General features: G+C 69.4%; 54 protein-coding genes and 1 riboswitch (2 of these 55 only partly in view). Of the genes, 27 read left to right on the top strand and 27 right to left on the bottom strand.

Features of this window, described 5'->3' with window-relative positions; all coding sequences use genetic code 11:
• The 8 genes from NS3_RS06045 to NS3_RS06010 form a co-directional block, all read right to left on the bottom strand.
• Positions 1 to 681, bottom strand: the 5' portion of a protein-coding gene (locus NS3_RS06045; protein ID WP_067854901.1) for a ferrochelatase. 399 nt of this gene lie to the left of the window's left edge; 681 of the gene's 1,080 nt are visible here — the first part of the coding sequence; the start codon lies at positions 679 to 681; the stop codon falls past the left edge of the window.
• Between the two features lie 20 nt (positions 682 to 701).
• Positions 702 to 1,538, bottom strand: coding sequence for an NADH-dependent enoyl-ACP reductase InhA (gene inhA / locus NS3_RS06040; RefSeq protein ID WP_067854898.1), 837 nt, complete (start codon positions 1,536 to 1,538; stop codon positions 702 to 704).
• 54 nt (positions 1,539 to 1,592) lie between these two features.
• Complete coding sequence (fabG1, locus tag NS3_RS06035) at positions 1,593 to 2,309, bottom strand: 3-oxoacyl-ACP reductase FabG1 (RefSeq protein ID WP_067854890.1); 717 nt, start codon at positions 2,307 to 2,309, stop codon at positions 1,593 to 1,595.
• Positions 2,310 to 2,387: 78 nt separating this feature from the next.
• A complete protein-coding gene (locus tag NS3_RS06030) occupies positions 2,388 to 3,392 on the bottom strand; it encodes a VWA domain-containing protein (protein ID WP_067854889.1) in 1,005 nt (334 codons plus the stop codon).
• Positions 3,389 to 4,339, bottom strand: coding sequence for a DUF58 domain-containing protein (locus tag NS3_RS06025; protein ID WP_067855375.1), 951 nt, complete (start codon positions 4,337 to 4,339; stop codon positions 3,389 to 3,391). Before NS3_RS06025 ends, NS3_RS06030 begins: the two co-directional genes overlap by 4 nt.
• Positions 4,340 to 4,352: 13 nt before the next feature.
• Positions 4,353 to 5,561 (bottom strand): AAA family ATPase, encoded by a 1,209-nt coding sequence (locus tag NS3_RS06020; protein ID WP_245649478.1) that lies wholly within the window; start codon positions 5,559 to 5,561, stop codon positions 4,353 to 4,355.
• A gap of 188 nt (positions 5,562 to 5,749) precedes the next feature.
• Positions 5,750 to 7,174 (bottom strand): NlpC/P60 family protein, encoded by a 1,425-nt coding sequence (locus NS3_RS06015; RefSeq protein WP_067854888.1) that lies wholly within the window; start codon positions 7,172 to 7,174, stop codon positions 5,750 to 5,752.
• Between the two features lie 401 nt (positions 7,175 to 7,575).
• Positions 7,576 to 8,130, bottom strand: a complete 555-nt coding sequence (locus NS3_RS06010) for an Rv1476 family membrane protein (RefSeq protein WP_067855370.1) — start codon at positions 8,128 to 8,130, stop codon at positions 7,576 to 7,578.
• Between the two features lie 278 nt (positions 8,131 to 8,408).
• On the opposite strand from NS3_RS06010, the gene NS3_RS06005 reads away from it, so the two are divergent.
• The 3 genes from NS3_RS06005 to NS3_RS05995 all read left to right on the top strand — a co-directional run bounded on the left by NS3_RS06005 (position 8,409) and on the right by NS3_RS05995 (position 13,347).
• Positions 8,409 to 11,225, top strand: a complete 2,817-nt coding sequence (locus NS3_RS06005; RefSeq protein ID WP_067854886.1) for an aconitate hydratase — start codon at positions 8,409 to 8,411, stop codon at positions 11,223 to 11,225.
• Positions 11,226 to 11,407: 182 nt separating this feature from the next.
• Entirely contained in the window at positions 11,408 to 11,974 is a 567-nt protein-coding gene (locus NS3_RS06000; RefSeq protein WP_067854883.1) for a TetR/AcrR family transcriptional regulator, read from the top strand.
• 419 nt (positions 11,975 to 12,393) lie between these two features.
• Entirely contained in the window at positions 12,394 to 13,347 is a 954-nt protein-coding gene (locus tag NS3_RS05995) for an MvdC/MvdD family ATP grasp protein (protein WP_067855367.1), read from the top strand.
• A gap of 19 nt (positions 13,348 to 13,366) precedes the next feature.
• On the opposite strand, the gene NS3_RS05990 is transcribed toward NS3_RS05995, so the two are convergent.
• Both NS3_RS05990 and NS3_RS05985 read right to left on the bottom strand, forming a co-directional pair.
• Complete coding sequence (locus tag NS3_RS05990) at positions 13,367 to 13,645, bottom strand: helix-turn-helix domain-containing protein (protein ID WP_174550438.1); 279 nt, start codon at positions 13,643 to 13,645, stop codon at positions 13,367 to 13,369.
• Positions 13,646 to 13,728: 83 nt separating this feature from the next.
• Positions 13,729 to 15,360, bottom strand: coding sequence for an ABC-F family ATP-binding cassette domain-containing protein (locus tag NS3_RS05985; protein WP_067854880.1), 1,632 nt, complete (start codon positions 15,358 to 15,360; stop codon positions 13,729 to 13,731).
• Positions 15,361 to 15,544: 184 nt separating this feature from the next.
• Here NS3_RS05985 and NS3_RS05980 point away from each other — a divergent pair, with 184 nt between their 5' ends.
• The 8 genes from NS3_RS05980 (at position 15,545) to NS3_RS05945 (ending at position 22,949) form a co-directional block, all read left to right on the top strand.
• Complete coding sequence (locus tag NS3_RS05980; RefSeq protein WP_067854877.1) at positions 15,545 to 16,309, top strand: SDR family oxidoreductase; 765 nt, start codon at positions 15,545 to 15,547, stop codon at positions 16,307 to 16,309.
• Between the two features lie 29 nt (positions 16,310 to 16,338).
• A complete protein-coding gene (locus tag NS3_RS05975) occupies positions 16,339 to 17,451 on the top strand; it encodes a lycopene cyclase family protein (RefSeq protein WP_084495118.1) in 1,113 nt (370 codons plus the stop codon).
• Complete coding sequence (gene ku, locus NS3_RS05970; RefSeq protein WP_067854871.1) at positions 17,451 to 18,461, top strand: non-homologous end joining protein Ku; 1,011 nt, start codon at positions 17,451 to 17,453, stop codon at positions 18,459 to 18,461. The genes NS3_RS05975 and ku overlap by 1 nt, the downstream gene beginning before the upstream one ends.
• A gap of 84 nt (positions 18,462 to 18,545) precedes the next feature.
• Complete coding sequence (locus NS3_RS05965) at positions 18,546 to 18,965, top strand: DUF4247 domain-containing protein (RefSeq protein WP_067854867.1); 420 nt, start codon at positions 18,546 to 18,548, stop codon at positions 18,963 to 18,965.
• Positions 18,966 to 19,001: 36 nt separating this feature from the next.
• The gene (locus tag NS3_RS05960; protein WP_067854864.1) at positions 19,002 to 19,427 is read left to right on the top strand and encodes a DUF350 domain-containing protein; all 426 of its coding nucleotides are present in this window, start codon (positions 19,002 to 19,004) and stop codon (positions 19,425 to 19,427) included.
• Between the two features lie 95 nt (positions 19,428 to 19,522).
• A complete protein-coding gene (locus NS3_RS05955) occupies positions 19,523 to 21,064 on the top strand; it encodes a polyamine aminopropyltransferase (RefSeq protein ID WP_067855360.1) in 1,542 nt (513 codons plus the stop codon).
• Between the two features lie 45 nt (positions 21,065 to 21,109).
• Positions 21,110 to 21,763, top strand: coding sequence for a TetR/AcrR family transcriptional regulator (locus NS3_RS05950; protein WP_067854862.1), 654 nt, complete (start codon positions 21,110 to 21,112; stop codon positions 21,761 to 21,763).
• Positions 21,723 to 22,949 carry an oxygenase MpaB family protein gene (locus NS3_RS05945; protein WP_067854860.1) on the top strand — a complete coding sequence of 409 codons (1,227 nt, stop codon included), beginning with the start codon at positions 21,723 to 21,725 and terminating at the stop codon, positions 22,947 to 22,949. The genes NS3_RS05950 and NS3_RS05945 overlap by 41 nt, the downstream gene beginning before the upstream one ends.
• Before the next feature lie 106 nt (positions 22,950 to 23,055).
• On the opposite strand, the gene NS3_RS05940 is transcribed toward NS3_RS05945, so the two are convergent.
• Positions 23,056 to 24,021 carry an NAD(P)H-dependent flavin oxidoreductase gene (locus NS3_RS05940; RefSeq protein ID WP_067854857.1) on the bottom strand — a complete coding sequence of 322 codons (966 nt, stop codon included), beginning with the start codon at positions 24,019 to 24,021 and terminating at the stop codon, positions 23,056 to 23,058.
• Between the two features lie 144 nt (positions 24,022 to 24,165).
• Here NS3_RS05940 and NS3_RS05935 point away from each other — a divergent pair, with 144 nt between their 5' ends.
• From NS3_RS05935 to NS3_RS05925, 3 genes are all read left to right on the top strand, one after another.
• Positions 24,166 to 24,522: a nitroreductase/quinone reductase family protein gene (locus NS3_RS05935; RefSeq protein WP_067855357.1), complete on the top strand. Its 357-nt coding sequence runs from the start codon at positions 24,166 to 24,168 to the stop codon at positions 24,520 to 24,522.
• A 142-nt stretch (positions 24,523 to 24,664) separates the two neighbouring features.
• On the top strand, positions 24,665 to 25,132 hold the full coding sequence (locus tag NS3_RS05930) for a hypothetical protein (RefSeq protein WP_067854855.1): 468 nt from the start codon (positions 24,665 to 24,667) through the stop codon (positions 25,130 to 25,132).
• A 125-nt stretch (positions 25,133 to 25,257) separates the two neighbouring features.
• Positions 25,258 to 25,560, top strand: coding sequence for a hypothetical protein (locus NS3_RS05925; protein WP_067854853.1), 303 nt, complete (start codon positions 25,258 to 25,260; stop codon positions 25,558 to 25,560).
• Here NS3_RS05925 and NS3_RS05920 read toward each other — a convergent pair.
• From NS3_RS05920 to NS3_RS05865, 12 genes are all read right to left on the bottom strand, one after another.
• Complete coding sequence (locus tag NS3_RS05920) at positions 25,545 to 26,309, bottom strand: ABC transporter ATP-binding protein (protein ID WP_067854851.1); 765 nt, start codon at positions 26,307 to 26,309, stop codon at positions 25,545 to 25,547. The genes NS3_RS05925 and NS3_RS05920 overlap by 16 nt on opposite strands.
• Positions 26,310 to 26,427: 118 nt before the next feature.
• A complete protein-coding gene (locus tag NS3_RS05915) occupies positions 26,428 to 27,507 on the bottom strand; it encodes a FecCD family ABC transporter permease (protein WP_084495085.1) in 1,080 nt (359 codons plus the stop codon).
• Positions 27,497 to 28,531 carry an ABC transporter substrate-binding protein gene (locus tag NS3_RS05910; RefSeq protein WP_067854849.1) on the bottom strand — a complete coding sequence of 345 codons (1,035 nt, stop codon included), beginning with the start codon at positions 28,529 to 28,531 and terminating at the stop codon, positions 27,497 to 27,499. The genes NS3_RS05915 and NS3_RS05910 overlap by 11 nt, the downstream gene beginning before the upstream one ends.
• Positions 28,532 to 28,548: 17 nt before the next feature.
• A riboswitch (adenosylcobalamin (AdoCbl) riboswitch) is annotated at positions 28,549 to 28,684 on the bottom strand.
• Between the two features lie 37 nt (positions 28,685 to 28,721).
• Positions 28,722 to 29,168, bottom strand: coding sequence for a GNAT family N-acetyltransferase (locus NS3_RS05905; protein WP_067854838.1), 447 nt, complete (start codon positions 29,166 to 29,168; stop codon positions 28,722 to 28,724).
• A 51-nt stretch (positions 29,169 to 29,219) separates the two neighbouring features.
• Entirely contained in the window at positions 29,220 to 29,648 is a 429-nt protein-coding gene (locus tag NS3_RS05900) for a DUF4189 domain-containing protein (protein ID WP_067855351.1), read from the bottom strand.
• Between the two features lie 103 nt (positions 29,649 to 29,751).
• The gene (locus tag NS3_RS05895; protein ID WP_067854835.1) at positions 29,752 to 30,141 is read right to left on the bottom strand and encodes a metal-sulfur cluster assembly factor; all 390 of its coding nucleotides are present in this window, start codon (positions 30,139 to 30,141) and stop codon (positions 29,752 to 29,754) included.
• Positions 30,138 to 30,653 carry a Fe-S cluster assembly sulfur transfer protein SufU gene (gene sufU, locus NS3_RS05890; protein ID WP_067854832.1) on the bottom strand — a complete coding sequence of 172 codons (516 nt, stop codon included), beginning with the start codon at positions 30,651 to 30,653 and terminating at the stop codon, positions 30,138 to 30,140. The genes NS3_RS05895 and sufU overlap by 4 nt, the downstream gene beginning before the upstream one ends.
• Before the next feature lie 4 nt (positions 30,654 to 30,657).
• Positions 30,658 to 31,932 carry a cysteine desulfurase gene (locus NS3_RS05885; protein WP_067854830.1) on the bottom strand — a complete coding sequence of 425 codons (1,275 nt, stop codon included), beginning with the start codon at positions 31,930 to 31,932 and terminating at the stop codon, positions 30,658 to 30,660.
• A gap of 1 nt (position 31,933) precedes the next feature.
• Complete coding sequence (gene sufC, locus NS3_RS05880) at positions 31,934 to 32,710, bottom strand: Fe-S cluster assembly ATPase SufC (protein WP_067854828.1); 777 nt, start codon at positions 32,708 to 32,710, stop codon at positions 31,934 to 31,936.
• Between the two features lie 35 nt (positions 32,711 to 32,745).
• Positions 32,746 to 33,924, bottom strand: a complete 1,179-nt coding sequence (sufD, locus tag NS3_RS05875) for a Fe-S cluster assembly protein SufD (protein ID WP_067854826.1) — start codon at positions 33,922 to 33,924, stop codon at positions 32,746 to 32,748.
• A complete protein-coding gene (sufB, locus tag NS3_RS05870; RefSeq protein ID WP_067854824.1) occupies positions 33,924 to 35,399 on the bottom strand; it encodes a Fe-S cluster assembly protein SufB in 1,476 nt (491 codons plus the stop codon). Before sufB ends, sufD begins: the two co-directional genes overlap by 1 nt.
• A complete protein-coding gene (locus NS3_RS05865) occupies positions 35,396 to 36,241 on the bottom strand; it encodes a helix-turn-helix transcriptional regulator (protein WP_084495117.1) in 846 nt (281 codons plus the stop codon). Before NS3_RS05865 ends, sufB begins: the two co-directional genes overlap by 4 nt.
• Positions 36,242 to 36,372: 131 nt before the next feature.
• On the opposite strand from NS3_RS05865, the gene mptB reads away from it, so the two are divergent.
• The 4 genes from mptB to NS3_RS05845 all read left to right on the top strand — a co-directional run bounded on the left by mptB (position 36,373) and on the right by NS3_RS05845 (position 40,851).
• Positions 36,373 to 38,067, top strand: coding sequence for a polyprenol phosphomannose-dependent alpha 1,6 mannosyltransferase MptB (gene mptB / locus NS3_RS05860; RefSeq protein ID WP_067854810.1), 1,695 nt, complete (start codon positions 36,373 to 36,375; stop codon positions 38,065 to 38,067).
• Positions 38,064 to 38,996: an ABC transporter ATP-binding protein gene (locus NS3_RS05855; RefSeq protein ID WP_067854808.1), complete on the top strand. Its 933-nt coding sequence runs from the start codon at positions 38,064 to 38,066 to the stop codon at positions 38,994 to 38,996. Before mptB ends, NS3_RS05855 begins: the two co-directional genes overlap by 4 nt.
• Entirely contained in the window at positions 38,993 to 39,784 is a 792-nt protein-coding gene (locus NS3_RS05850) for an ABC transporter permease (protein ID WP_067854806.1), read from the top strand. Before NS3_RS05855 ends, NS3_RS05850 begins: the two co-directional genes overlap by 4 nt.
• 89 nt (positions 39,785 to 39,873) lie before the next feature.
• Positions 39,874 to 40,851, top strand: coding sequence for a COX15/CtaA family protein (locus NS3_RS05845; protein WP_067854804.1), 978 nt, complete (start codon positions 39,874 to 39,876; stop codon positions 40,849 to 40,851).
• Here the strand turns inward: NS3_RS05845 and NS3_RS05840 are convergent.
• Positions 40,830 to 41,273: a hypothetical protein gene (locus NS3_RS05840; protein ID WP_067854802.1), complete on the bottom strand. Its 444-nt coding sequence runs from the start codon at positions 41,271 to 41,273 to the stop codon at positions 40,830 to 40,832. The genes NS3_RS05845 and NS3_RS05840 overlap by 22 nt on opposite strands.
• 203 nt (positions 41,274 to 41,476) lie before the next feature.
• Positions 41,477 to 41,827, bottom strand: coding sequence for a hypothetical protein (locus NS3_RS05835; protein WP_067854801.1), 351 nt, complete (start codon positions 41,825 to 41,827; stop codon positions 41,477 to 41,479).
• A gap of 85 nt (positions 41,828 to 41,912) precedes the next feature.
• Between NS3_RS05835 and NS3_RS05830 the strand changes: the two genes are divergently transcribed.
• Complete coding sequence (locus NS3_RS05830; RefSeq protein ID WP_067854800.1) at positions 41,913 to 42,878, top strand: quinone oxidoreductase family protein; 966 nt, start codon at positions 41,913 to 41,915, stop codon at positions 42,876 to 42,878.
• Positions 42,879 to 42,966: 88 nt separating this feature from the next.
• Here the strand turns inward: NS3_RS05830 and NS3_RS05825 are convergent, their stop codons facing one another.
• Positions 42,967 to 43,962 (bottom strand): heme o synthase, encoded by a 996-nt coding sequence (locus tag NS3_RS05825; RefSeq protein ID WP_067855349.1) that lies wholly within the window; start codon positions 43,960 to 43,962, stop codon positions 42,967 to 42,969.
• Between the two features lie 261 nt (positions 43,963 to 44,223).
• Between NS3_RS05825 and tkt the strand changes: the two genes are divergently transcribed.
• The 6 genes from tkt (at position 44,224) to NS3_RS05795 (ending at position 53,257) form a co-directional block, all read left to right on the top strand.
• Positions 44,224 to 46,365 carry a transketolase gene (gene tkt, locus NS3_RS05820; RefSeq protein ID WP_067854799.1) on the top strand — a complete coding sequence of 714 codons (2,142 nt, stop codon included), beginning with the start codon at positions 44,224 to 44,226 and terminating at the stop codon, positions 46,363 to 46,365.
• Positions 46,366 to 46,373: 8 nt separating this feature from the next.
• The gene (tal, locus tag NS3_RS05815) at positions 46,374 to 47,507 is read left to right on the top strand and encodes a transaldolase (RefSeq protein ID WP_067854794.1); all 1,134 of its coding nucleotides are present in this window, start codon (positions 46,374 to 46,376) and stop codon (positions 47,505 to 47,507) included.
• A 2-nt stretch (positions 47,508 to 47,509) separates the two neighbouring features.
• Positions 47,510 to 49,078, top strand: a complete 1,569-nt coding sequence (gene zwf / locus NS3_RS05810) for a glucose-6-phosphate dehydrogenase (protein ID WP_067854791.1) — start codon at positions 47,510 to 47,512, stop codon at positions 49,076 to 49,078.
• Positions 49,075 to 49,983: a glucose-6-phosphate dehydrogenase assembly protein OpcA gene (gene opcA, locus NS3_RS05805; protein ID WP_084495116.1), complete on the top strand. Its 909-nt coding sequence runs from the start codon at positions 49,075 to 49,077 to the stop codon at positions 49,981 to 49,983. The genes zwf and opcA overlap by 4 nt, the downstream gene beginning before the upstream one ends.
• A complete protein-coding gene (gene pgl, locus NS3_RS05800; RefSeq protein ID WP_084495083.1) occupies positions 49,976 to 50,764 on the top strand; it encodes a 6-phosphogluconolactonase in 789 nt (262 codons plus the stop codon). The genes opcA and pgl overlap by 8 nt, the downstream gene beginning before the upstream one ends.
• Before the next feature lie 180 nt (positions 50,765 to 50,944).
• Positions 50,945 to 53,257, top strand: a complete 2,313-nt coding sequence (locus NS3_RS05795) for a thiamine pyrophosphate-dependent enzyme (protein ID WP_067854781.1) — start codon at positions 50,945 to 50,947, stop codon at positions 53,255 to 53,257.
• A gap of 12 nt (positions 53,258 to 53,269) precedes the next feature.
• Here the strand turns inward: NS3_RS05795 and NS3_RS05790 are convergent, their stop codons facing one another.
• Positions 53,270 to 54,400, bottom strand: coding sequence for a helix-turn-helix transcriptional regulator (locus NS3_RS05790; RefSeq protein ID WP_067854778.1), 1,131 nt, complete (start codon positions 54,398 to 54,400; stop codon positions 53,270 to 53,272).
• 387 nt (positions 54,401 to 54,787) lie between these two features.
• On the opposite strand from NS3_RS05790, the gene NS3_RS29925 reads away from it, so the two are divergent.
• Together NS3_RS29925 and NS3_RS05775 are read left to right on the top strand one after the other, a co-directional pair.
• The gene (locus tag NS3_RS29925) at positions 54,788 to 56,536 is read left to right on the top strand and encodes a glycoside hydrolase domain-containing protein (RefSeq protein WP_245649477.1); all 1,749 of its coding nucleotides are present in this window, start codon (positions 54,788 to 54,790) and stop codon (positions 56,534 to 56,536) included.
• 31 nt (positions 56,537 to 56,567) lie between these two features.
• On the top strand, positions 56,568 to 56,764 hold the start of the coding sequence (locus tag NS3_RS05775; protein WP_067854775.1) for a class I SAM-dependent methyltransferase. It continues 226 nt past the right edge of the window; 197 of the gene's 423 nt are visible here — the first part of the coding sequence; it begins with the start codon at positions 56,568 to 56,570; its stop codon lies beyond the right edge, outside the window.

The following is a 56,764-nucleotide window of genomic DNA, read 5'->3' as shown; positions in this document are numbered from 1 at the left end:
CTCACCGAAACCCGCTGCGGCGGCGGACAATCGGGCAGCCTCGCCGACCTGGCGGGTGTAGAGGTGGCCGCCGTCGGCGGGTGGGCCCGCGGCGGCGTCGGCGCTCGTCGGCACCGAATGGGCGGTGAACACCAGCCGCGCCCGGTCGCGACGATCGGCGGGCAGTTCGGCCAGCGCGGCCCGGATCGCGTCGGCGAACGACTCGATCAGCAGCGGGTGGTCGAAGTACTGGCGGAGTTTGCGCAGGTGCGGCGCGCCCTCGCCGACCGCCGCCCTGGCCCTGCTGATGTCCTCGTGGTACTGCAGGCAGCCGGAGTATCCGCCCCATGCCGAGGTCGGGAACACCAGCGCCGAGCGCACGTCGTCCTCGGCCATGCGGGCGACCGTGTCCTCCGCCATCGGGTGCCAGTTGCGGTTGCCGAAGTACACCGGCAGGGCGATGCCCGCGGCGGCGAGTTCGCGTTCGACCGCGGCGATGATGTCGCGGTTGAGCGCGTTGATGGGAGACACCCCGCCGAAGTGCAGGTAGTGCTGCGCGACCTCTTCCAGACGTTCGCGCGGCACCCCGCGGCCCCGGGTGACGTTCTCCAGGAAGGGCATCACGTCTTCGGGACGTTCGGGGCCGCCGAAGGACAGCAGCAGCAGTGCGCCACAGGCGAACGGACGAGCGTCGGCGGCCACGATCGATCCTCTCTTCGAGCTCAGTTGGTCGCGAAGCCTTCCGGGAACCAGGTGTTGTGGCTGGCGCCGCCGTCGACGTAGACGATCGAGCCGGTGGTGGCGGGCAGCCAGTCCGACAGCAGCGCGACGATGGACTTGCCGACGGCGGTCGCGTCGTCGACGTTCCAGCCGATCGGCGAGGCGCCGTCCCAGTAGGTGTTGAGCTGGTTGAGCTTGGCGGCGTCGTCGGTGGCGGTGCCGGCGATGGCCTTGGCGGCCAGGGTCTTGATGGGGCCCGCGGCGACCAGGTTGGACCGGATCTTCTTGGCCTCGCCGACCTCGCGGGCGACGTAGCGGTTGACCGACTCCAGCGCCGCCTTGGCCACGCCCATCCAGTTGTAGTACGGCATCGAGGTGCGCGGGTCGAAGTCCATGCCGACCAGCGAACCGCCCTCGTTCATCACCGGCAGCACCGCGCGGGCCAGCGAGGCGTAGCTCCACGCGGAGATCTCGAACGCCTTGGCGGCGTCGGGGCCGGGGCCGTCCAGGAAGGGCAGCGCGTCCGGGCCCATCAGGGTGCGCGGCGCGAACGCGATCGAGTGCAGCGCGCCGTCGAGGCCCTCGGGCGCCAGCTCGCGGATCTTGTCGGCCAGACCGGCCAGATCCTCTTCGTTGGTGATGTCGAGGCCGATGGCGGGCGGGACCTCCTGGGGCAGCCGCTTGGCGATGCGGTCGATGAGCCGCAGCCGCTCCGGGATACCGGTGATGAGCACCTTCGCACCCTGTTCCTGTGCGATCGCGGCCGCGCGGAACGCGATCGAGGCATCGGTGATGATGCCGGTGACGAGGATGGTCTTGCCTTCGAGCAGTCCGCCCATGAGTTCCTGGTTCTCCCTGATGTCTAGTGTGCGTTGCCGCGGGCCAGCGAAATCTTAGTGCCCCATACCCATTCCGCCGTCGACCGGGATGATCGCGCCACTGATGTAGGTGGCGTCGTCGGAGGCGAGGAAGCTGATGGCCGCGGCCACTTCTTCCGGCTTTCCGGTGCGGCCGAGCGGAATGGCCTGCTTGGCCATCTCGATGTACTTGTCGTCCATCTCCGCGGTCATGTCGGTGTCGATGAAACCGGGGGCCACGACGTTGGCGGTGATGTTGCGGGTGCCGATCTCCCTGGCGATCGAGCGGGCCATGCCGATCAGGCCCGCCTTGGACGCCGCGTAGTTCACCTGGCCGGGCACGCCCGACATGGCCACCACCGAACCGAGGAAGATCATCCGGCCGAACTTGGCGCGCTGCATGTCCTTGGTGGCGCGCTTGGCGCAACGGAACGCGCCGGTCAGGTTGGCGTCGAGCACCGAGGTGAACTGCTCCTCCGACAGCCGCATGAGCAGCATGTTGTCGGTGATGCCGGCGTTGGCCACCAGCACCTCCACCGGGCCCTGGCGCTCCTCGACCTCGCTGAACGCCCGGTCGACGGAGGCGGTGTCGGTGACGTCGCACTTGACGCCGAAGAGCCCTTCCGGCGCACCCGAACCGCGATGGGTGACGGCCACCTTGTGACCGTCGGCCGAGAGCCGCCGGGCGACCGCGAGGCCGATGCCCCGATTGCCGCCGGTCACCAGAACCGATCGAGGTGTGAGGTTGGTCATGGAGGTAAACCTATCTGCTCGGGTTCCGGTGTCGGCGCCCGGGCGGGCGACCTTGTGGAAACCGACAATCAGACGGCGCTACGGCAGGCGTTGGCGATAGAGCAGACCGGTGACGATGCCCGCGGCGACCAGCAGCATGCCCAGCAGCAACCACGGCCGGCTGGCGTCGCCGCGGGTGGTCTCGTAGCCGATCTGCTCCTCGAGGGTGTCGTAGACGGCGGTCAGTTCCTCGAGGCTGGAGGCGGTGTAGAACTCCCCGCCCGACAGCTTGGCGATCTCGCGCAGCGAGTCGTTGTCGACCGGGACCTTGACCCGCTGCGAACCCTGCCCGTCCTGATCGGGGATCTCCACCGCCCCCCAGTCGGTGCCGAAGGAGATGGTCGAAACCGGGATGCCCTTGTTCTTGGCCAGGCGGGCCGCGGTGAAGGCGTGCCTGGGGTTGTCGACGTCCTTGTCGTCGGGCACGGTCTGCTTGCCGTCCGACATCAGCACGATGCGCGCGGGCGGGGGGGTCTCCGCGCCGCCGAGCACGGTGGCCAGCGTCTCGATCGACTGCAGCGCGGTCAGGATGCCCTCACCGGTGGCGGTGCGCTCGGCCAGCTTGATGTTGCCGATGGCGGCCTTGGCGGCTTCCCGGTTGGTGGTCGGCGACTGCATCACCGAGGCGGTGCCCGCGAAGGTCACGAAACCCAGGTTGATGCCCTGGGTGAGGCCGTCGACGAACTCCTTGCCCGCCTGCTGGGCCACCGAGAGCCGGTTCGGCGGTACGTCGGTGGCCTCCATGGACAGCGAAACGTCCATCACCAGAACGACTGTCGCGCGATTGCGCGGCACCTTCTGCACCGAGGTCGGTCCGGCCGCGGCGATGGTCAGGAAGATCAGGCCGACCAGCATGAGCGCGATCGGCACGTGCCGCATCGGCGATGGCCGTGCGGGCGCGACCTTCTCCAGCAGCTCCATATTGCTGAAGCGCAGCATCTGGCGGTGCCTGGACCGCTGCACCAGGACGTAGCCGAGCGCGATGAGCGCGACGACGACCAGGAAACCGAGCCAGATCAGCGCGGTGAAATGCGAAATACTCACTGACGAGGCACCCGCCCGGTCGAGGCGCCCAAGCTGTGGCGCCGGGTGGACACGAACCGGACCACGTCGGCGATCCAGTCGCGATCGGTCTGCAAGCTCATCACCGGCGCGCCGCAACTGCGCAACGCCTGCGCCACCTGTTCGCGGTGGCGCATCGCGGCGGCATGGAAGTCGGCGCGCAGGGTGGGGGTGACGCTGAATTCGCGGGTGCGGCCGGTCTCGGGATCGTGCAGCACCACATCGCCCACGTCGGGCAGATCCATGTCGCGCGGGTCGAGTACCTCCACCGCGAGCAGGTCGTGGCGAGCGGAGATCGCGCGCAGCGACCGCTGCCAATCGATCTCGCCGAGGAAGTCGCTGATGACGACCGCGAGCCCGCGTTTGCGCTGCGGACGGCGCAGCGATTCGATGGCGCCGCGCAGGTCGCCGCGCACGCCGTCGCGGGCGTGCGGGGTGGTGGCGATCGAGCGCAGCAGCGTCTGGGCGTGGACGCGCCCGCTGCGCGCCGGTATGCGCACCAGTTGCTCGCCGGTGGCCACGACAGCGCCGATCCGGTTGCCACCGCCGCTGGTCAGATGTGTGACGGCGGCCGCGGCGGCGATCGCCAGGTCGCGCTTCTGACAGGCGGCGGTGCCGAAGTCGAGGCTGGCCGACAGGTCGATCACCATCCACGTCTCCAGCTCGCGGTCGGCGATCATCTGCCGCACGTGCGGATGGGTGGTGCGCGCGGTGACCGACCAATCCATCTGGCGCACATCGTCGCCCGGCTGGTAGAGCCGGGACTCCCCCGGCTCGGAACCGGGGCCGGGGATGAGGCCGAGATGGTCGCCGTGCAGTACGCCGTCGAGACGGCGGCGCACGGTCAGCTCCAGGGTCTTCAGTGCCGCGGCCAGGCGCGCGTCGGTGAGCTCGCCCGCGCGGAAAGAGGGCGGCGCATGCGATGACATGGTCACGCCGCGATCACTTGGACGGGGTGTTCGCGGCCGGGTTGTTCGCGGCCGGGGCGGGCGCGGCCTGCGCCTGTGCACCCTGGGCCGGACCCTGCTGCGCCTGCTGCGCGGGCGGCTGCGGGATCTGCTGCTGTTGCTGCGGGCCGGGGACCGCCTGCGGCGCGACCTGCGGCATGCCGACGGTCTGCAGGACCCGCTTGATCACGTCCTCCGGGCTGATCTCGTCGGCCAGCGCGTCGTAGGACAGCACCAGGCGGTGCCGCAGCACGTCCGGGATCACTTCGACCACGTCCTGGGGCACCACGTAATCGCGACCCCGGATCAGCGCGACCGCGCGGGCCGCGGCGATGATGCCGAGGCTGGCGCGCGGCGAGGCGCCGTAGGCGATCCAGTTGGCGACATCGGTCATGCCGAAGTCCTGCGGCTTGCGGGTCGCGGCGATCACGCGGACCACATAGTCGACGAGGGCGTGGTGCACGAAGGTGTTCGCGGCGACCTTCTGCAGGCGGATCAGCTCTTCGGGATCGAGGATCCGCCTGGCCTCCGGCGGGGTGACGCCCATCCGGTAGATGATCTCGCGCTCCTCCTCCACCGAGGGGTAGTCCACGACGACCTTGAACAGGAAGCGGTCGCGCTGCGCCTCGGGCAGCGGGTACACGCCTTCGCTCTCGATCGGGTTCTGGGTCGCCATGACCAGGAACGGATCGGGCATCGGGTAGGTCGTGCCACCGATGGAGACGTGTCGCTCGGCCATCACCTCGAGCAGCGCGGACTGCACCTTGGCGGGCGCGCGGTTGATCTCGTCGGCGAGCACGAAGTTCGCGACCACCGGGCCGAGCTCGGTGTCGAACTCCTCGCGGCCCTGGCGGTAGATGCGGGTACCGATGAGGTCGGTGGGCACCAGGTCGGGGGTGAACTGCACGCGGGAGAACGAGCCGCCGACGACCGTGGCGAAGGTCTCCACCGCCAGCGTCTTGGCGATACCCGGCACGCCTTCGAGGAGAACGTGGCCACGGGCGAGCACGCCGACGAGCAGCCGCTCCACGAGCCGGTCCTGGCCCACGATGACCCTTTTGACCTCGTAGATCGCCTTCTCGAGAAGCTGGACGTCACGCTCCAGGGCGCCGTCGGCGTTCGACCCCGTCGAACTGGACACAGCCTCCGGCTTCTCCTTTGCCAGATTCGCCCCACTCACGCTGTCCGTCGAAGTCACCAACATCCCCGCTTTCGCCTCGGTCTAGTGCGTGCGGCACCAACTATTCCAGGTAATCGCCCTCTGTGCCGCAACCGGCTGGCGCCAAGGCCCGAATTCGCCGCTCCCCCCTGGGGCGGACGGCTGCGGGAAGCGTACGAAAACCTCGCGAGGACTACCGGCGGGATACCGGAAAAGGGCAGGTGGACAAGGTTTCAGGAGATGATGCGGACCGCGTAGGGCATGATGCCGTCCTCGCGCACCGGCGACACCTTCACGACGTCGCCGGATTGCGGTGCCTCCACCATTTTCCCGTTGCCCAGATACAGGGCGACGTGCTGACTGCCGCCCGGACCCCAGAACAGCATGTCGCCGCGCGCTTTTTCGGAGAGCGGGACGCGGGTGCCCGCGTTGTACTGATAGCCGCTGTAGTGCGGCAGCGAGACGCCGATACCGGCGAAGGCGTAGAGCATCAGGCCCGAGCAGTCGAAACCGACCTTGTTGTAGTCGCCGTAGCTGTCGGCCACGCCGCCGTCGCGGATGCCCAGAGTCGGGCCGTCCTCGTCGCCGCCGCCCCAGGCGTAGGTGACGCCCAGCTGCGACATGGCGCGGTCGACCACGATCTCCACCGCCTGCGAACCGCGCACCGACGGGCTGCTCGGGGAGGGCTTCGCCTTCTTCTTCGGCGCCGGGGTGTTCTCCAGTTCGGTGTGCGGGCGTTTCCCCTCGCCCAGTTGCGCGGCGCGTTCCCTGGCGGCCAGGTCGGCGGCGGCGCGGGCCGCGGCTTCGGCGGCCGCGGTGAGCAAGGCTTGGGCCTCCTCGGCCAGGCGTTGCCGGTTCCAGTCCTGGTAGACCTCGCGCTGGGTGTGCAGCCCCTGCACGGTGGCGCGGGCCGCGTCGAGTCTGGCCTGGGCCGCGTCTCGTTCGCGGAGCAGGCCATCGCGGCGGGCGGTCTCGCCGGCGAGCGCGGACGTGGCAGCGGCCACCGCGTTCTCGGCGGCGACCTTCAGGTGTTCGGCTTCCGCGGCGGCCGTGTCGGCCTGTGATTTCGCCTCGCGGGCTTCGGAATTGCGATTGCCGAGTTCGATCTGGGCGCGGCGCAGGGTGTCGAGCACCTGCTGCTGATTCTTCGACACCAGGCCGATCACCTCGGCGCGGTCGATCGCGCCGGTCGGGGTGGCGGCGGTCAGGTGAGTAATCAGCGAACCCGAGGTCGGACGGGTGTAGGCGGCGGTGGCGAAGTCGTCGAAGCCGTGGCGGGCGCGGGCGACCTCCGCACCCGCGACGGACAGGTCGGCCTGAGTGGCCGCCACGTGCGCGGCGGCGGCATCGGCCGCCTCGCGCGCCAGGTGCAGGTCCACGAGCGCCTTGTTGACCTCTTCGCGGCGGGTGGCGACCTCGTCGTCGAGCTGACGCAATTGCTGGTCGACCGCCGCCACTTCGTTGATGAGGGTGCCGACCGCGCCGACCCCGGCATCCACCTGTGCGCCCGCTTGCGCGATCTGACCGTCGCTGGGATTCGGTGGCGGAGGCGGCACAGCCACGCCGGCGCCGGCCGTCAGCACCAACGCCGCGCACACCAGCAACCCGAGAGCGATCAACCATCTCGATCGCTGACCGGCCCCATGGCTCCTGCGCATCGCACCTCCAAGGACTCGAGTCGGGCATCGCCACACGAGCCCCACCGGGGAACACACTGCTCATCCGTCGGCGGATAACTCTGTTACCTCGTGTTCCCCATCGGGGACCATTCGAACCGTACGACACTTTATGGCCCCCGCGAAACTCCAGTCACAGAACTACAGCCGCGTAATTCGTCGATTGCCATAGATTCGCTGTACATCCGGTCGGATTTGCTGGAAATAAACAGACCGGACGTCATGGAAACTCCACATGGAAGCAACCGCGGTCGCCCGGCGGTATCGCCGGGACGGAGGTGGCGCGCTGCCGGACCCACGAGAGCCCCCCTGCACGCAACGACAACGGGCCGCGCCATGTGGCGCGGCCCGGAGGTCGGTGGAGAACTCGGTCGGCGAGTGCGTCAGGCCGAGGTGGCGCGTTGGCGCTCGGCGGCTTCGGCCGCCGCGCGGCGCGATTTGATGTATGCCAGGCCCGCGACGGCGACGACGGTGCCACCGAGCAGTACGCCGGTGACCGCGGTCCAGGAGACCGCCTCGGGCTCGGAGATCCGGTCGACGAAGATACCGGCGGCGGTCACCGAATCGCCCTGCTTGCTCTTTGCCGCGTCCTCGGCCCACTCCAGGCGCACGCGGCTGATGGTGTCGCTGTAGGTGCCCACCCAGTCGTCACTGAAGACGACCACGGTTCCGTGCTCAGACCCGGCCACCTCGGTGGCCAGGTCCCGTAGATTGGAGTCGTGGCCTGGATTCCCGGGAATGACCACGATGCTCAGCGGGATGCCATCGGCTCGCGCTTCGGCCACGATCGCCTCGAGCTCGGACTGGTCACGGCCCTCCGGCGTCGCCACGTGATTGTCGGCGACATCGGCCTTGATCGCCCGCAGCGCATCCTCGTCGATGGTGGGCGGCAGGCCCGCGGTGAGCGGGAAGAAAACCGAGGTGTGCGAGGGAGCCATCTTCCATCCGGTCTGTGCAGCCACGCCGACGGGCGCGACGGCGGGCATCCAACACTGCAAGGCGAGCTGTCATCAACTCGAGAGCACAGTACGCCACCCGGTCGCGAGCTGTTCGCTCGTGCCACGCCGAGCCGACCCCGGACATTTCACAGGACAAGCGTACTGTTAGAGTTGTGTCGCGAGGAACCGGCGCTCCCAGCGGCCGGGGAACCTCCACAGACTCGGGTCACCGGCACAGCCCCGCCGGTGCCCCACCCTCACCGACGAGCGGAGCTGAAGTGACGACAAGTATCGATACTTTCGGCGCCAAGGGCACCCTCGAGGTCGGAAGCAACTCCTACGAGATCTTCCGCCTCTCCGCCGTGCCCGGCACCGAGAAACTCCCCTACGCACTGAAGGTCCTCGCGGAGAACCTGCTCCGTACCGAGGACGGCGCGAACATCACCGCCGACCACATCCGAGCCATCGCCAACTGGGATCCGTCCGCGGAACCGGACACCGAGATCCAGTTCACCCCGGCGCGCGTGATCATGCAGGACTTCACCGGCGTGCCCTGTGTGGTCGACCTCGCCACCATGCGTGAGGCCGTCACCGCCCTCGGCGGCGACCCGAACAAGGTCAACCCGCTCTCCCCCGCCGACATGGTCATCGACCACTCGGTCATCCTGGACGTCTTCGGCCGCGCCGACGCCCTCGAGCGCAATGTCGACCTCGAGTACCAGCGCAACGGTGAGCGCTACCAATTCCTGCGCTGGGGCCAGGGCGCCTTCGACGACTTCAAGGTCGTCCCCCCGGGCATGGGCATCGTGCACCAGGTCAACATCGAGTACCTGGCCCCGACCGTCATGGTCCGCAACGGCCAGGCCTACCCGGACACCTGCGTCGGCACCGACTCGCACACCACCATGGTCAACGGCCTGGGCGTGCTGGGCTGGGGCGTCGGCGGCATCGAGGCCGAGGCCGCCATGCTGGGCCAGCCGGTCTCCATGCTGATCCCGCGCGTGGTCGGCTTCAAGCTCACCGGTGAGATCAACCCGGGCGTGACCGCGACCGACGTCGTGCTCACCGTCACCGACATGCTGCGCAAGCACGGCGTGGTCGGCAAGTTCGTCGAGTTCTACGGCGCCGGCGTCGCCGAGGTCCCGCTGGCCAACCGCGCCACCCTGGGCAACATGAGCCCCGAGTTCGGCTCGACCGCCGCGATCTTCCCGATCGACGCCGAGACCATCAACTACCTGCGCCTGACCGGCCGCAGCGATGAGCAGCTCGCGCTCGTCGAGGCGTACGCCAAGGAACAGGGCATGTGGCACGACGCCGATCACGAGCCGGAGTACTCCGAGTACCTCGAACTCGATCTGAGCACCGTGGTGCCCTCGATCGCCGGCCCCAAGCGCCCGCAGGACCGGATCCTGCTCAGCGAGTCGAAGACCGCTTTCCGCAAGGACATCTGCAACTACGTCAGCGACACGGTCGGCTACCCCGAGGCCGCGACCCCGCACTCGAAGCTGGACGAGGCCGTCGAGGAGTCCTTCCCGGCCAGCGATCCGGCGGTGCTGTCCTTCGCCGACGACGACGCGGTCAGCTTCTCCGCCGCCAACGGCGCCGAGGGCCGTCCGAGCAAGCCGGTCAAGGTGGTCTCCGCGGAGCGCGGCGAGTTCGTGCTCGACCACGGCGCGGTCGTGGTCGCGGGCATCACCTCCTGCACCAACACCTCCAACCCGTCGGTCATGATCGGCGCGGCGCTGCTGGCTCGCAACGCGGTGGAGAAGGGCCTGACCTCCAAGCCGTGGGTGAAGACCAACATGGCGCCCGGCTCGCAGGTCGTCGCCGACTACTACGAGAAGGCCGGCCTGTGGCCGTACCTGGAGAAGCTGGGCTTCTACCTGGGCGGTTTCGGCTGCACCACCTGCATCGGCAACACCGGTCCGCTGCCGGAGGAGATCTCCGCGGCGATCAACGACAACGACCTGTCGGTCACCGCGGTGCTCTCGGGCAACCGCAACTTCGAGGGTCGCATCTCCCCCGACGTGAAGATGAACTACCTGGCCTCCCCGCCGCTGGTCATCGCCTACGCGCTCGCGGGCACCATGGACTTCGATTTCGAGACCGACCCGCTGGGCCAGGACACCGACGGCAACGACGTCTTCCTTAAGGACATCTGGCCCTCGGCGCAGGAGATCGACGACACCATCAAGGCGACCATCAGCCAGGACATGTTCCGCAAGTCCTACGCCGAGGTCTTCAAGGGCGACCACCGCTGGCAGAACCTGGAGACCCCGGAGGGCGACACCTTCGCCTGGGATCCGAACTCCACCTACGTCCGCAAGGCGCCGTACTTCGACGGCATGACGATGGAGACTACTCCGGTCGAGGACATCAAGGGCGCGCGCGTGCTGGCGCTGCTGGGTGACTCGGTCACCACCGACCACATCAGCCCGGCCGGTCCGATCAAGCCGGGCACCCCGGCCGCGCAGTACCTGGACTCGCACGGCGTCGAGCGCAAGGACTACAACTCCCTGGGTTCGCGTCGCGGCAACCACGAGGTGATGATCCGCGGCACCTTCGCCAACATCCGGCTGCGCAACCAGCTGCTCGACGACGTCTCGGGTGGTTACACCCGCGACTTCACCCAGGAGGGCGGCCCGCAGGCGTTCATCTACGACGCCTCGCAGAACTACCAGGCCGCGGGCATCCCGCTGGTCGTGCTGGGCGGCAAGGAATACGGTTCGGGCTCCTCGCGCGACTGGGCCGCCAAGGGCACCCGCCTGCTGGGCGTGAAGGCCGTGATCACCGAGTCCTTCGAGCGCATCCATCGCTCGAACCTCATCGGCATGGGCGTCGTCCCGCTGCAGTTCCCGGCGGGCGAGTCGGCCAAGTCGCTCGGCCTGGACGGCACCGAGATCTTCGACATCGAGGGCATCACCAAGCTGAACGAGGGTGTCACCCCGAAGACACTGAAGGTCACCGCCACCAAGGAGAGCGGCGAGAAGATCACCTTCGACGCCGTGGTCCGCATCGACACCCCCGGCGAGGCGGACTACTACCGCAACGGCGGCATCCTGCAGTACGTGCTGCGCAACATGATTCGCGGCTGAGTGCGCGTATCGACGACGATGTCACCCGTGGCCGCGCCATAGGTGACATCACCGGAGGACAGGCGGGTCCGCGCACCGGCTCATCGCGAGCCGGTGCGCGGACCTCGCCACTTCCACGTATCCAGCTATCCGCGGCGTCGTGTTCTGCCGCTTTCGTGTACCGCCGAGGAGGAGCCCGCCCCATGCCCAAGGTCAGCGATGACCACCTCGCCGCGCGGCGCAGCCAGATCCTCGACGGAGCGCGACGCTGCTTCGCCGAATACGGCTACGACGGTGCGACCGTGCGTCGCCTCGAAGAGCGGATCGGACTCTCGCGCGGCGCGATCTTCCATCATTTCCGCGACAAGGACGCGCTGTTCCTGGCCTTGGCCCAGGAGGACGCCGAGCGGATGGCCGATGTGGCCGCCAATCAGGGCATCGTGCAGGTCATGCGCGACATGCTCGCCGATCCCGAGCAGTTCAACTGGCTGGGCACGCGGCTCGAGATCGCGCGCAGGCTGCGCACCGACCCCGAGTTCCGGGCCGGCTGGACCCAGCGTTCGGCGGAACTGACCGCGGCCACCCTGGCCCGCCTGGAACGCCGCAAGGCGGCCGGGGCGCTGCGCGACGACGTGCCCACCGACGTGCTGCTCGGGTACCTCGATCTCGTGCTCGACGGGCTGATCGCGCGGATCGCCTCCGGGCACACCAACGAGAACCTTTCCGCGGTACTCGATCTCGTCGAGGCGTCGGTCCGCCGCAAGGACTGAGCGCGCAGCCGCCGGTGGGTGCGTCCGCGTCGCGAGCCGAGGCACCCACCGGTCCGGACCGCACCGGGCATCCCCCGGCAACCCGCCGGGACCGGCCCCGCCGGAAGTAGCTGAACAGTCGCTGACCATCGGTACGCTGGACACCGAAATTCGCTCGGTCCGAGCTGGTTCCCGCACCGTGATCGGTTTGCCGACCGGGCGTAATTACGCTGAACCGGGCCGCCACGCCGGGCCGCGACGGTATCATTCGAAGCGCATTCGCCACGCCGTGGCAAATCACGAGCAGACGCGACATGAGCAGACGCGACACGAGCAGACGCGACACGATCGGAGAGCAAGCCACCCATGGGCCCCGCAACCGTCCGTCCCACGGACCGCGGCAGCATTCGCGGCGGCGTGGAATGAACGGGTCCGGGCGCATGCCCGCTCGCCGCGATTCGGTGCTCATCGTCTGCGACTCCGCCGATCCGCACGCGGCCGCCGTGGCCGAGATGGTGCGAGAAGTGCACGGACTCGACGTGATCCGGTTCGACCCGAGCGACTATCCGCGCACCTACGGCAGCTTCCGGGTCGACCGGCTCGGCACGGCGCGCGCGTTGACCCAGACCATCGGCTTGGACCAGGTCCGCTCGGTGTGGTGGCGGCCGCCCGCGCCGAGCCGTTCCGCACAGGTGCCCGGCGTCGACAGCGACTTCGAGCCCGACGCCTGCGACAGCTTCCTCGAGGGCATGCTGTGGTCGATCCCGGCGCACTGGGTCAACGACCCCGGCGCCGACCGCACGGCGAGCAGGCGGATCGTGCAGTGGGAGACCGCGGTGCGCGCCGGGCTTCGGGTGCCGGAGACGCTGGTGACCAACGATCCGGACGAAGCCCACAGTTTCACCGAATCACGTCCCGGCCCTGTGGTTTTCAAGCGCGACGGCACTCACCGGCAGGCTTGCGCGCAGGCCAGGATCGTCGGGCGCGACAGCCTCGTGCGGATGTCGGACATCCGTCGTGCGCCCGCCGCGTTCCAGGACTACGTGCAGGCCGAATGCGAACTGCGCGTGGTGTGGGTGGACGGCGTCGAATGGACCGTGCGCATCGATGCGGCGCCGGGCGTCGAGCGACTGGTGGATCGGCCCCGCGATTCGGTGACCTTCGGGGTGGCCACCCTGCCCGCCTCGGTCAGCAAGTCGATGTCCACCCTGATGGGCGCGCTGGGACTGGGCTTCGGCGTGCTGGACCTGCGCATCGGCCTCGACGGCGAGTACTACTTCCTGGAGGTCGACCCGCGCGGCCGATTCGACCACCTCGCCGCCGCGACCGGGCTGCCGATCTTCCGCAGCATGGCCGACCTGCTGGCCGACGACGAGATGGTGACCGGCCGCTGACGCCTGCCGGCGCCGCCGGCTACTTGTCGGCGCTCTTGCGGCGGTTCGCACCGCCTCGGCTGCGCAACTGCACGTGCGATTCCACCAGCACATTGTGGATGAACCCGTAGGAACGCCCGGTGGACCGCGCCAGGGAGCGAATGCTCGCCCCCGCTTCGTATTGCTTCTTCAACTGGTTCTGCAGACGGTCACGAGATTTTCCCGTGACGCGGGTGCCCTTGCTCAATCCGGTTTTCGTGACCGTCCCGCCCTTGTTCTGGCCGGCGGTGGATCTGTTCTGTGTGGGCCTGTCGCTCATGGCTTCCTCCGAGTCGCCGAGCAGCGCGTCATTCCAGGCTAAGCACTCATCAGGAAACGATCAACGAAATGTTGTGACCGAACTCACGCGAGCTGAATCAATTCCAGATACTCGGCCGACCAGTGGTCCTCGGTGCCGTCGGGAAGCAGGATGACCCGCTCCGGCGACAGCGCCTCCGCCGCGCCCGGATCGTGGGTGACCAGAACGACCGCGCCCGCGTAGGTGCGCAGCGCGTCGAGCACCTGTTCACGCGAGACCGGGTCCAGGTTGTTGGTGGGCTCGTCGAGCAGCAGCACATTGGCCGCCGAGGAAACCAGACCGGCCAGCGCCAGACGGGTCTTCTCACCGCCGGACAGTGTGCCCGCCGGCTGGTCCAGCTGCGGACCGGTGAACATGAACGCACCCAGCAAGCCGCGAAGTTCCTGCTCACCGGCATCCGGAGCGGCGTGGCGGATGTTCTCCCAGACCGTCGCGTTGTCGTCGAGGGTGTCGTGCTCCTGGGCGAAATAGCCGATCTTGAGGCCGTGGCCGGGCACCAGTCCGCCCGCGCTCGGCTGCTCCACACCGGCCAGCAGGCGCAGCAGCGTCGTCTTGCCCGCACCGTTGAGGCCGAGCACCACGACCCGGCTGCCGCGGTCGATGGCCAGGTCGACACCGGTGAAGATTTCCAGCGAGCCGTACATCTTGGTGAGGTTCTCGGCCATCAGCGGCGTCTTGCCGCACGTCGCGGGTTCAGGGAACTTGATCCGCGCCACCTTGTCGGCCACGCGCACGTCGTCGAGCTCGCCGAGAAGTCGTTCAGCCCGCTTGACCATGTTCTGCGCGGCAACGGCTTTCGTGGCTTTCGCGCCGAGTTTGGCAGCCTGGGCCTTCAGTGCCGAGGCCTTCTTCTCGGCATTGGCACGCTCCCGGCGGCGGCGCTGCTCGTCGGTGGCACGGGCGTCGAGGTACTTCTTCCAGCCCATGTTGTAGACATCGGCCTCGCCGCGCACGGCGTCGAGGAACCACACCTTGTTGACCACGGCCTCGAGCAATTCGACGTCGTGGCTGATGACGATCAGGCCGCCGTCGTGGCTCTGCAGGAAGCCGCGCAGCCAGGTGATCGAGTCGGCGTCGAGGTGGTTGGTGGGCTCGTCGAGCAGCAGGATGCGGTCCGAGCGCCCGCCGCTGCCGTCCGAGGCCGAGAACAGGATGCGGGCGAGCTCGATGCGGCGGCGCTGACCGCCGGAGAGGGTGCGCAGCGGCTGGCCGAGCACCCGGTCGGGCAGGCCGAGGCTGTGGCAGATACGCGCGGCTTCGCTTTCGGCGACGTAACCGCCCAGCGCCGAGAACCGGTCCTCGAGCCTGCCGTACTTGCGAACCGCCTTCTCACGCTCGTTCTCGTCGGCCACCTCGGCCATCAGCGCCTGCTGCTTCTCCATGTCGCGGATCAGCGTGTCGAGTCCGCGCGCGGACAGCACCCGATCGCGGGCGAGCACGTCGAGATTGCCTTCGCGGGGGTCCTGCGGCAGGTAGCCGATCTCGGTGGAGCGCAGGATCTTTCCGGCGTAGGGCTCGCCCTCGCCCGCGAGGATGCGCAGAGTGGTGGTCTTGCCCGCGCCGTTGCGCCCGACCAGGCCGATCCGGTCGCCCGCCTGCACGCGCAACGCCGGACCCGGCGCCGAGAGCAGGGTACGGACGCCGGCCCGGACCTCGAGATCGGTCGCGGTGATCACAGATGTGCTCCTCTGGGAAAGTGCGGGGTGGCGACGGTGAAGGTGTCCTGCAGGCCGCAGTGTAAGTACTCGGCCGACACGCCAACCACCGATTTTACCTGTACCCGCGCGCCACGCCGCCGCCGAGGAGCCCGGTGTGACCGTGATAACCGGTAGGAAGGGCGCTTCGGTAGCGTGCGGTGTCATGAGTACCGATCTGTTGGGCAAGAGCGCGCTGGTCACCGGCGCGAGCCGGGGTATCGGCAAGGCGGCCGCCGCCGAACTGCTGCGACGCGGCGCGAACGTGCTGATCACCGCTCGCAAACTCGAGCCGCTCGAACAGGCCGCCGAGGAGCTGCGGGCCCTCGGGCATCAGGGTGAGGTGGCCGTCATCGCGGGCAACTCCGGTGACGAGCAGGCACGGGCCGAGGCGGTCTCCCGCGCGGTCACCGAGTTCGGCTCGCTGGACATCCTGATCAACAACACCGGCATCAACCCGGTCTTCGGGCCGCTGATGGACGCCGACCTCGACGCCGTGCGCAAGATCTTCGACGTCAACGTGGTCGCCGCACTCGGCTACGCCCAGCAGGCCTACAAGGCATGGATGGGTGAGCACGGCGGGGCGATCGTCAATGTCGCCAGTGTCGCGGGTCTGCGCTCGACCGGGGTCATCGCCGCCTACGGCGCGTCCAAGGCGGCGCTGATCCGCCTGACCGAGGAACTGGCCTGGCAGCTCGGCCCGAAGATCCGCGTCAACGCGGTCGCGCCCGGCGTGGTCAAGACCAAGTTCGCCGACGCGCTGTACTCCGCCGACGAGGAGCGCGCCGCGAGCGCCTATCCGATGAAGCGGCTGGGCACCCCCGAGGACGTCGCGCGCCTGATCGCCTTCCTGGCCTCCGAGGAGGCCGCCTGGATCACCGGCGAGACGGTCCGCGTCGACGGCGGCCTGCTGGCCACCGGCGGGCTCTGAGACATGCGGCACCCGTGGGCACGGCGCCGGTGAACAGCGCCGACGTCGTCGTCTGCGGGCTCGGCCCGGCCGGCCGGGCTCTGGCGCACCGCTGCCTGGCGCGCGGCCTGCGGGTGACCGTGGTCGATCCCGCCCCGCACCGGCGCTGGCGGGCGACCTACGCGGTGTGGGCCGACGAACTGCCCGGCTGGCTCGACGAGGGCGTGGTGGCGGCGCGGATCGAGCATCCGGTGGCGTGGGGGTATGAGCGGCATGTGCTCGACAGGACGTACTCCGTCCTCGACACCGGCGTGTTGCAGGACTCGCTGAGCATCGAGGGAGCCGAAGTCGTCGCCGAGCGCGCGACCCACCTGACCGGCCACACCCTGGCCACCGCGAGCGGCAGGCAGTTACGCGCCGACCGGGTGATCGACGCGCGCGGACTGACGCGCGCGCCGCGACGGGCGGAGCAGACCGCCTACGGCGTCGTCGTGACGAAAGCGTTCGACCGGGACGACGCGACACTGTTCATGGACTGGCGTGCCGACAACGGGGCCGAGTCCGCAGCCCCGCGTTCGTTCCTGTACGTCGTGCCGTTGGGCGCGGGCGCAACCCTGTTCGAGGAGACCTGCCTGGCCGGGCGTCCGGCCCTCGGGCTCCGCGATTTGCGTGCGCGACTCGAGCACCGGCTGGCCGCGCGTGGCATCCCGCTCGACGGCAGCGAATCCGTCGAGCGGGTCCGTTTTCCGGTGGAGGGCGGCAGGCCGGGCGCGCATCGGTTCGGCGCGGCAGGCGGCTTCCTGCATCCGGCCACCGGTTACAGCGTCGCGGCCTCGTTGAGCGCCGCCGACGAGTTCGCCGACGGCGGTCCCGCCCGGCTCGGCCGGGTGCGCGCGGTGCACGCGCTCCGGGCCGCCGGGCTACGAGCGCTGCTGGCCCTGCCGCCCGCCGATATGCCGCTGTTCTTCGACGCCTTCTTCACCCTGCCCACGCATCTGCAACGCGCGTATTTGTCCGGCCGGGACGACCCGTACGGCGTCGCCGAGGCCATGTGGTCCCTGTTTCCCGTCATTCCGCCCCGGTTGCGCGCCCGAATCGCCGCCGCTACCTGCGGTTTCACGTTTCGGTCCCGGATGCCGACCGGATCGTCGAAGATGGAGTGATGGCACGGGCTATCTGGAAAGGCTCGATTGCGTTCGGGCTGGTCAACGTCCCGGTGAAGGCGTACACCGCCACCGAGGACCACGACATCAGGTTCCACCAGGTGCACGCGAAGGACGGCGGGCGCATCAAGTACCAGCGCGTGTGCACCGTCGACGGCGAACCCGTGGACTACGTCGACATCGCCAAGGCCTACGAGTCACCGGAGGGCGAGACGGTCATCCTCTCCGACGAGGATTTCGCCCGGCTGCCCTCGGCCGAGAAGCACGAGATCCCGGTGCTGCAGTTCGTGCCGTCGGAACAGATCGATCCGATCTTCTACGACAAGAGCTACTACCTCGAGCCCGACTCCAACACCCCCAAGGCCTACCTGCTGCTGGCCAAGACCCTCGAGCGCATCGACCGCACGGCGCTGGTGCATTTCACGCTGCGCCAGAAGACGCGACTGGCCGCACTGCGGGTGCGCGAGGGCATGTTGGTGGTGCAGACGCTGCTGTGGCCCGACGAGGTGCGCGCGATCGAGTTCGAGTCACTCCAGGACGCCGCCGAACCGCGGCCCCAGGAGATCACGATGGCCGAGACGCTCGTGGAGAGCATGTCCGACGATTTCGATCCCTCGCAGTTCACCGACGAGTACCAGGTCGAGTTGCAGAAAATGCTCGACGAAGCCATCGAGAGCGGCGGAGCGGTGCCCGAACGCGCCGAACCCGCCCCGGCCGCGACCGACGCCGAGGTGGTCGATCTGGTGGCCGCGTTGCAGCGAAGCCTGGAGGCCAGCGGCAGGCGCGCTGCAGGGTCGGCAGGCACGGCCGAGAAGAAGGCCGGGACGCCCGCGAAGAAGAGCGGCCGGGCCGCGGCGAAGAAGAGTTCGGGCGGATCGTCGGGCAAGACGGCGCACAAGAGCACGGCGAGCAAAAGCGCCGCGGCCAAGAGCACGGCGGCCAAGAGCACCGCGAAGAAGGCCCCTGCCAAGAAGACCGCACAGAAGGCGCCGACGCGAAAAGGGGCCTGACCGCCTGCTACAGTGCGGGACGAGTTCAGGAGGGAACTCACGGATTTCGCTCACCGGGTCGTCCCGGGTCGCTATGGGGGATGTATGCACCGCCTATGCCGGTCGGTCCTGGCCGTCGCCGGGACGTTCCTGCTGCTGTTCGCCTCGGTCGCCTGTGGCGAAGACGCACAGACCGCCAGGGAGTTCGTGGCGGCGAAGTACACCAGGGCCACGGCGCTCGACCAGGTCAACGACGGGCGGGCCTACACGGCGACGATCGCGCCCGCGGCCGTGGTCGAGGCCATCACCAAAGCTGAACGGCCACTGGACAACCGGACTCTGAACGAGCGCGTCTACCTGCAGTACCGAGACGACATCCTCACCGTGGCCGCGCACGGTGCCGGCGCGCTGATCCTGGTCGACCAGTACCGCAACGGATACCGGCGCCACCAGTCGGCCGCGTCGAGTTTCGGCTGGCAGAGCGAGCCCGCGGGCAGCGAATACCGCAGCAGCAGCGGTAAATAGCGGCAGCGGCGAACAGCGGAGCAAAGGGAGAAGGACATGCTCGAAGACATCGCGACCGAGGCGGCGGCCGCGCTCGCGTACACCGGGGTGGGCCTGGCGCTGATGGTGCTCGGGTTCGTGGTCGTCGATATCCTGACGCCGGGCAGTCTGCGCACGCAGATCTGGGTCGAGCGCAATCGCAACGCCTCGATCCTGGTCGCCTCGAACCTGTTCGGGGTCGGCGTGATCGTGGCGACGGCGATCTGGACCTCACACGGGGCGATCGGCGAAGGGGTGCTCTCGGCCGCCGTGTACGGCGTAATCGGACTGTTCGCCATGGCGGTGTCGTTCCTGCTGCTCGATCTGCTCACTCCCGGCAAGTTCCGCGATGTGGTCGACGATCAGACGATCCACCCGGCGGTGTGGGTGACGGCTTCTCTGCACATCGCGGTGGCCCTCGTGGTGGCCGCTGCGCTGTCCTAGTGCGTTCGGGAACCGCCGCGCCGGAACAGGCAGGCGGGCCGCCCGCCGCCACCGGGGCAGCCGACACCGTCGGCGAGGCAGGAGCAACCCCCGGCATCGCCGCGCGGCCGGGCCGATCACGGACCGCTCGGGTCGCACTGCTGCTCGTGGCATTCGTATGCGCGGCCTGCGGCCTGGTCTACGAACTGTCGCTGGTGACGCTGGGCAGTTACCTGCTCGGCGACACCGCCGCGCAGGCGTCGATCACCCTGAGCGTCATGGTCTTCGCCATGGGTATCGGCGCGTTGGCCGCCAAGCCGCTGCGCCGCCGCGCCGCCACCGCATTCCTCTGCGTCGAGCTGGCGCTGGCCCTGCTGGGCGGACTGTCGGTACTGATGCTCTACGCCGCCTACGCGTGGCTCAATATCTATACCGCCGCGCTGATCGTCGCGGCGACCGTCCTCGGCATCCTGGTGGGCGCGGAGATCCCCCTCCTGATGGAGTTGCTGCAGCGCATTCGCAGGCAGGAGCCGGGCAGCGCGGTCGCCGATCTCTTCGCCGCGGACTACGTCGGCGCGCTGCTCGGCGGGCTGGCCTTCCCCTTCCTGCTGCTGCCCGTCTTCGGGCAGATCAGGGGCAGCCTGATCGTCGGGGTCGTCAACGCCGCGGCCGGCGCGGCGCTGGTGTTCGTCCTCTTCCGCGACCAGATCGGCCGACCTGCGCGCTGGGCGCTCACCGCGCTGACCGTATCGGTGACGCTCGTGCTCGGCGGGAGTTACCTCTACGCCGACCGTTTCGAGGCGACCGCCCAGCAGGCGTTGTTCGCGCATCCGATCGTCCGGCACGAACAGACCAGGTATCAGAGCATCGTGCTGACCGAATCGCTCTCGCCCTTCGCCACCTCGGACGTGCGGCTCTACCTGAACGGCGACCTGCAATTCTCCTCCGTCGACGAGTACCGCTACCACGAGGCGCTGGTGCATCCGACGCTCGCGGGCCCACGCCGGACCGTGCTGGTCCTCGGCGGCGGCGACGGGCTGGCGTTGCGGGAGATCCTGCGCTACCCCGATGTGGAGTCGGTGACGCTGGTGGAACTCGATCCCGACATGATCCGGCTGGCCCGCACCGAGCCCCGGCTGCTCGCGTTGAACGACAATGCTTTCGCCGACCCCCGGGTCGATGTGGTCAACGCCGACGCGTTCGGCTGGTTGCGCGAGAGTGCCCGGCAGTTCGACGCGGTGCTCATCGACCTCCCCGACCCGGATCAGACATCCATCGCCAAGCTCTACACCAAGGAGTTCTACGCGATGGCGGCCGATGCGCTCGCGCCGGGCGGCACCATGTCGGTGCAGTCCGGGTCGCCGTTCTTCGCGCCGCGCTCGTTCTGGTGCATCGCGGCGACGATTCGCGCGGGCGGGTTGCGCATCCTGCCGTACCACGTGGACGTGCCCAGTTTCGGCGACTGGGGTTTCGTGCTCGCCACCCGCGACGTCGAACCGGTACTGCGCCTGGACCCGCCCAACCCGCCGCGTTCGATCGACGCCGAGAGCCTGCGGGCGGCCTCGGTGTTCGCCCCCGATCGCCGCGATCCCGGCGCACCGATCTCCACCCTCATGCACCCGGTGATCATCGATCTGGAACTGCGGGAATGGCGTTGACCCCGCACCGTTGACTCAATGAAACAAAGTTTGTACATTTGTTTCATGTCCGAGCCCCACGACGATGTGGATGAGGCGATCCTGGATGCGGCACTCGAACGCATCCTGCAGGTCGGCATCCGGCGCAGCAGCCTCGAGGACGTCGCGCGCCGCGCCGGGGTCAGCCGCGTCACGATCCATCGACGGTTCGGCGGCAAGGATCATCTGGTCGAGGCGGTACTCGGCCGCGAGACCCGGCGCATGCTCGCCGAGGTCACCACCATCGCGACCACTGCCTCCGGCGTCGACGCCCAGATCGAGGAGACCATCCTCTACGTCCTGCTGCAGACCCGGATGCACCGCATGGTCACCGAACTGCTGCGCGTCGCCCCCGAGGAAGTGCTCGGCTTCTACACCGTGCAGGGCGAGCGGCAGGTGCGCATGGGCATCGACTACATCGTCGACATGCTCGCCCACGCCCGCGAACTCGGGCTCATCGACAACTACGACATCGAACCGGTCGCAGAACTCGTTGCCCGGCTTGCTCATTCACTCATGCTCACACCGCACGGCGGCGTCGTCGACTTCACCGATCCGGCCGCCGCCCGCCAGTTCGTCCGCACGACCGTCGTGCCGTTGATGAAGCACGGAATCGCCACCGCAGCAAAGGAACCCACCGATGACCGCCACCATACGACCGATTCCCACCCGGCATCCTGACAGCCCGCGCAAGGTTCCCGGCCTCGGCCCGTTCGCGAAGCTGCTCGGCATCGGCAATCCCGACGAGCAGCAGTGGCGAAGGCTGGGCGAATCGCTGCTCGTCGGCGACAAGCCCATGGACGACCTCGTCGAATGGATGTACGCCGAGGGCATGAGCACGATGCGCCCGATGTTCGACAGGGCCCTCGAGGTCGGCATCGACAATGTGCCCGGCGCGCCGGAACCGATGCGGCGCTTCTTCGCCGTGGTCGAGGCCACGCCGGACTGGGTGGATCAGGACCTGCTGCGCCGGGGCGAGCGGGTGTACCGCTCCGGTGGCAACGACGCGCTGTACTTCGCCCGCGACGTCTCCTTCGTCGGCGGCTACCTCGCCTCCGGTTTCAACAAGACCCTGCTGCGCACCGGCGCGCTGGAGAAGGGCCCCGGCAAGCGCTTCGCCGAGACCCTGACCTGGGCGATGGACGTCTCCTCGGTGAACGGCATGGCGCTGCACGGGCGCGGATACCGTTCCACGCTGCATGTGCGCTTCATCCATTCGATGGTGCGCCGCCACGTCGAGGCGATGCCGGACTGGCGCACCGACGAGTGGGGTCTGCCCATCAATCAGACCGATATGGCCGCGACGCTGGTCGGCGCTCTGCTCGCTCCGTTCGTCGGCGGCATGGCCATGGGTATCGTGCCCTCGCGTTCGGACATCGTCGCCGCCGCGCATCTGACCCGCTACGTCGGTTGGCTGATCGGTGTCGAGGACGAATGGCTGCCGCACGGTTTCCGCGACGGCGTGCGCATTCTCAACCACTGCATGACGGCCATCACCAATCCCGACGACACCAGCAGGCAACTGGCCCTCCCGATGGCCGACGACCCGCTGAACTGGCACTACCGCAACCTGCCCGGCCTGCGCGGGCGGATCGCGCGGGCCCAGCACCTGTCGGTGGCGAGCACCTTCCTCGGCCCCAGGGCCATGCGCGTGCTCGGTCTGCCCGCCTACATGCCGCCGTGGTACCCGGCGCTGCGGATTCCGATCAACCTCGCCAACAGCCTCGCCAATGCCGTGGTGCCCGGTCAGCGTGACCGCGCGGCCGTGCGGGGCCGCGAGGCACAGGAAGCGTTCGTGCGTCTGCTCACCGGTGAGGATGCCGCCACGATCGGCGAGTCCGCGCCCGCGATGGACAAGTCCGCCTGATCCCTCGACGGTGACGCACGGGGCCGCACCACTGTGCGGTGCGGCCCCGCCTCGGACCACGCCGGTCGGCGAGTCGCCCTCCGAAGGGACCTTCCGAGCCGATCGGCTAGCCGACCAGCAGACGCTCGCGCGCGGCCGCGTACTCGGCGGCGAGCTGGTCGACCACCTGCGCGGTGGGCCGGATCTCGGCGACGCCGCCGACCCCGTGACCCGCGCCCCAGATGTCGCGCCACGCCTTCGCGCCGACGACCTCTCCGTCGCCGAAGTCCATCGTCGCGGCTTCGGTGGCGGCGAGCGCCTCGGGATCGATGCCGGCGGCGACGATGCTCGGCCGCAGGTAGTTGCCGTGCACGCCGGTGAAGCGGTCGGTGTAGACGATGTCGGCGGCCGAGGAGTCGACGATCATCTGCTTGTACTCCGTCGCCGCGTTGGCCTCGTCGGTGGCGATGAACATCGAACCGATGTAGGCGAAGTCGGCGCCCGCGGCCTGTGCGGCGAGCACCGACCGGCCGTGGGCGATCGAGCCCGACAGCGCCAGCGGCCCGTCGAACCAGGAACGGATCTCCTGGACCAAGGCGAACGGCGACTGGGTGCCCGCGTGCCCGCCCGCGCCCGCGGCGACCGCGATGAGCCCGTCGGCGCCCTTGTCGATCGCCTTGCACGCGAACGCGTTGTGGATCACATCGTGCAGCACCACACCGCCGTAGGCGTGGATGCGCTCGTTCACATCGGTCCGCGCGCCCAGCGAGGTGATCACCACCGGAACCCGGAACTCCTCGACGACCCGCAGGTCCTCTTCCAGTCGCTCGTTGCTCTTGTGCACGATCAGGTTCACCGCGTACGGCGCGCTCGGCGACTCCGGGTGCGCGGCGTCGTGGGCGGCCAGCGCCTCGGTGATCCGGGTCAGCCAGACCCGCAGTTCCGATTGCGGGCGGGCGTTGAGGGACGGGAACGAGCCGATCACCCCGGCCGAACACTGCGCGATCACCAGATCGGGAGTGGACACGATGAACATCGGCGAGGCGATCACCGGCAGGCGGAGTCGGTCGCGCAGGACGCTGGGCAGGTTCATGGAACATCCTCGGAAGCGGTCGAAACGGTCGGACCGAGCATAAGCGGCACGGTCGTATCAGATCTCGGCGCGATACCCGGCCTGCTCCCCCGCCGACTAGGGTGATCGTCGTCGGGGGTGGTCCGCGGCGAGGAGGAGGAAATCGTGGAAGCGAAGAAGGCTGCGGGAGCCGCGTTGCACGGATTCAACACCGGGCTGGGCTTCCTGCTCGACACCCCGCTCGTCGGCCCGCTGCTGAGCAAGGGACTGGCGACCATCACCTACGTCGGTCGCCGCTCCGGGAAGACCTTCAGCACCCCCGTCGGTTACCGCCGTGTCGGCGACGACATCGTCATCGGCGTCGCCATGCCGGACAAGAAGAACTGGTGGCGCAACTTCCTCGACGACGGCGCGCCGATCACGGTGCGCATCAACGGCATCGACCGGCGTGGCCACGCAGTGACCACTCGCGATGACCGCGGCGGGGTGTCGGTGCGAGTGCGCTTCAGCGCCCAGGGCTGACCGGACGCGGGCTCCGGCCGGGTTTCGACCGTCGCGCGCCGGGAACTCCGCCTCCGACCTGCGGCGTTGCGTCACCGCCGGAGCACGGCGATTCTCCGGCTCCGGCGCGCGGCCCGCCCCGGCACGGACAGGAGGCGACGGCATGGCGACCGACGGCAGAGCAACCGATCGCGCCGGCGACGACGGCCCCACGCCCCGGCACCGCCGCCCCGAAGGCGTGGACGACCTCACCGTCGAAGCCGCGGGCAAGCTCTCCGAAGCCCTCGAGGCGACCGAGCGGGCCCGCGGGCATCTGTACTCGTTCCACCAGTTGACCGGCGGTGCGGACTTCCTGCTCGACGAAGCCACCGATCTCTTCCGCCGAGCCGGGCACCCCGAGATCGCCGAGCGCATCGCGACCGAACTGATCGGCCGCAACGTCCTGCCCGGCCGCTGGACGTTCCAGATCGTCGAGGATTACGACGAGGGCTACTACGCCCTGTTCCGCGACACCGAACGGCAGGTCCGCGACGAACTGCTCGACGGCCGCACCCATCTGTACGAGGCCGAACTCAAGGAAGCGCGCCGGACCCGCGGCCGTCCCGGGCACGAGGCGACGCCCGCGGAGTGAACGATTCCACCTCGGCAACACAGCTAACATCCAGCAGCGCACCGGCGTAGCGTGGCGTACAGGGCAGTTTCCTTCGGCCACGACCACGACTTCCTTCGGCTACGACCACGACCACGGAGGACCCCATGACTTCTGCGGCGCATCAGGAACACACCGAACACACCCACGTCCACGGCGAAGGATGCGGGCATGTCGCGGTCCCGCACGGCGACCACACCGACTACGCCCACGACGGCCACATCCACCGTGCCCACGACGGCCACTTCGACGAGTGCCAGCCGCCGCAGGGGCACCATCCGCACGAGGGCCACGACCACGTCCACGGCGAGGGCTGCGGCCACGTCGCGGTGCCGCACGGCGACCACGTCGACTACATCCACGACGGCTGCAGGCACGCGGCCCACGAGGGGCACTACGACGAGCACTGACGCCGATAGCGGATCACGGGGACGCCGTCGTCGATGATCACCGACGCGTGCACCCCGTAGACGCGGTGCACGAGTTCCTCGGTCAGCGTCTCGGCAGGTGTGCCGTGCGCGGCAACCCGCCCGCGTTCGAGGACGAGGACCCGGTCGCAGAACATGGCGGCCAGGTTCAGGTCGTGCAGGGCGATGACACCGGTCACCGGCAACCGGGTGACGAGATCGAGAACGTCGAGCTGATGGGCGATGTCCAGGTGGTTGGTCGGCTCGTCGAGGAGTAGTTCGCCGGGTTGCTGGGCGAGGGCGCGGGCGATCTGGGCGCGTTGGCGTTCGCCGCCGGAGAGGGTGCGCCAGCGGCGCTCGGCATGGGCGGTCAGGCCGGTGGCGGTCAGCGCGTGCGCGATGGCCGTCTCCTCGTCGTCGTCACGGCCGAATACGTCGCGGTGCGGGACACGGCCGAGGCGGACCACCTCGCGGACGGTGATGTCGACTTCGGTGTGCGCGTGCTGGCCGACCACGGCCACCCGGCGGGCGAGCGGGCGTCTGCCCAGGCGGCGGATGTCGGTTCCGTCGAGGGTCACGGTTCCACTGTCGGGGCGGTCGATGCCCGCCAGCAGCCGCAGCAGCGAGGACTTGCCCGAGCCGTTGGGGCCGAGCAGGCCGAAGGTCTCGCCGGTCTCGGGGCGCACGGTGACGCCGTCCACGACCAGCGCGCCGCCGCGCGTCCACGAGAGATGTTCAGCGGCCACACTCATCGGCTGCTCCTCGTCCGCGAAGGGTGCTCGACGGCCGTGGTCAGCCGGGCACTCGACGTCGACGACCGGTACCCGGTGGCCACGGTCGTGGCGACGCTCACCGTGCAGCGGGGCGTCATCATCCCTCGTCCCTGGTACGGAACAACAACAGGGCGAAGGCGGGCACGCCGATGAGGGCGGTGAGCACGCCGACCGGCACCTCCTGCGGCGCGAAGACAGTGCGCGCCAGCGCGTCCACCCACACCAGGAACACCGCGCCGGTCACCGCGCTGACCGGAAGCAGCCGGGAATGGCGGACTCCGACCAGGAATCGGGCCGCGTGCGGCAGCACGAGGCCCACGAATCCGATCGCCCCGGCCACGCTCACCAGGACCGCGGTGATCGCCGCGGTCACCACGAGCAGCAGCAGCCGCACCCGGCCGACCGAGATCCCCAGCGTCGCCGCCGACGACGAGCCGAAGATGAAGGCGTCGAGGCTCGCCGCCTGCCAGAGACAGATCGCCGAGCCGGTCAGGCAGACGGCCGCGGCCAGGGCGACATCGGCCCAGTCCGCCCCTGCCAGCGAGCCGAGCAGCCAGAACAGCACGCCGCGGGTGCGTTCGGCGTCGGCCGAGGACAGCACGATGAACGAAGTGAGCGAGGAGAACAACTGGGTCGCCGCGACGCCCGCCAGCACGATGCGGGCATTGCCGCCGCCCGCGCCCGCCGCCAAGGCCAGCACGAGCGCGAACGACAGCAGCGCGCCGATCAGCGCGCCGCTCGACAGCGACACCAGTCCCCCGCCGACGCCGAGCACCGCGACGACGACCGCGCCGGTGGAGGCGCCCGAGGAGATGCCGAGCACGAACGGGTCGGCCAGCGGATTGCGCAGCAGCGACTGCATGATCACGCCGCAGACCGCCAGACCCGCCCCGCACACCGCGGCGAGCAGGGTCCGCGGCAGCCGCAACTGCCAGACGATGCCCTCCCGGATCGGCGAGAGTTCCGCAGCACGCAGGCCGAGCTTGTCGAACAGCACCGCGTACACATCCCGGACCGACAGATCGGCGGGACCGATGGTGACGGTGACGGCGATCGAGATGCTCAGCGCGGCAAGACCGGCGGCGACCAGCGCCGCGGTGAGCGCACCGCCCGCGAACCTGCTCGCCGTGACCGTTCGCGCCGGTTCCCGTTCGCTCGTCGAGAGATCAGGCGCCATAACCCCACTGCTCGAGCGCGGCGGCGACCTTCTCGACGCCGTCGACGGTCCGGATCGAGGGATTCAGGTCCGCGCCGTTGACGACGATGTAGCGCTTGTCACGCACTGCGCTCAACCGGGAGGTCACCGGATTCGTCTCCAGGAACTCGATTTTCGACTCCAGCGCGTCACCGGTGAGCTTGCGCCTGCTGAGATCGGCCAGCACCAGCGCGGTGGGATCGCGATCGAGCACGACCTCCCAGCTCACCTGGGGCCATTCGTTGGTGGTGTCGTCGAAGACGTTCTTCGCGCCGACCCCGGCGGTGATGATCCCCGACGAACCACAGCAACCGGCCACATAGGGCGTGGAGGTGTCGGCGAACCAGAACGCCAGTGCGGCGCCCGAGGCATCGATGCGATCGACGGCGCTGTCGTGGCGGGCGCGCAGTTCGGCGATCAACTGCTCACCGCGCTCACGGACGTCGAAAATGGTCGCCAGGTCGGCGATCTCGCTGTAGATCGACTCCATCGTCAGCGGTGCGGTGCGGTTGCCGTCGGAATTGACGCTGTTGTCGTCCTTGCCGTCGCAGTCGGTCGGCGAGAGATAGGTCGGCACGTTCAGGCTCGCGAACTGGTCGCGGTCGGCCACGCCACCGGGGCCGAGGGTGCCGCCGAAGGACGCCGAGACGAAATCCGGTTCGGTGCCGAGCACCACCTCGAAGGAAGGCTGGTTGTCGGCGAGCCTGGGCACGCGGGTGTTGGCCTCGGCAAGGTTCTCGCGCACCGGGTCGGTCCAGGTGGCGGTGCCGACCATCCGGTCGGCCAGGCCGAGGGACAGCAGGATCTCGGCCGAACCCTGGTTCAGCGCGACCGCACGCCGCGGGGGCGCTTGCACGGTGACCTCGACGCCGCAGTTGATCAGGGTCAGCGGAAAGCCGCTGCCCGCGCCGGCGGAGAGGTCGGAGGTGCCCGCGTCGCCGCCGGAGCAACCGGCCAGGACGAGAGCTAGCGCGGCGGTGAGAACCGCCACGGGACGGGAGCGCATCGAGCGTCGACTCCTTGTGTCGGGGCCTGTTCGCGAGGCCGGAATCAGCGCGACGTGGTGAGCGATCGGACTTCGCCCCGTGGGGCGTCACCGTTGCGCGCCAGTCCCGGATTCACACCGGGTTCCCTCACCGCGTCGCCGGTTGACACAGCAACCGCACGAGCAGCGTAACCGAATACCCGCCAGGCGATCACACCGCCTGGACGTACCAGTCCAGTGGTCCGGCATCGTCGGTGACGATGCTGCGCAGGAATTTGAACCTCGCCCGGCGCGCCACCGCCACCGACGACGAATTGCCCGGATCGGTCCGCAGCACCACTTCCTCGGCGAGACCGGTGGCGGCCAGGTATCGGCAGCCGAGGATCACCGCGCGGGTCGCCAGACCGCGCCCGCGCCAGGGCTGATCGACGGCGTAACTGAACTCCGCCTGATCGTCACGCAGGTACGGCGCGTCGGCGCGCACCCCCAGGGTGCCCACGACCTGGTCCTCGGCGAGCAGCACGATCTCGTAGATATCCAGCTGATCCGACTCCGGCGAGCCCACCGTCACAGGAGGCGCGGCCGACTCCGGCCCGAGCAGGTGCGCCCGGCCGGGAGCGGCCGGACGCAGGGCGATGATGCCGTCCGAGAGGTGCACCCCTTCATGATCAGCAATGCGGTCGCCCGATCAACTCGCCGACACGCCGATTCAGCCGATCGTATTGGCGGTGCACCCGGAAACGGACACCTGTGCCGGACGCGGTTGCGCACTGCCGAGATCCGGGAACGGGGGTGCGCTCTCCCCCAGCGAGGCGATCGCCGCCTGCTCGGCCTCGGCGCGCGAAGCCCCTGCGGCCCAACCGAATCGGCCGTCCGCGCCCCGCGCGATCGCACCGCAGGAGTCGACGATGTGCAGGACAAGATCACAGTCGTAGACGCCGCATTCGCGGATCGCGTGAGCATCGGCGACGACGCGGCTGGAATGGCCCACCGCGGCTACCGTCCTGCCGGTGCTCGGTGACAGGGCCAGCGTCCCGTAGGACGGCGCGGCTGCCGCCGACGAACCGGCGCCCACCATGCCGGTCACGGCGCCGGCGGACACGACCGCCACGAGTGCGGTCTTCTGCAGCAAAGACAACGAGATCTCCCCGTCTGTAGGAAAACAAACGGGGAGATCTTCGCCGAGAACATCCGAATTGTCCAGAACCGCGCAGAGTTCCACGCGCGGACTACGGAACCGGTCAGACAGTGAAGCCCAGGGCGCGCAACTGCTCGCGGCCGTCGTCGGTGATCTTGTCCGGACCCCACGGCGGAATCCAGACCCAGTTGATCTCCAGGTCCTCGACCAGGCCGCTGCGCACCAGGGCGTTGCGGGACTGATCCTCGATGACGTCGGTCAGCGGGCAGGCGGCCGATGTCAGCGTCATATCCAGCTTGGCGATGTCGTTCTCGACGCGCAGTCCGTAGACCAGGCCGAGATCGACGACATTGATGCCGAGCTCGGGGTCGACGACGTCGCGCATCGCCTCCTCGAGGTCTTCGAGCAACTGGGCTTCCTCGGCCGACAGTTCGGCCTGCGCGCCGGTGTCTGCCGTGGCAGCGGCCTGCTCGGCCGCCGGTGTCTCGCTCATGGGCGTTCCCCGTTTCCGCTCGGGAGGTCGGTCGTGTTTTCTTCAGAAGATGCGGGGGCGGCCGGAGAGGCGGGACTCTCGGAGGCGATCCGGATCACCGCGTCCTTGAACGCGAGCCAGCCCAGCAGCGCGCATTTCACGCGCGCGGGGTATTTGGAGACCCCCGCCAGCGCGATGCCGTCGCCGAGCAGCTCCTCGTCGCCCTCGATGGTGCCGCGGCTGGAGATCATCTCGTTGAACGCGTCCACGGTCTTCAGCGCCTGCTGCACCGGCAGGCCGATGACCTGGTCGGTGAGGATCGAGGTCGCGGCTTGGCTGATCGAGCAGCCCTGACCGTCGTAGGACACGTCGGCGACATCGCCGTCGACCAGGTGCACCCGCAGGGTCACCTCGTCACCGCAGGTCGGGTTGACGTGGTGCACCTCCGCGCCGAACGGCTCACGCAGGCCGCGGTGATGCGGGTGTTTGTAGTGGTCCAGGATGACTTCCTGGTACATCTGCTCCATACGCATGGATCTATGCCGCTCCGCTCACGCCGAAGAACTTCTGCGCCTTGCGCACCGCCGCCACCAGCAGGTCGATCTCGTCGAGGGTGTTGTAGACCGCGAAGGAGGCGCGCGCGGTGGCGGGCACGCCCATCCTGCGCATCAGCGGCCAGGCGCAGTGATGGCCGACGCGGATCGCGACGCCCTCGTCGTCGAGGATCTGGCCGACGTCGTGGGCGTGGATGCCGTCCACCACGAACGACACCGCGCCGCCGCGCTCGATGTTCTCGGTGGGACCGACGATCCGCACCCCCTCCACGGCGCCGAGTCCTTCCAGCGCCGCGCCGGTGAGCGCGTGCTCGTGCGCGGCGACCGCGTCCATGCCGATGGCCTCGAGATAGCGCACGGCCGCGCCGAGTCCGACCACCTGGGAGGTCATCGGCACGCCTGCCTCGAACCGCTGCGGCGGCGGGGCGTAGGTGCTGTACTCCATGGTGACGGTCTCGATCATCGAGCCGCCGGTGATGAACGGCGGGGTCTGCTCGAGCAGCGCGCGACGACCGTAGAGCACGCCGACGCCGGACGGACCGAGCATCTTGTGGCCCGAGAAAGCCGCGAAATCGACATCGAGCGCGCGGAAGTCGACCGGCATGTGGGGCACCGACTGGCAGGCGTCGAGCACGGTCAACGCGCCGACGGCCTTCGCCCGGCGTACCAGTTCCTCGACCGGGCTCACCGCGCCGGTCACATTGGACTGATGGGTGAACGCGACGACCTTGGTGGCGGGGGTCAGTTCCAGCGAGGCGAGGTCGATGCGCCCGTCGTCGGTGACGCCGTACCACTTCAACGTCGCGCCGGTCCGGCGCGCGAGCTCCTGCCACGGCACGAGATTGGCATGATGCTCGAGCTCGGTGATCACGATCTCGTCGCCGGGGCCGAGGTGGTAAGGGAACCGATCGTCGGCGAAGGAGTAGGTCACCAGGTTCAGCGACTCGGTCGCGTTCTTGGTGAACACGACCTCCCCCGCGTCGACGCCGACGAACCGGGCGATGTCGGCGCGCGCGCCCTCGTAGGCGTCGGTCGCCTCCTCGGCCAGCTGGTGCGCACCGCGGTGCACCGCGGAATTACGTTCGGTCAGGAACTCGCGTTCGGCATCGAGCACGCTCAGCGGCCGCTGCGAGGTCGCGCCGGAGTCCAGGTACACCAACGGCTTCCCGTCCCGGACCGTGCGGCTCAGGATCGGGAAATCGGCCCGGATGCGGGCCAAGTCGAGAGTGTGGCTGCCCGTGACAGGCGCAGCGGTCATGTCAGGCTCCCGCGGTCGCGGTCTGGGTGAAGCGGACGTAGCCGTTGGCGTCGAGTTCCTCGGCCAGCTCCGCGCCGCCCTCGGCGACGATGCGACCGCCGACGAAGACGTGCACGAACTCCGGCTGGATGTAGCGCAGGATGCGGGTGTAGTGCGTGATCAGCAGCACGCCGCCGTTCTCCCGCTCCTTGTAGCGGTTCACGCCCTCGGACACGATGCGCAGCGCGTCGACGTCGAGACCGGAGTCGGTCTCGTCGAGGATGGCGATCTTCGGCGCGAGCAGACCCAGCTGCAGGATCTCGTGGCGCTTCTTCTCACCACCGGAGAAGCCCTCGTTGACGCTGCGATCGGCGAAGGCGGGGTCGATCTCCAGCTCACTCATCGACTCCTTCACCTCCTTGACCCAGTGCCGCAGCTTCGGGGCCTCGCCGCGCACGGCGGTGACGGCGGTGCGCAGGAAATTCGACATCGAGACGCCGGGCACCTCGACCGGGTACTGCATGGCCAGGAACAGGCCCGCGCGCGCCCGCTCGTCCACCGACATCGCCAGGACGTCCTCACCGTCGAGGGTGATCGAACCGGAGGTCACGGTGTACTTGGGGTGGCCGGCGATGGCGTAGGACAGCGTCGACTTGCCCGAGCCGTTGGGGCCCATGATGGCGTGCGTCTCGCCGGAACGGATGGTGAGATTCACGCCGTTGAGGATCTTGATCGGCTCGCCGGACTCGTCGGGGTTGGCGACCTCGGCGTGCAGATCCTTGATTTCCAGGGTGGTCATGGAGTTCCTTTGCGGGAAGAGAAGTTTCGTGGGTGTCAGACGCCGATCGCGGCGAGCTCGGCCTCGATGGCCGCCTCGAGCCGCTCCCTGACCTCGGGCACCGTGATCTTCTGGATGATCTCGTGGAAGAAGCCGCGCACCACCAGGCGGCGAGCCGCCTCTTCGGAGATGCCGCGGGCGCGCAGGTAGAACAGCTGCTCGTCGTCGAACCGGCCGGTCGCCGAGGCGTGTCCGGCGCCGATGATCTCGCCGGTCTCGATCTCGAGGTTGGGCACCGAGTCGGCGCGGGCGCCGTCGGTGAGCACCAGGTTGCGGTTCAGCTCGAAGGTGTCGGTGCCCTCGGCGGCCGCGCGGATCAGCACATCGCCGACCCAGACGGTGCGGGCATCGCCCTTCGGCGAGTCCGGATCACCCTGCAGCGCACCTTTGTACAGCACGTTGGACTTGCAGTGCGGCACCGAGTGGTCGACGAGCAGGCGCTGTTCGAAGTGCTGGCCCGCGTCGGCGAAGTACAGGCCGATCAGTTCGGCGTCGCCGCCGGGGCCGGCGTACTTCACGGTGCCGGTCAGGCGCACCAGGTCGCCGCCCAGGGTGACCGCGGCGTGACGCAGGGTGGCGTCACGGCCCAGTCGCGCGTGATGGGCGGTGGCGTGCACCGCGTCGTCGGCCCAGTCCTGGATCGCGACGACGTGGAGCCGGGCGCTGTCGCCGAGTACGAATTCCACGTTCTCCGCGTAGGTTCCGCTGCCGCGGTAGTCGACGACCACGGTGGCGACGGCGAAGTCGCCGAGCCGGATCTGCAGGTGGCCGTATGCTGTCCTGCCCTCACCCGGGCCGGTGACGGTGACGGTGACCGGCTGACCCAGTTCGATCTCCTTGCCGACCGACACGATGGTCGCCGACTCGAAACCGGAGTACGCCTGTGCCGCCACGCGATCGGCGGGCACGCCTGCCGCGCCGAGGCGCTCGTCGGCGCGGTCGACGGTCTCGGTGGTCACGCCGTCGGCGGGAGTCACCTCGACGGTGATCTGCCCGTCGCGCACGGCGGTGCCGTCGTGGAGGCCGCGCAGGCGACGGATCGGGGTGAACCGCCACGCCTCGTCACGCCCCGAGGGCACCTCGAAGGCATCGACGTCGAACGAGGTGAACACCTCGCCCTTGTTGATCGCGGGAGTACGAGCCTCGGCCGCCACGGCAACGTTCTCGGCAGCCATCAGCCGACCGCTCCTTCCATCTGCAGTTCGATCAGGCGGTTGAGCTCGAGCGCGTACTCCATCGGGAGTTCCTTGGCGATCGGCTCGACGAACCCGCGCACCACCATCGCCATCGCCTCGTCCTCGGTGAGGCCGCGGCTCATCAGGTAGAACAACTGATCGTCGGACACCTTGGAGACGGTGGCCTCGTGGCCCATCGTCACGTCGTCCTCGCGGATGTCTACGTAGGGGTAGGTGTCGGAACGGCTGATGGTGTCCACCAGCAGCGCGTCGCACTTCACCGTCGACCTGGAGCCGTAGGCGCCCTTGTTGACCTGGACCAGGCCGCGGTAGGAGGCCCGGCCGCCACCGCGCGCCACCGACTTCGACACGATGGTCGAGGAGGTGTGCGGCGCCAGGTGCAGCATCTTCGCGCCGGTGTCCTGGTGCTGGCCCTCGCCGGCGAAGGCGATCGAGAGCACCTCGCCCTTGGCGTGCTCACCGGTCATCCACACGGCCGGGTACTTCATGGTGACCTTGGAGCCGATATTGCCGTCGATCCATTCCATGGTCGCGCCCGCCTCGGCCTTGGCCCGCTTGGTGACCAGGTTGTAGACGTTGTTCGACCAGTTCTGGATCGTGGTGTAGCGGCAGCGCCCGCCCTTCTTCACGATGATCTCCACGACCGCCGAATGCAGCGAGTCGGACTTGTAGATCGGCGCGGTACAACCCTCGACGTAGTGCACATAGGCGTCCTCGTCGACGATGATCAGGGTGCGCTCGAACTGGCCCATGTTCTCGGTGTTGATCCGGAAGTAGGCCTGCAACGGGATGTCGACGTGCACGCCCGGCGGCACGTAGATGAACGAGCCGCCCGACCACACCGAGGTGTTCAGCGCGGAGAACTTGTTGTCGCCCGCCGGGATGACGGTGCCGAAGTACTGCCGGAAGATCTCCGGGTGCTCCTTGAGCGCGGTGTCGGTGTCGAGGAAGATCACGCCCTGCTGCTCGAGGTCCTCGCGGATCTGGTGGTAGACGACCTCGGACTCGTACTGCGCGGCCACACCGGAGACCAGACGCTGCTTCTCCGCCTCGGGGATGCCCAGCTTGTCGTAGGTGTTCTTGATGTCCTCGGGCAGCTCTTCCCAGGACGTGGCCTGCTTCTCGGTCGAGCGCACGAAGTACTTGATGTTGTCGAAGTCGATGCCGTCGAGGTTGGAGCCCCAGTTCGGCATGGGCTTGCGATCGAAGATGCGCAGCGCCTTGAGCCGCTGCTCGAGCATCCATTCCGGTTCGCTCTTCTTCGCCGAGATGTCGCGCACGACAGCCTCGGACAGGCCGCGAGTCGCACTCGCGCCGGCCACGTCGGAATCCGACCAGCCATAGCCGTAATTGCCCAGCGAGGCGATGGTCTCTTCCTGGGTCATGGGCTCGGCGGAGATGGTCCCGGCCTCGGTGGCGACGGAATTACTGCCTGCCGCTGCGGTCGTCGTCATTCGGCACTCCTTCCGGAGTCGATCGGTGCTGCCGCCGCGGGCTGTGCGGCGGTTGAGGGTGCAACTTGCTTCGGTGGTGCGGATGTCGTGGCCGCCACCGGAAGCAGCGGTACGTGGGTGGTGCAGGCGCAGTCGCCGTTGGCGATCGTCGCCAGCCGCTGTACGTGGGTACCGAGGACTTCGCGCAGGATCTCCAGCTCGGCATCGCACAGTTGCGGGAACTCCTCGGCCACATGCGCGACCGGGCAGTGATGCTGGCAGATCTGCACGCCCGCGCCCACCTTGCGGGTGGTGGCGGCGAAACCGGAGCCGGTGAAGGCCTCGGCGAGTTCCTCTGCTTTCGCCTCGGTCCGCTCCGGGGTGTGCTCGTCCACCGGGGCGATGCCCGCCACGATCGTGCGGGCCCGTTTGCGCGCGAAATCGGTGATGGCCTGCTCGCCGCCGATCTCGCCGAGCTGGCGGATCGCCGCGCCGGCGAGGTCGTCGTAGGCGTGACCGAGCTGACCGCGTCCCGCGGCGGTCAGCTGGTATTGCTTGGCCGGGCGGCCCCGCCGTCCCTTGTGCTGCCACGGCGCGGACGTCCCCGCCCTGGCCTGGCCGGACTCGATGAGCGCGTCCAAGTGCCTGCGCACGCCTGCGGGCGCGAGGCCGAGCCGGTTGCCGATGGCGGTCGCGGTGATCGGCCCCTCCTCCAGCAGAAGCTGGACGATGGCGGCGCGGGTGTGCCCCTCAGGCGCAGGCGGGGAAGTCACAGGCGCAGCTGAGGACACCACAGGCGCAGCCGACAACTCGGCGCCGGTCGTCGCGCGACCGGCTCCGGCGTCGTCATTCCGCAAACCCACGGTTTTCACAACATCAGTGTGGCGGAATTCCTTCCCGAAATCTAATAAGGGTGCCCTGAGAAGAGCCCTGGACGGGCTGCGACCTTCGCCACAGTCGTGGCCCGCCCGGGCCGCGCACTAGGCTCCCTCGGGTGGCGGTACTGGAGGGCGCGCGGCGCAGCACGCAGCGCAGGATTCGGACTCTCGGGCGCCGGGCCCTCGGACTCGATGCGCCCGCCGCCGATCACACCATCGCGGTGCTGCACCGCGACGAATCCGAGGTCCCCGAGCTCGACCGCAAGGAGGTCGTCCAGCTCGACCGGATCCGGCTGCTCGGCGCGACAGGCACCGTCCTGATGGCGATCAGCGCCCTGGGCATCGGCGCGCAGCCGGTGCAGCAGAATCCCACCTCCGGTATGCGGGTGCTGGGGATCTTCGCCCGTGCGCACACCGGCTCGCTGGCGATGTGCATGATCGGCGCGGTCGCCGTGGTGCTGGCCTGGCTGCTGCTCGGTCGCTTCGCCATCGGAAATTTCGGCGGCACGCCCCGGCATCGGCTGACCCGTTCGCAGATGGATCGCACGCTGCTGCTGTGGATCATCCCACTCAGCGTCGCCCCGCCGCTGTTCAGCAACGACGTCTACTCGTACCTGGCGCAGAGCGAGATCGCGGCGCGCGGCATCGACCCGTACAAGGAGGGCCCGGTCGCGGGACTGGGCATCGACAACGTCCTGACCAACAACGTGCCCACGATCTGGCGCGACACCCCGGCTCCGTACGGGCCGCTGTTCCTGTGGATGGGCCGCGGCATCGCCGAGCTGACCGGCGACAACATCATCCTCGGCGTGTGGGTGCATCGGGTGCTGGCGCTGGCGGGCGTGGCGCTGATCGTCTGGGCGCTGCCGCGGCTGTCGGTGCGCTGCGGGGTCGCCCCGGTCGCCGCGCTGTGGCTGGGCGCGGCCAATCCACTGGTGCTGTTCCATCTGGTCGGCGGCGTGCACAACGACGCGTTGATGATCGGGCTGATGCTGGCCGGCCTCGAGTTCGCGCTGCGCGGAATCGAGGATTGCGCCACCTTCGACGGGCGTGCCTATGCGTGGTTGATCGGCGGCGCGCTGACCATCGCGCTCTCCTCATCGATCAAGATCACCTCGATCATCGCGATGGGATTCGTCGGTATGGCCCTGGCCAGACGCTGGGGCGGAGGTCTGCGCGCGCTGCTCACCTCGGCGGCGCTGCTGGGGGCGATCGCGCTGGGGGCGACCTTGTTCGTCAGCGCGGTCAGCGGGCTGGGCTTCGGTTGGGTCCACACGCTCAACACGGCCAGCGCGGTGCGCAGCTGGATGTCGTTGCCGACCGCGATCGGCGTGATCACCGGATTCGGCGGCGTCCTGCTCGGACTCGGCGACCACACAACCGCCCTGCTGAGCATCACCCGGCCGATCGCGGCCACAGTCGCGGCGTTCATCACGGTGCGGATGCTGGTGGCGACCTGGACCGGGCGCCTGCACCCGGTCGGCGCGCTCGGCGTCTCGCTCGGCGCGATCGTGCTGCTGTTCCCGGTGGTGCAGCCCTGGTACCTGCTGTGGGCCATCGTGCCGCTGGCGGCCTGGGCCACCCGGCCGGTGTTCCGCCTGCCCGCGGTGGCGCTGTCCGCGGTGGTCAGCGTGTTGCAGATGCCGCGCGGAGCCGATCTCGAGGTGTTCCAGATCGTGGGCGCGGCGATCGCCACCGTGGTGGTGTGCGTGCTGTTCATCGTGCTCACGCGCAATTCCCTGCCATGGCGAGCGCCCACGGGGGTGTCGGCTCGGTCACAGCCGAGCACGGCTTACGGTGTCTCATCGTGAACGCAGCCACCGGACCCGCCGTGTGCGTCGAGGACGTCGTCAAGCGTTACGGCGACACGACCGCCGTCGACGGGATCGGTTTCGAGGTCCAGCAGGCCCAGGTGCTGGCGTTGCTCGGCCCCAACGGCGCGGGCAAGACGACCACCGTGGAGATGTGCGAGGGTTTCGTGCGCCCCGACGCGGGCCGGGTGCGCGTACTCGGCCTGGATCCGATCGCCGATTCCGAGCGGTTGCGGCCGCGAATAGGCGTGATGTTGCAGGGCGGCGGCGCCTATCCGGGCTCGCGGGCCGGGGAGATGCTCGATCTGGTCGCCTCCTATTCCGCGAACCCGCTCGACCCGGACTGGCTGCTTGGTGTGCTCGGTCTGCGCGACAACCGCAAGACCCCCTACCGGCGGCTGTCCGGCGGTCAACAGCAGCGCCTGGCCCTGGCTTGCGCGCTGGTCGGCCGCCCGGAGATCGTCTTCCTCGACGAGCCCACCGCGGGCCTGGACGCCCAGGCGCGGCTGATCGTCTGGGAACTCATCGACGCGCTCCGGCGCGACGGGGTCAGCGTGGTGCTGACCACGCACATGATGGACGAGGCCGAGCAACTCGCCGATCAGCTGGTCATCATCGACCACGGCCGCATCGTCGCCTCCGGCACGCCTGCCGAGGTGACCGCGCACGGCGCCGCCGGGCAACTGCGCTTCACCGCGCCGCCCAAGCTGGATCTGGATCTGTTGCGCAGCGCGCTGCCCGAAGGCTTCACCCCGCGTGAGACCACGCCGGGCTGCTATCTGCTCGAAGGTGAGATCGACCCGCAGGTGCTCGCGACGGTGACCTCCTGGTGCGCCCGGATGAACGTCCTGGCCACCGACATCAGGATCGACCAGCGCCGCCTCGAGGACGTCTTCCTGGAACTGACCGGACGGGACCTGCGCGGATGACCCAGCACGAGCCGACCCCGAATCGCTTCGCCGCGGGCACCTTCGCGCCCGATCCCCAGCCGAGCACCCGCGCCGCCATGCTCACCGCGCAGACCCGCCTGGAACTGAAGCTGTTGCTGCGCAACGGCGAGCAACTGCTGCTGACCATGCTCATCCCGATCACCCTGCTGGTCGGGATGGCGCTGCTGCCCTTCGGCGAGGTGGCCGACACCAGGATCGACACGATCGTGCCCGCGGTGATGATGGTCGCGGTGATGTCGACCGCGTTCACCGGGCAGGCCATCGCCGTCGGCTTCGACCGCCGCTACGGCGCGCTGAAAAGGCTCGGCGCCACGGCCTTGCCGCGCTGGGGGATCATCGCGGGCAAATGCGCGGCGGTGCTCATCGTCGTCGTGCTGCAAGCGGTCCTGCTGGGTCTGATCGGGGTCGCCTTGGGCTGGCGGCCCGAACTCGGCGGACTCGCGCTGGGCGCGGTGATCATCGCGCTCGGCACCGCGATGTTCGTGGCGATGGGACTGCTGCTCGGCGGCACCCTCAAGGCCGAAATCGTGCTGGCCCTGGCCAATATCCTGTGGTTCGTGATGCTCGGCATCGCCAGCATCGTCTTCGCCGCCGACGACCTGCCCGCCGCGGTGAACATCCTGGTGCGGCTGGTGCCCTCGGGCGCGCTCGCCGAGACGCTCGAGCAGGCGCTGGCCGGCGCGGTGGATCTGTTCGGCGTCACGGTGCTGCTGGTCTGGGGGCTGGTCTCCGGCGCACTGGCCGCGCGCTGGTTCCGCTTCGAATGACGCCGGCCGCGTGCGTGCCACACCTTCGTAACGACGCGATGTAGTAGACCGGGTGCGAGCGTGTGCGCGCCGGTGGCTACCATCGTCGAGTGCTGTATCGCGCCTTCCTGGGACTCGTCGACAAGCTCCCGTTGCCCTCGCTGCGAGCGCAACGGCTGATCGCCCTCGCGGTGATCCTCAGCCAGGCCGGAATCTCGGTGACCGGCGCGGTTGTGCGCGTCACCGCCTCCGGGCTGGGCTGCCCGACCTGGCCGCAGTGCTTCCCCGGGTCGTTCACCCCGATCGGAGTCGGCGAGGTCGCCGTCATCCACCAAGCCGTGGAGTTCGGCAACCGTTTGCTGACCTTCCTGGTCACCCTCTTCGCCGCGCTGGTGGTGCTCGCGGTGACCAGGGCTCGCCGCAGGCGCTCGGTGCTGGTGTACGCGTGGCTGATGCCGGGCGGCACCGTCGTGCAGGCGATCATCGGCGGCATCACCGTGCTCAGCGGTCTGCTGTGGTGGACCGTCGCGGTGCACCTGCTGGCTTCGATGGTGATGGTCTGGCTGGCGGTCGTGCTCTACGCCGAGATCGGCGAACCCGACGATGCCGACCCGGTGGCCCACGTGCCCGCCCCCCTGCGCCTGCTCACCGCGCTCAGCGGTGTCGCGCTGTCGGCGGTGTTGATCTCCGGCACCTTCGTGACCGGGGCCGGGCCGCACGCGGGCGACAAGAGCATCGACAAGCCCGTGGAACGGCTCGAGGTAGAGATCGTCACCCTCGTCCACTTGCATTCCCAGCTGCTCGTCGGCTATCTGGCGCTGTTGATCGGCCTGAGCTTCGGCCTGTTCGCGGTCGGCATCACCCGCGCGATCCGCACCCGGCTGTTCGTGGTGCTCGGCCTGGTCTGCGCGCAAGCGCTCATCGGCGTCGTCCAGTACTTCACCGATGTGCCCGAAGTGCTGGTCATCATGCACGTCGGCGGCGCGGCCGCGTGCACCGCCGCCACCGCCGCACTGTGGGCCTCGCTGCGCACCCGCCAACGGGTGGACGCGCCGGTCGCGGGCGATCAGGCGGTGTCGCCGGTCTGACCGCCCGGCGACGGACCGTCCACCACCACCGAATAGCCCGCGGCGCGCAGCACGCGGGCCAGCAGTTCCATCTCCACCGAGGTGCCGATACAGCCGACCGTGCGCACCTCCGTGACCTTCGATTTCACCTCGAACAGCCCGCCGCCGTCGTAGCGGCGCAGCAGGCCGAGCAGGAGAGCGTCGTCGTCGAAGGGACCGCCCGCCACCCGTAACCTGCTGGGGCCGTGCGCGGCCAGCAGCGCCGAGCGTACGTAGTCGTCGGGGCCGTCCGAGCAGGTGGCCCAACCGTTCCCGCAGGTCGCGCACCGGCTCTCGATCTCCGAGCGCAATCGCCCCTCGATGATGGCCTCACGCACCGCACAGCGCATGACGCCCCCGCATCGGTCGCAGATCGTGCCCGCCACCACCGATTCACTGCTCACTCGCCGTGCCATCCCGCGCTCGATCATCTCGACGCGTGCCGACCGGTTTTCTCCGTACAGCCGCGTAGGCAGCACGCTAACCCGAGGGGCGGCGGACCGACAAGGAATGCGACACTCGCCGTGCAAGACTCACCGCGAACAGGCGAAACAGTGGCTATCTCGCTCGCGGTGGGCTGTCTCGTGGTGGGTGGTCTCGTGGTGGGTTATTTCTCGTTGCGCGCCTTGGGGAAGCGCTTCTGCTTGGCCACCCAGCCCGCCATCCGCGACCAGTGTCCCGACCGGGGCGTCACGACCGAGGTCAGCTCACGGTCCCAGCCCTCGCCGAGAGTCAGGCCGTCGACGATCTCGACGAGCTTGTGGGCGGTGGCCTCGTCGGCGACGACCCGGTCGCCGAGCACGCCATCGGCGCCGACGAGAGTGACCCGGACGCCGGCTCGGCCGATGTACTGCAGCACGGCCGTGGCCGATCCACCGTGATCGGCGACGAAGCCCTTGACCGATTTCACCACGGAGCCGGGCACTTCTACGCGGGCAGGGGCGGTATCAACGCTCATGCGGTGGAGTTTACCGATCGGTAGGACACATCCGGCGGCCGACCTGTCCGGTTCGCCGCGTCCGCGCCGGAGTAGAACTGGACCCATGCGCGCCATTCAGGTTTCCGAACACGGCGGACCCGAAGTCCTCGTCGCCACCGAACTGCCAGAACCCGCGATCGGCCCGGATCAGGTGCTGGTCGACACACAGGCGATCGGCATCAACTTCATCGACACCTACATCCGCACCGGCATCTACGCCCAGGACGTTCCCTATGTACCCGGCTCCGAGGCCACCGGCGTGGTGACCGCCGTGGGTTCACAGGTGCGTGATCTCGCCGTGGGTGATCGGATCGCCTGGTCGGCCGGACCGGGCAGCTACGCGGAGAAGGTGGCGGTGCCCGCGGCGGTGGCCGTTCCGGTGCCCGAGGGCGTCGCCGCGCCGGTGGCGGCTTCGGCCCTGCTGCAAGGCATGACGGCGCATTATCTGATCGAGTCGGTCTACAAGCCGGAGCCGGGCGAGACGGTGCTGGTACACGCCGGAGCCGGCGGGGTCGGCCTCCTCCTCACCCAGCTCGCGGTCGCGCGCGGCGTTCGTGTCATCACCACGGTCTCCTCCGACGAGAAGGAGACGCTCTCGCGGGACGCGGGGGCCGCGGAGGTGCTGCGCTACGGCCCGAACCTGGCCGAGCGGGTACGCGAGCTGACCCAGGGCGTCGGGGTGGCCGCGGTGTACGACGGCGTCGGTAAGGACACCTTCGACGCCAGCCTGGACTCGCTGCGGGTTCGCGGCACGCTCGCCCTGTTCGGCGCGGCCAGCGGCCCGGTGCCGCCGGTGGATCCGCAGCGGCTCAACGCGGGCGGCTCGCTGTACCTCACCCGCCCGAGCCTGGTGCACTTCACCCGCGACCGCGCGGAACTGCTGTGGCGGGCAGGCGCGATCTTCGACGCGATCGCCGACGGCACGCTGCACATCCGCATCGGCGCGACCTATCCCCTCGCCGAGGCCGAGCGCGCGCACCGCGACCTCGAAGGCCGCAAGACCACCGGATCCATCGTGCTGATTCCCTGATCGGAAGCCCTGCGAGCACCCCACCGACAGCGAACGGCCTCCCCGAGCGCAGGGCCGGGGAGGCCGTCGAGTTCGGAAGGAGGCAGGCTCAGGAGAAGAGGCTGCCGATGGTGTCCCAGCCGAGCACCGAGTCGACCGCCAAGCCGCAGAACACCACGGCCAGGTAGTTGTTCGACTGCAGGAACAGCCGCAACGGCTTGACCGACTCGCCACGGCGCACACCGGAGTACAGCTGGTGAGCCATCAGCAGGAACCACGCGCCCGCCACCACGGCGACCGCGGTGTAGATCACGCCGGTCGCGGGGACCAGGACGAGCGTGGCGAGCACGGTGGCCCAGGTGTAGATCACGATCTGCTTGGTGACCGTCTGCTCGGAGGCCACCACCGGCAGCATCGGCACGCCCGCCGCGCGGTAGTCCTCTTTGTAGCGCATCGCCAGTGCCCAGGTGTGCGGCGGCGTCCAGAAGAAGATGACCGCGAACAGCGCGACCGCGGGCCAGCCGATGGTCCCGGTGACCGCCGACCAGCCGACGAGGGCGGGCATGCACCCGGCCGCGCCGCCCCACACCACGTTCTGCGAGGTACGACGCTTGAGGCCGAGGGTGTAGACGAAGACGTAGAACAGGATCGTCACGACCACCAACGCGCCGCTGAGCAGGTTCGCCTGCCACCACAGCCACGCGAAGGAAGCGACTCCGAGCACCAGGCCGAAGACGAAGGCGTTGCGCGTCGGCACCGCTTCCCTGGCCAGCGGCCGCTTGGCGGTGCGCTTCATGACCTTGTCGATGTCGGCGTCGGCCACGCAGTTGAGGGTGTTGGCGCTCGCCGCGCCCATCCAGCCGCCGAACAGGGTGACCAGGATGAGCCGGATGTCGACCTCGCCGCGATCGGCGAGCAGCATCGTCGGGATGGTGGCGACCAACAGCAGTTCGATGACGCGCGGCTTGGTCAGCGCGATGTAGGCCAGTACCCGGCGGATCGCCCGTGGTCCGAGACCGTCGCCGGTGAATCGGTCGGCGAGCACCGTCGCGGACGAGCCGTGCGCACCATCGCCGCCACCACCGGGCTGTTGACCGATCCGCACTGTCACTCCTCGCACGCTGTGCATCCCATCCGGCTGCATTCCATCCGGCAATGAACAAGCAGCCCGCTCGTATCTCGCTGTTCACGGACGCACAACCCGTGTGGCGCGGCTACTACTACAGAGGATGGTAGACCCTGCCGGGGTCCGGGCCGCCTCGAGCCCTGCCTCCGCCCCGTTCGGACAGGCCGCCACCAGTTAGGGTGTGGTGGTAATTCGCCTTTTCCCGCCGTGCCGAGACCACATGTCAGGAGAATCCCGGTCGTGTCAGTGACAGACGACATCCGCGCCCTCACTCAGCCGAACCACCCGGACGACTGGACCGACCTCGACACCAAGGCCGTCGACACGGTCCGCGTCCTCGCCGCCGACGCCGTGCAGCAGGCGGGTAACGGTCACCCCGGCACCGCGATGAGCCTCGCGCCGCTGGCCTACACCCTCTACCAGCGGGTGCTGCGCCACGACCCGAGCGATCCGAGCTGGGTGGGCCGCGACCGGTTCGTCCTCTCCTGCGGTCACTCCAGCCTCACCCAGTACATCCAGCTGTACCTGGCCGGCTTCGGTCTCGAGCTCGACGACCTGAAGAACCTGCGCAAGTGGGGCTCGCTGACCCCGGGCCACCCGGAGTTCCGGCACACCGACGGCGTGGAGATCACCACCGGCCCGCTCGGCCAGGGCCTGGCCTCCGCGGTCGGCATGGCGATGGGCGCGCGCCGCGAGCGCGGCCTGTTCGATCCGCACGCCGCGCCGGGCGCCAGCCCGTTCGACCACCACATCTACGTGATCGCCTCCGACGGCGACCTGCAGGAGGGCGTGACCGCCGAGGCGTCCTCGCTGGCGGGCACCCAGCAGCTGGGCAATCTGATCGTCTTCTACGACGACAACAAGATCTCCATCGAGGACGACACCACCATCGCCTTCACCGAGGACGTGGCCGCGCGCTACGAGGCCTACGGCTGGCACGTGCAGACCGTCATGGGCGGCGAGGACGTCGCCGCGATCGAGGCGGCGGTGGATGCGGCCAAGGCCGTCACCGACAAGCCGTCGATCATCGTGCTGCGCACCATCATCGGCTACCCGGCCCCGAACAAGATGAACACCGGTTCCTCGCACGGCGCCGCGCTGGGCGCCGACGAGGTCGCCGCCACCAAGAAGGTGCTCGGCTTCGACCCCGAGCAGAGCTTCGAGGTCGACGAGGCGGTCATCGCGCACACCCGCAAGGCGATCGAGCGCGGCGCTGCGGCGCACAAGGCCTGGCAGGAGCGGTTCGACGCGTGGGCCGCGGCCAACCCGGAGAACAAGGCGCTGTTCGACCGGCTCGCCGAGCGCAAGCTGCCCGCGGGCTGGGCCGACGCGCTGCCGGTGCACGATCCCGACCCGAAGGGCATGGCCACCCGCAAGGCCTCCGGCAAGGTGCTGGCCGCGCTGGCGCCGCTGCTGCCCGAGCTGTGGGGCGGCTCGGCCGACCTGGCCGAGTCCAACAACACGACCATGCCCGGCCAGCCGAGCTTCGGCCCCGAGGCCATCTCCACCGGCATGTGGAAGGCCGAGCCGTTCGGCCGCACCCTGCACTTCGGTGTGCGCGAGCACGCGATGGGCGCGATCCTCAACGGCATCGCCCTGCACGGCCCGACCCGCCCGTACGGCGGCACCTTCCTGGTGTTCAGCGACTACATGCGCCCGGCCGTGCGTCTGGCCGCGCTGATGCGGGTGCCCGCGATCTACGTCTGGACCCACGATTCCATCGGTCTGGGCGAGGACGGCCCGACGCACCAGCCGATCGAGCACCTGGCCGCGCTGCGCGCCATCCCCGGTCTGAACGTGGTGCGCCCCGGCGACGCCAACGAGACCACCTACGCCTGGCGCACCATCCTCGAGCGCGACTCGGCCGAGCACACCTCGCACTTCTCGGTTTCCGAGCCGCCGCACCAGGACGGCCCGTCGGCGCTGGCGCTGACCCGCCAGGATCTGCCGATCCTGGAAGGCACCAGCTACGAGGGCGTGGCCAAGGGCGGTTACGTGCTGGCCGAGGCCTCGACCGGCACCCCGCAGCTGATCCTGATCGCCACCGGTTCGGAGCTGCAGATGGCCGTGGCCGCGCGCACTACGCTGGAGGCGCAGGGCATCGGTACCCGCGTGGTCTCGATGCCGTGCGTGGAATGGTTCGACGCGCAGGACAAGGCCTACCGCGACGAGGTGCTGCCGCCCGCGGTCCGCGCCCGTGTCGTGGTCGAAGCCGGTATCGCGATGCCGTGGCACCGGTTCGCCGGTGACGCGGGTGAGATCGTCTCGATCGAGCACTTCGGCGCCTCGGCCGACTACCAGACCCTGTTCCGCGAGTTCGGCCTGACCGAGGAAGCCGTCGTTGCCGCCGCGCAGCGCACGCTGGAGAACGTGAAGGGATAGCAAGCGCTATGGCACAGAACGAGAACATCGCGGCCCTGGCCGCGGCCGGAGTATCGGTCTGGCTGGACGATCTATCGCGCGATCGCATCCGGACGGGCAATCTCGCCGAGCTGATCGAGACCCGCGGCGTGGTCGGCGTGACCACCAACCCGACGATCTTCCAGGGCGCGCTCAGCCAGGGTCACGCCTACGACGAGCAGCTGAGGGAACTGGCCGCCGCGGGCGCGGACGCCGACGCGGCCATCCGCACCATCACCACCGACGACGTCCGTGAGGCCTGTGACGTGCTCGCCGGGGTCTTCCAGGCGACCGGCGGCAAGGACGGGCGGGTCTCCATCGAGGTCGACCCGCGCTTCGCCTTCGACGCGGACAAGACCGTCGCGCAGGCGATCGATCTGTGGAAGACCGTCGACCGGCCCAACCTGTTCATCAAGATCCCGGCCACCGAGGAGGGCCTGCCCGCCATCACCTCGGTGATCGCGGAGGGCATCAGCGTCAACGTCACGCTGATCTTCTCGGTGCGGCGCTACCGCTCGGTGATGGGCGCCTACCTCGACGGCCTGCGCAAGGCCCGTACCGCCGGACACGACCTGGGCAAGATCCACTCGGTCGCCTCGTTCTTCGTCTCCCGAGTGGATTCCGAGATCGACAAGCGGCTCGAGGCGATCGGCACCGACGAGGCGCTGGCGCTGCGCGGCAAGGCGGGCGTGGCCAACGCCCGGCTCGCCTACGCCGAGTACCAGGATGTGTTCGACGGCGGCGCGCACACCTCCACCTACCAGCACCTGGCGTCCTCGGGTGGATTGCGCCAGCGCCCGCTGTGGGCCTCGACCGGCGTGAAGAACCCGGATTACTCGGACACCCTCTACGTCACCGAGCTGGTCGCGCCGAACACGGTCAACACCTTGCCGGAGAAGACCCTCGAAGCGGTGGCCGATCACGGCGAGATCCGCGGCGACACCGTCAGCGGCACCGCCGCCGAGGCCGCCGAGGTGTTCGAGCGGTTGCGCGCGGTCGGCATCGACATCGACGACGTGTTCGCGCTGCTCGAGCGCGAAGGCGTGGAGAAGTTCGAGAAGTCCTGGGAGGAACTGCTGTCCGCCACCGCGCAGGAGCTGCGCGCGGCCGGTACCGAGAGCTGAGCGTGGCGGGGTCGGCTTCCGCGCGGGCCAAGGCCTGGCGCAATCCGCTGCGTGACGAACGGGACAAGCGGGTGCCGCGGATCGCGGGCCCGTGCGGCCTGGTGATCTTCGGCGTCACGGGTGACCTCTCGCGCCGGAAACTGATGCCCGCCATCTACGACCTGGCGAACCGGGGGTTGCTTCCCCCCGGTTTCGCCCTGGTCGGTTTCGCGCGACGCGACTACGCGGACGAGGACTTCGCGCAGGTGGTACTCGAGGCCGTCAAGGCGAACGCCCGCACCCCCTTCCGGCAGGAGGTCTGGGACCACCTCTCGGAGGGGATCCGGTTCGTGCAGGGCTCGTTCGACGACGACGCCGCCTTCGCCAACCTCGCCCAGACGCTCGCGCAACTGGACAAGGAACGCGGCACCGGCGGCAATCACGCCTTCTATCTGTCGATTCCGCCGGACATGTTCCCGCTGGTGCTCGATCAGCTCTCCGAGCACCAGCTGGCGGGACCGATCGGCCGCGATGCCACCGGACGCGAGCCCTGGCGCCGGGTGGTGATCGAGAAACCCTTCGGCCACGATCTCGACAGCGCGGTCGAGCTCAACACGCTGGTCAACCGGGTGTTCCCGGAGGAGACCGTGTTCCGGATCGACCACTATCTCGGCAAGGAGACGGTGCAGAACATCCTGGCGCTGCGCTTCGCCAACCAGTTGTTCGACCCGATCTGGAACGCCAACTACGTCGACCACGTGCAGATCACCATGGCCGAGGACATCGGCCTCGGCGGGCGCGCGGGCTACTACGACGGCATCGGCGCGGCGCGCGATGTCATCCAGAACCATCTGCTGCAACTGCTGGCGCTGACGGCGATGGAAGAGCCGATCAGCTTCGAGCCGAAGCAGTTGCAGGCCGAGAAGATCAAGGTGCTCAGCGCCACCAAACTGGTGGAACCGCTCGACGAGACGACCGCGCGCGGTCAGTACGCGGCGGGCTGGCAGGGCGGCGAGCAGGTGATCGGCCTGCTCGACGAGGAGGGTTTCGACCCGAACTCGACCACCGAGACCTACGCCGCGATCACCCTCGAGGTCGACACCAGGCGCTGGGCGGGCGTGCCGTTCTACCTGCGCACCGGAAAACGCCTGGGCCGCCGGGTCACCGAGATCGCGGTGGTGTTCAAGCGCGCGCCGCATCTGCCCTTCGACCAGACCATGACCGAGGAACTGGGGCAGAACGCACTGGTCATCCGGGTGCAGCCGGACGAGGGCATCACCATGCGATTCGGCTCCAAGGTGCCGGGCTCGAGCATGGAGGTGCGTGACGTCAATATGGATTTCAGTTACGGCGAGGCGTTCACCGAATCATCCCCCGAGGCCTACGAACGCCTGATCCTCGACGTGCTGCTCGGGGTGCCTTCGCTGTTCCCGGTGAACGCGGAGGTCGAATTGTCCTGGAGCATCCTGGATCCGGTGCTCGAACGCTGGGCCGCCGACGGCGCGCCCGAGCCGTACGAGGCGGGCACCTGGGGTCCGGCCTCGGCCGACGAGATGCTCGCGCGCACCGGGCGGGAATGGCGGCGTCCATGATCATCGACATGCCCGACACCACGACCGGCGCGGTCACCAAGCGGCTGGTGCAGTTGCGGGAGAGCAACGGCGTCATCACCATGGGCCGGGTGCTCACCCTGGTGGTGTGCACGCTGGACAGTTCCGAGGCCGAGGACGCCATCGACGCCGCCAACGACGCCAGCCGCGAACACCCCTGTCGCGTCGTGGTTCTCGCGCGCGGCGACCGCGACGCGGCGACCAAGCTCGACGCCCAGATCCGGGTCGGCGGCGACGCGGGCGCGGCCGAGGTGATCGTGCTGCGACTGACCGGCGAACTGGTCAGCCACGAGAGCAGCGTGGTGGTGCCGTTCCTGTTGCCCGACACCCCGGTGGTGGCGTGGTGGCCGCGCGGCGCGCCGGAGTTCCCGTCCCGGGATTCGGTGGGCAGGCTGGCCATCCGCCGCATCACCGACGCCACCTATTCCCCCGATCCGCAGGCCAGCATTCGCGGCAGGCGCGCCTCCTACGCGCCCGGCGACACCGATCTGGCCTGGAGCCGGATCACGTACTGGCGGGCGCTGCTGGCCGCGTCGCTGGACGAACCGCCCTACGAGCCGGTCGAATCGGTGACCATCTCCGGTCTGCGCGAGGAGCCGGCGCTGGACATGCTGGCCGGTTGGCTGGCCTCGCGCCTGGACTGCCCCGTCCGGCGGCGGACCGGAGCGCTGGAGGTGCGGCTGCACCGCCCCAGCGTCTCCATCGGCATCACCCGCCCGCAGACCGGGCGTACCGCCACACTGACCCGCTCCGGCGACCCCGATCAGCGGATCGCTCTGGCCCGCAGGGAAACTCGTGACTGCCTCGCCGAGGATCTGCGCCGCCTCGACGCGGACGAGATCTATCGAGAGGCGCTCGCCGGAATGGAGAAGGTGATCTATGAGTGAGACACCCGCCGGCCGTTACGCCGACCAGAAACGTCGCGTCGCGGCAGGTTTCCCCGCGGACACCGTGCAGGTGCACCCCGGCACCGAAGCGCTGGTGAACGCCGCGGCCCGCCGCTTCGTGGAAGTGGTGGTCGCCGCTCAGGCCGCACGGGGCTCCGCCTCGGTGGTGCTGACCGGCGGCGGCACCGGCATCGGCTTGCTCGAGCAGGTGCGCAGAGAGCCCGGCGAGATCGACTGGTCGAAGCTGGAAATCTTCTGGGGTGACGAGCGTTTCGTGCCCGCGGGCGACCCGGAGCGCAACGCGCGGCAAGCCCGCGAGGCTTTGCTCGATCACGTGCCCGTCGATCCGCACCGGGTGCACGCGGTGGCGCCCAGCGACGGCGAGTATCCCGATCCGGTCGAGGCCGCCGCGGAGTACTCGGCGGCGGTGCACGCCCACCTCGCAGAGCACGGGGCCTTCGATCTGCACCTGCTGGGCATGGGCGGCGAGGGTCACGTGAACTCGCTGTTCCCCCATACCGACGCGGTGCGCGAAGAGCACGAACTCGTCGTCGCGGTGACCGATTCCCCCAAGCCGCCCGCGGTGCGGGTGACGCTGACGCTGCCCGCGGTGCGCAAGGCTCGCCATGTGGTGCTGGTGGTCGGCGGTGCGGCCAAGGCCGAGGCGGTCGCGGCGGCGCTGAACGGCGCGGACCCGGTCGACATCCCGGCCGCGGGCGCGCGCGGCGCCGAATCCACCACCTGGTTGTTGGACGAGGAGGCCGCGACCGCGGTGCGCTGATCCCGGCGCACGGCGACGGCATGTTCGCGGCCGGGATCTCGCCGAGCGGAACCGACCCCGTCGCACTGCCGGAGTACTCGTCGCTCGCGCGATCCAGGACGGGCACTGTTCGGGCTCGACAGCGAGACCGGTTCGGCCGCCGGTCCCTTCGGGTATCAGACGATCCGGGAGGTGTGGCCGATGAGCAGCCCTGATTCGGCCGGGGCGGCGCTGGACGAGGCGTTCCGGTCCGCCGTCGCCGCGCTCACGCCCGCACCTGCGGCGTTCCCGCCGGGATACACCGCGGGTGAGCTGTGGGAGCTGTTCGAGGCGCAGGTGGCCAGCAGGCACCTCGACCTGACCGCCCGCAGGCTCGGTGCGGCGCGTCGCGGCTTCTACAGCATCGGCTCCTCGGGCCACGAGGGCAATGTGGCGCTGGCCGCCGCGACCCGACCGACCGATCCGGCATTGCTGCACTACCGATCCGGTGCGTTCTTCACTCACCGCGCCCGCCGGGCCGGAGTCGCCGACCCCATCCGCGACGTGCTGCTCGGCGTCGTCGCGGCCGCCGCCGACCCGATCTCCGGCGGCAGACACAAAGTGTTCGGCAGTGCGGCCGCCCACGTCATTCCGCAGACCTCCACCATCGCCTCACACCTACCTCGCGCGGTCGGCGCGGCCTTCGCCCTCGACCGCGCCCACCGCGCCGGAGTCGACATTCCCTGGCCCGCCGACGCCGTCGTGCTGTGCACCTTCGGCGACGCCTCCGCCAACCACTCCACCGCCGTCGGCGCGATCAATGCCGCCGTGCACACCGCCTACCAGGGCGTACCCATGCCGATCCTGTTCGTCTGCGAGGACAACGGCCTCGGCATCAGCGTCCCCACTCCCCCGGGCTGGATCCAGCACGCCTACGGTTCCCGTCCCGGCCTGCACTACCTCACCGCCGACGCCTGCGACCTCCGCGCCGCCCTGGCCGCCTGCACCGCCGCCGTCGACCACGTCCGTGCCCACCGCGCCCCGGTCTTCCTGCACCTGCGCACCGTTCGCTTGCTGGGCCACGCCGGCTCGGACCTGGAATCCGCCTACCGCCGTCCCGCCGACATCGCCGCCGATCTGCGCCGCGACCCGCTCCTCGCCACCGCCCGCCTGCTCGCCGACACCGGCGCCGCCGATCCCCACGCCCTGCTCGACCGCTACGACACGATCGCCGCCCGCGTCACTCGCACTGCCGAATCCGTATGCGCCGAACCGAAACTCGATTCCGCCTCGGCTGTGATCGCACCACTCGCTGCTGCCCGCCCCGACGCCGTTCGCACCGACGTCCTGCGCGGGAGCACGACCATGCCGGGCACGCCGAGTCGTTCCGGTCACGGCGGCCACCCGGCGGGCCTCTCCGACGGTCCCCTGAGTTCGGACCGGCCGAGCACCCCGAGTAGCAGCGCAGGCAGCCTCGGCCGCACCGCCGGCGCCGGCATGGCCGACAGTCACGGCGGGCACGACGACCCCCCGGTCACCCTCGCACAGGCGATCAATTCGACGCTCGCGTCTCTGATGGAACGCGACCGCGATGTGCTCGTCTTCGGTGAGGACGTGGGCCGCAAGGGCGGCGTGTACGGGGTGACCAAAGGGCTGCGGGCGCGGTTCGGCCCGCGCCGGGTCTTCGACACGATCCTCGACGAGCAGAGCGTCCTCGGTACAGCGCTGGGCGCGGGCCCGGCGGGATTCGTGCCGATACCGGAGATCCAGTACCTCGCCTACCTGCACAATGCCGCCGATCAATTACGCGGGGAGGCGGCGACTCTCGGGTTCTTCTCCGCGGGCGGCTACCGCAACCCGATGGTGGTACGCATCGCGGGACTGGCCTACCAGAAGGGCTTCGGCGGCCACTTCCACAACGACAATTCGCTCGCCGCCCTGCGCGACATCCCCGGCCTGGTGCTCGCGGTACCCGCCCGCGCCGACGACGCCGCCGGTCTGCTGCGCACCTGTGTGTCGGCCGCACGGGTGGACGGCAGGGTGTGTGTGCTGATCGAGCCGATCGCGCTCTATCACACCCGCGATCTGTTCCCCGGCGACGGCGCGTGGGCCGCGCACGCGAACGCACCCGAGCACGTCGAGATCGGCCGCGCCCGCTGTTACGGCGAAGGGACCGACCTGACCATCGTCACCTTCGGCAACGGCGTGCCCATGAGTCTGCGTGCCGCCTCGCGACTCGCCCACGACGGAATCCGTGCCCGAATCCTGGACCTGCGCTGGCTGGCCCCGCTGCCGGTCGACGATCTGCTACATCACGCCGCGGCGACCGGCCGCGTCCTCGTCGCCGACGAAACACGTCGCAACGGAGGTGTTTCCGAGGCGATCTGCACCGCCCTCGTCGACGCCGGGCACCGGGGCGCGCTCGCCCGGGTCACCTCCGAGGACAGCTTCGTCCCGCTCGGACCGGCGGCGGCGACGGTTCTGCTCGACGAGGACACGATCGTGGATGCCGCGCGGGCGCTGGGCCGCGCATGACCGCCGCGCGCCCTACTCGACCGGGTCGAACTGACCGGTTCCCGAGAGCACCGTGGTGAGCAGTCGCACCAGTTCGGCCTGGCGATGCGTGCCGGACTTGTCGAACACGTGCTGCAGATGCGTGCGGGCGGTGTTCACCGACACCGCCAGATCCTCGGCGATCGCGCGCAACCCCTTGCCGCGCAGCGCCACCGCGGCAACCCGCGCCTCCGCGCCGGTCAGGCCGTAGAGCTGGCGCAGTGCTTCGCAACCGCCGCTGACCTCCCGCTCCGGGTCGACGATGACGACGAGGGCCGCGCGCTCGCCGTCGCGCACGCACGCGGGTTCCAGCGGCAGTACCGAGAGGGCGTAGGGGGCTTCACCGCCGCGCCGAGGTACCAGGCGGCGACCGCCGACTCGGGGCCCGACCGGGCGCGTCGCGGCGGTGATCAGCGCACGCAGTCCCGCGGCGGCGACACTGTCGGTCGACTCGAGGTGGCCGCGGCGACCGACCGCGAGGCCGTCGCCGGCCGCGAAGATGGCCGCCGCCGCCGGATTCGCGTAGCCGATCGTCCCGCCGCCGGTCACGATGACCACACCGTGCCGGTAGCGGTCCAACACCGCCGCGACGGCACCGTGCGCCGCATCCGCCTCGGCCAGCCGGGCCTGCACTGTGAGTGCGTGCCGCAGGTGCGGAAGCAGCAGCCGCATCGTCGCCGTGGCATGCGCGCGATCGAGATCGCGATGGCGGTACGGATAGGCGCCGAGCCAAGCGCTCCGATCGCCGTCGGCGAGCACGGTGAGCATGCCGTCGCCCAGCCGGTGCGGCGCCATCCAGTCGCTGAAAAACCGGTGCCTGCGCAGATAACCGGGCCCCAACAGTTCCTCGCAGGTGGTGATCAGGCCGGCCGGTGCGCGGGCGAGCGCGGTCGCGATCGGGTCGATGCGCCAGTAGCGGGCGTTGTAGCTACGACGCAGATCGTCGGCTCCGTCCGAACATGCCGTCATCGTCCGGCAATTCGCTGCGGTGACGACCAATCCGCCCCGATCGGCGCCCAGCGCCTCGACGACATCGTCCACCGCTCGCGACCACTCGGCGGGATACAGCGCGGCGCGCTCGATTCGCGCCACGATCTCGGAGAACCTCTCGACTGTCATCGTCATGTGAATGACCTTCGACTTCCTCCGGCCCGGAAGGACCAAGATCTCTCCCGCGCCACGGTGCGCCGCTCCAGTGCGCCTCTGCCCGAAATTATAGCTCCTGCCTATGACTTCGGATCTCGGGGGAGGTCGGCGGGCGATCGGTCGGTGGCGCAGCCGGATCCGTTCCGCTCACGTTGAAAGCCGATGCGCCGGCACACATTCGGCAGCCCACGAGAAGCCTTCGTCCTCATCGGTTCGGATGAGGACTTCGCGTACCGAGTCCTGTTCTACTCGAGGAGCGATCGCACGCACATCCGCCGGCGACGGTGTTCTCCCGGAGGGCCCCGATCTGCTCGCCCCCCTGCCGCAGCCGGCCGGGACAGCAGGCCCGACCGATGGAGGTTCCCCATGCCGACCGCAGTCGATTTCGCCGCACGTCTGATAGATCCGGCCGCCATCAAGGCTGCCGGACACAGCGCCGTACTGGTCTACGTGGCCCCCAGCAGACCGGGCGCGAACTTCGGCGCCAAACCGGTGACCAGGGAGTACACCGACCGGCTGCGCGCCGCCGGGCTCGATGTCGTGTCCATCTGGCAGTTCGGCAAGCCGGGCGATGCCCGCTCGCCCTCGGACTGGACCACCGGCTTCGACGGCGGCCGCCGGATGGGGCTGCAGGCCCTGCAGATCCACGAGGCAGCGGGCGGACCCGAACACTGTCCCATCTTCTTCGCGGTGGACGAGGACATCTCCCTGCACCAGTGGAACACCGGGGCGGTCCACTTCTTCCGCGGCGTGAACGAGGCCATCGGACGCGAGCGCACCGGCGTCTACGGCTCGTCACGGGTGTGCGCCTGGGCCATCGAGGACGACGTCGTCGGCCGGTCGACCTCGGCGGGCAAACGCTGGGCCTGGCAGACCCGCGCATGGTCGGACAATCGGCTCGACACGCCCGAAGCCGTTCTGTACCAACGCGTCATCGACACCCCGGGCAATCCGGGGCCGCTCATCGACGGCAGTTCGGTCGACATCGACGACATCCTCGCCGCCGACTACGGGCAGTGGTCCATCGATCGCCGGACGCCCGTCGTGACACCTCCGGTATTCACCGAACTCGATCGGATGGGCAACTCCCGCTCGCAGCGCTGGGGCGCCCGCATCACCAATTTCCTGCTGCACACCCAGGAGGGCAACGGCACGGCGGAATCGCTGGCCGGCTACCTGAACAACCCGGCCAACGGGGTCTCCTACCACTACACGCTGCGCGAGGCGATCCTGTGCGCCGTGGTGGACACCGACTACGCCTCGTGGTCGGTGCTCGACGCCAACAGCCACACGATCAACCTCTGCTTCGCGGGCAGTCGCGCCGCCTGGTCGCGCGAACAGTGGCTGGCCGTCGAGGGCGATCTGCGGATCGCGGCGTGGGTGGCGGTGCAGGACGCGAAGAAGTACGGCTTCGCCACCGATGTCATCGCCCCGCCCTACACCAGGCGCGACGGGATCTCCGACCACAAGTACGTCACCGAATGCCTCGGCATCGGCACCCACACCGACGTGGGCTTCCACTTCCCCTGGGACGTCTTCGCCCGGCACGTCCGTGAGTTCGCCGACGGGACGGGTTCGGGGCAGGTTCCGGGCGCGATCGATGCCAAGGCGGCGGTGACACCGTGGCTCGGCCGACGGCTGGGACCGCCGGGTGAACAGACGACCCCCGACGGAGTGGGCCGCTTCGTCCGGTACGAGCACGGTCATGTGTACTGGCACCCGTCCACCGGCGCATACGCGATTCCCGAATCGCTGTTCGGTAAGTACGCCGAAACCGGCTGGGAGGCAGGGCCGCTGGGCTACCCGATCACCGATCACACGGTGCTCTACGACGGGAGCGGCGCCGAATGGGGTGAGGTGCAGGGCTTCGAGCGCGGCGCGCTCTACCACCGCACCGGAAGGCCGGTGTATCACCTGCGCGGCGCGATCAGGGAACGCTGGAACCGCAGCGGCTTCGAGAACGGGCCGCTCGGCTGGCCGGCATCCGACGAGATCCCCTTCGACGCGGGCGCCTACCAGGAATTCGAGCACGGCCGGATCTACTGGGTCCCGAAGCAGACCATCGCGCTGCGCCGGGTGGACGGCGGCGACGAGCCGCTGCCGGACACGCCCTGACGCGGGGCCGGGCATCGTATCGACCTGAACCGTGGTCGAGGGTCCAGGCTGGACCCATGACACGGTCACCGGAGACGTGCTCACTCTCGCCGACACGGGCGCCGAAGGACTCGGTGTCTTCGACACCGTGGTCGACAGCGCGTTGTTCCACGTCTTCGGCACCGTGCCCGAGGCCAGGGCCGCCTACGTGCGCGGACTGCACCGGGTGTGCGCGCCCGGAGGGCGGGT

The organism is Nocardia shimofusensis NBRC 100134, from assembly GCF_001613125.1.
Taxonomy (GTDB): Bacteria; Actinomycetota; Actinomycetes; order Mycobacteriales; family Mycobacteriaceae; genus Nocardia; species Nocardia shimofusensis.
The sequence above is the reverse complement of the archived record's forward strand: the minus strand, read 5'-3'. Positions and strand labels throughout refer to the sequence as shown.

Bases quoted from the DNA above. Each gene is read 5' to 3' on its own strand.
- inhA (WP_067854898.1), bottom strand. From the start codon at position 1,538: ATGGGCGGACTGCTCGAAGGCAAGACCATCCTCGTCACCGGCATCATC.
- fabG1 (WP_067854890.1), bottom strand. From the start codon at position 2,309: ATGACCAACCTCACACCTCGATCGGTTCTGGTGACCGGCGGCAATCGG.
- NS3_RS06025 (WP_067855375.1), bottom strand. From the start codon at position 4,339: ATGTCATCGCATGCGCCGCCCTCTTTCCGCGCGGGCGAGCTCACCGAC.
- NS3_RS06020 (WP_245649478.1), bottom strand. From the start codon at position 5,561: ATGTTGGTGACTTCGACGGACAGCGTGAGTGGGGCGAATCTGGCAAAG.
- NS3_RS06015 (WP_067854888.1), bottom strand. From the start codon at position 7,174: ATGCGCAGGAGCCATGGGGCCGGTCAGCGATCGAGATGGTTGATCGCT.
- NS3_RS06010 (WP_067855370.1), bottom strand. From the start codon at position 8,130: ATGGCTCCCTCGCACACCTCGGTTTTCTTCCCGCTCACCGCGGGCCTG.
- NS3_RS06000 (WP_067854883.1), top strand. From the start codon at position 11,408: ATGCCCAAGGTCAGCGATGACCACCTCGCCGCGCGGCGCAGCCAGATC.
- NS3_RS05995 (WP_067855367.1), top strand. From the start codon at position 12,394: ATGCCCGCTCGCCGCGATTCGGTGCTCATCGTCTGCGACTCCGCCGAT.
- NS3_RS05990 (WP_174550438.1), bottom strand. From the start codon at position 13,645: ATGAGCGACAGGCCCACACAGAACAGATCCACCGCCGGCCAGAACAAG.
- NS3_RS05980 (WP_067854877.1), top strand. From the start codon at position 15,545: ATGAGTACCGATCTGTTGGGCAAGAGCGCGCTGGTCACCGGCGCGAGC.
- ku (WP_067854871.1), top strand. From the start codon at position 17,451: ATGGCACGGGCTATCTGGAAAGGCTCGATTGCGTTCGGGCTGGTCAAC.
- NS3_RS05965 (WP_067854867.1), top strand. From the start codon at position 18,546: ATGCACCGCCTATGCCGGTCGGTCCTGGCCGTCGCCGGGACGTTCCTG.
- NS3_RS05960 (WP_067854864.1), top strand. From the start codon at position 19,002: ATGCTCGAAGACATCGCGACCGAGGCGGCGGCCGCGCTCGCGTACACC.
- NS3_RS05950 (WP_067854862.1), top strand. From the start codon at position 21,110: ATGTCCGAGCCCCACGACGATGTGGATGAGGCGATCCTGGATGCGGCA.
- NS3_RS05945 (WP_067854860.1), top strand. From the start codon at position 21,723: ATGACCGCCACCATACGACCGATTCCCACCCGGCATCCTGACAGCCCG.
- NS3_RS05940 (WP_067854857.1), bottom strand. From the start codon at position 24,021: ATGAACCTGCCCAGCGTCCTGCGCGACCGACTCCGCCTGCCGGTGATC.
- NS3_RS05930 (WP_067854855.1), top strand. From the start codon at position 24,665: ATGGCGACCGACGGCAGAGCAACCGATCGCGCCGGCGACGACGGCCCC.
- NS3_RS05925 (WP_067854853.1), top strand. From the start codon at position 25,258: ATGACTTCTGCGGCGCATCAGGAACACACCGAACACACCCACGTCCAC.
- NS3_RS05920 (WP_067854851.1), bottom strand. From the start codon at position 26,309: ATGAGTGTGGCCGCTGAACATCTCTCGTGGACGCGCGGCGGCGCGCTG.
- NS3_RS05915 (WP_084495085.1), bottom strand. From the start codon at position 27,507: ATGGCGCCTGATCTCTCGACGAGCGAACGGGAACCGGCGCGAACGGTC.
- NS3_RS05910 (WP_067854849.1), bottom strand. From the start codon at position 28,531: ATGCGCTCCCGTCCCGTGGCGGTTCTCACCGCCGCGCTAGCTCTCGTC.
- NS3_RS05895 (WP_067854835.1), bottom strand. From the start codon at position 30,141: ATGAGCGAGACACCGGCGGCCGAGCAGGCCGCTGCCACGGCAGACACC.
- sufU (WP_067854832.1), bottom strand. From the start codon at position 30,653: ATGCGTATGGAGCAGATGTACCAGGAAGTCATCCTGGACCACTACAAA.
- NS3_RS05885 (WP_067854830.1), bottom strand. From the start codon at position 31,932: ATGACCGCTGCGCCTGTCACGGGCAGCCACACTCTCGACTTGGCCCGC.
- sufC (WP_067854828.1), bottom strand. From the start codon at position 32,710: ATGACCACCCTGGAAATCAAGGATCTGCACGCCGAGGTCGCCAACCCC.
- sufD (WP_067854826.1), bottom strand. From the start codon at position 33,924: ATGGCTGCCGAGAACGTTGCCGTGGCGGCCGAGGCTCGTACTCCCGCG.
- sufB (WP_067854824.1), bottom strand. From the start codon at position 35,399: ATGACGACGACCGCAGCGGCAGGCAGTAATTCCGTCGCCACCGAGGCC.
- NS3_RS05850 (WP_067854806.1), top strand. From the start codon at position 38,993: ATGACCCAGCACGAGCCGACCCCGAATCGCTTCGCCGCGGGCACCTTC.
- NS3_RS05835 (WP_067854801.1), bottom strand. From the start codon at position 41,827: ATGAGCGTTGATACCGCCCCTGCCCGCGTAGAAGTGCCCGGCTCCGTG.
- NS3_RS05830 (WP_067854800.1), top strand. From the start codon at position 41,913: ATGCGCGCCATTCAGGTTTCCGAACACGGCGGACCCGAAGTCCTCGTC.
- tal (WP_067854794.1), top strand. From the start codon at position 46,374: ATGGCACAGAACGAGAACATCGCGGCCCTGGCCGCGGCCGGAGTATCG.
- opcA (WP_084495116.1), top strand. From the start codon at position 49,075: ATGATCATCGACATGCCCGACACCACGACCGGCGCGGTCACCAAGCGG.
- pgl (WP_084495083.1), top strand. From the start codon at position 49,976: ATGAGTGAGACACCCGCCGGCCGTTACGCCGACCAGAAACGTCGCGTC.
- NS3_RS05795 (WP_067854781.1), top strand. From the start codon at position 50,945: ATGAGCAGCCCTGATTCGGCCGGGGCGGCGCTGGACGAGGCGTTCCGG.
- NS3_RS05790 (WP_067854778.1), bottom strand. From the start codon at position 54,400: ATGACGATGACAGTCGAGAGGTTCTCCGAGATCGTGGCGCGAATCGAG.
- NS3_RS29925 (WP_245649477.1), top strand. From the start codon at position 54,788: ATGCCGACCGCAGTCGATTTCGCCGCACGTCTGATAGATCCGGCCGCC.